Below are 57671 nucleotides of genomic sequence, written 5' to 3' on the forward strand. Positions count from 1 at the left end.
AAGAGGCGAATGGGAACGATGCCCCGGATCGTTTCTATCAGTATGGCTTGCTCACGCGCCTGCGACTGAATGACGCTAACGTTCCGCATCCGCAGCACGCCGAAATATGAGTAGCGAAGGACGATATAGATCAGGAGGCCGGCGATCGTTACGCCGGTCAGCAGGGGCGAATAAACCAGCATCAGGCCCAATGTGACGATGGCCATCACACCGTCCACCGCCGCCTGAACCAAGCCGTTGCCCAGCAATTCTGTAATTGGTTGTGATGCATTGAAGCGGGTCAGAACGTCGCCAACCGAGCGCTTCTGGAACCAGCCGATCGGCAGCCTGACGAGATGCCTGAAGAGGTTCGAAACGAGCCGGTAACCGAGTTCGTTCGAGAGGCTGACGATTGCCCATGATCGCACGAATGCCGTGATCTGAGACAATATTGCCAACGTGCCGAAGCCGAGCGCGAGCGCAGTCAGAAAATCTAGGTCGTGAGACGGAATGACGCTGTCGAGGCCGATCTGCAGATAGAAGGGCATCGCAAGCGAAAACAATTCAATTAGCAAAGATAGGAGTAAGATTCGCCCCAAAGCGCCGCCGAGGCCCGGGGCTCGGCTCCACAACTGCCACAATGACAGCTTCGAACGCTCTCTGCGCCGTCGAAATGCCAGCGACGGGACCGCCTCGATTGCGATGCCGGTGAAATGGCTGGACATTCCAGCCAGTGTCACCGTGCGCTCACCGTTTGCCGGATCATTGATCGTGTAACGCCGGTCATCCCCCCGACCCCGAATTCGGGTCAGAACGACGAAATGGTTGAAGTTCCAGTGGAGGATCGCAGGCAGCGCAATGTTACCGAACTCTTCCGGCTCACACCGCAAAGGGCGGGCGTCCAACTGTAACTCGGAGGAAATCCGAAGCAGCGTCGGCAGCGTCATGCCTTTGATGCTGACACCAAAACGGGCGCGGAGGTTGAGCAGGTCGACTTCGTGGCCATGATGCGAAGCCACCATCGCAAGACACGCAAGACCGCATTCTGCGGCTTCATCCTGGTGGATCATTGGGGTTCGCCCCCGCCTTGACAGTGCGAGAGCGATATCACTCATGACCGGGCTCCTACGGCGCGGATCGGCTCTAAAATCCAGTCAAGGAAAGATCGCCGGTCGAGGATGACATCCGCGGTCAGTGTCATGCCGGGTTCCAATGGCAAGGCTTCGCCGAAAGCGTCGATCCGTTGCCGGTCGAGTGCGACACGCACCTCATAGACCGGGTCCTGGAGCTTGACCGGAGCATCCACTTCATCCGGTGCCAACACGGAATGCGAGATGCGGACGATCCGGCCGGTGAATGTCCCGAACCGCTGATAGGGAAATGCATCGTACATCAGCCTAACGGGCTGGCCCATCCGGGCCATGCCGATCGCACGCGTTGGCGCGTATAGCGTGGCTTGCATTACAGACCCTAGCGGTACGATCGTGAAAAGCGGCTGGCGTCCATCAGTGCTGCGCCCCGCCATCGTCTGTACCGATGTTACCCTGCCAGCGATGGGCGCAGTGATTGTAAAGGAGCGAGCGCCCTCAATATCGATTCGATGCTGATCGAGCTGGTCGAGGCTGCTGTGGAGGTCCGCTTCCTTGCTCGCATGGTCGGAGGGCAACTTGCCGAGATCCGCTTCGGCCTCGCTGCGACGTTCGTCCAGTTGTGCGATTTGCTGGACGAGCGCCTGAAGTTGCGTCGAGGCGGCGAGCCAAGCCTGGCGGCGTTGCTCATATTCGGTCCGCGTCTCGAAACCTTTGTCGACCAAGGTGGTCATCGCATCGAACGACTGCCGCGTGGACGTTACCGCCTGCTTTTGGAGGTCGATCTGCGATGTCATCTGGCTACGCTCGGCGCCAAGGTCACCGATCAACCGTGTGAGCCGTAATCGCTCTTTACCTACACGGTCATTCTCATAATCAAGTTCGCGGGCGGTTAGCCGTGCTTGTTCGGCGACTGAGGCCAATCGTTCAGCATCGGGAGATGCTCCGCCTTCTAAATTCTGCTCAGTGCGGATTGTAGCGATCGGCTGCCCCTGCCGCACGATGTCGCCGTCCTTTACGCCAAGCCAAACCAGCTGCCCGGGTTTGTCAGCATAGACCTTCGACAGCACCCCCTCGGGGGTCAGCGACCCCGTTACGGTCTCCGTGCGTGAGTAGTGACCAAGGACGGCCCACAGTGCGATGGCTATGGTTATGACGGTCAGCAGGCCGGTAATGATCGACAGAGGGAGCGATCGGGTCAGGGTGACTTCACCCTCCAGCCGCTGCCGTCGATGATCCAGTGCTTCAGGCCGGAATAACGTAGACGACATCGACGGAATGCCTCCCGAATCAACGCCCGGAAGGATTATGTCAGACCGGTCTGCGATGCAAACCTTATTATGATATTTGATTGAGCAAATGCCTCATGGCGGCGAGATAGTCGGCAAATGCCTGTTCACCATCATGCGTCATTTGCACGGTGGTTCGGGTTTTGCGTTCAACAAATGTTTTATCGACGCGCACATATCCCGCCGCTTCCAGCTTAGACAAGTGGCTGGAAAGGTTACCTTTCGTTGCCCTCGTAACGTCAAGTAGTGTCATGAAGTCCGCGCTGCCGGCGGTGCTTAGATAGGCGAGCACACCCAGTCGGACACGGCCGTGTACCGTTTCGTCGATCCGATCGAGAGGCGCGCCTATGCCTTCCATTCTTCACGAAGCAAAAAGAGGCTTGGAACGATCTGCAACACGAATGCTGCGACACCTAACATAACCAGAAGGGACATATCACCAACGGACAGCAATGCGAGCGCGATGGTCATCCACCCTATACCGATGACAGAAAGCGCCTTCCGGTTTGCCAATTCGGCTGTAGCTAATGCCGCAACCGACAGGATCAGGGCTGTCGCCGCTTCCGACTCCGATTGCAATCCTGAGCGATGCAGCTCTTCGCCGATGTTAAAAACGACGACTGCCGCTCCGGCAGCGATCCAAATCCGATGCACGGCGCGCGAACGCCAAGTTACTGCCCGGCCATCTGAGTGCGAGAGCCGCATCATGATCAAACTGATGAAATACGCAATGAGGAAAGGCGCGATCCAGGCCACCACGGTATAGGCCGATCTCTGCAATAATTGCTCGGTCAACGAGGCCACCATGATCGCCACCCCCCAGATAAGCATGATGGGGCCCGTGTTCACGACGCTGGAACGGCCACGACGCGCCAGATCGCTGAGTTCCTTCAGCTGCTCGGTTACATCCAGTGCTGTTTCAACCTGATCGGCCATGCCCGTCCCGCTGCCTGTTCTCGCAGAAATTAGCATAGCTGATGCCCGTATGGCGATATGCCCGTAGTCCTACGCACCTGTGCCACCCAGGTGCGAGAGCTGATAAAGTCGGCAATCTTTTCTGCCGCCTTGCATAAGCGGATCAATAATGTGCGTCCGTCTCACCGATCATGCGCTGTAGCTCACGCAATATGAGTCAGACAGTAAGGCAGTGGCTAACGCCGCGCTTGCACCAATTGGCGTACCATCCTGATCTCTATGCCGCCCTGCGCCGGCGGTCTTGCCGCCTTGGGCATGGTGCGGATTAGGTAGATCGCTTCTGCGGCGCCATCGGCGCCTTGTTTCTGCACGCCACTCACCTTCGATTGGATGGCGCCGAGCTCAATCGCACGCGGTGGCACAGTTGTGAAGCCGCCACCCGCGCGCTCTTGTCCGGCTGCGATCAATTGCTGCCACACACCTTCATCAATCACGCCATCCGTGTTTGTCATGCGGACTGCACAGGCATGGACCGGAGGCGCTTCGAGCGTCACAACCATATTGCTGGTGCCTGCCTGCATGACCCATCCATGCCCTGGATCGTCGCGCAGGTATTCTTTCACTTCCGTCGGGGTCAGCGCACGCGCACCGGGGAGCTTTGCCATAACGGAGTCGATCCGCGCCTCGTCCGGAAAGACTCGGCCGCAGATCATGTCGAAAACCTTCATCTGCCCCTCGCCGCGGAATTTCGGAGCGTCCGCAGAGGAGGGCGTAGCGGCTTGCAGCGCGAGAGCAATTAGGACGGCAAACATCTGCTTTCCTCTTCCGACTATGTCTAAAGCCTGCCACAGACGTCGATGTCGCGCCAGTTGCTCCGGCGTCGAGCCTGCGGGTTAGCCTGGTCGCGCCAGATGCGCTTCGACATGATCTGCGAGGCGAACGGCATTGAGCATCGCCTCACCAAGCCGAACCATCCGTGGACCAACGGACAGGTCGAGCGGATGAACCGCACCATCAAGGAGGCAACCGTCAAACGCTTCCACTACGAGAGCCATGACCAGCTGCGGACACACCTCGCCGACTTCATGGCGGCCTACAATTTCGCTCGCCGGCTCAAGACGCTCAGCGAGCTCACACCCTACGAATACATCGCCAAGATCTGGACGTCAGAGCCAGACCGGTTCATCGTCAATCCGATCCACCAGATGCCGGGACTGAACATCTAGGTGACCTTTCCTCAGGGGTTGGCTATCGACGCTCGGCAATGATGGAGGGCATCGCAAATATGGCACTTAGACACGGCGATCGCGGTGCCCGGGCCTATGAACGCGCTGAACCCGTCATCCAGTGCCTCCAGGAGGCTATCACAGCCTATCGCCGCGACAGTGCCAACTGTGACGGGCGGCCTTCGATCAGCCAGTTGATCGCCACATGTGATGCATGCGGCATGAGCGCCGCCCGTGGCGGTCCGGTGACCCGCTATATAATCGGGTCCGCCCTAAGACTGATGGGGCTATCGTAGCCCGGGCTTGACCCAATAGCGGCCGCTCAGACTTGATCTTTAGCGTCCGAAAACCGGACGTTCATTCAGGCGCTACGACGGCTAGGCTCGGTCAAAAAAAGAAGAAGCGCGGCGGTGACTAGCGCGGCTCCTACGGTTGCCGTCGCTGTCCACCCACCTTTATCAAAGCTCCAGGTGGCGAGCGTAGATCCGAGCGCTCCAGCCAGAAAAACAGCCGTCATGTAGACGGCGTTGATGCGTCCCCGCGCCTCGGGCAGGATGGAGAACAGCACCCGCTGACCCAGCACCTGGTTCATCTGGGTTGCGGCATCGAGCAACACGGCCGTCGCAGCCAGTAGTATCAATGCGTGGGCCACCGCAGCCCAGCCAGCGACGATAAAGGCCGCAATGGCCGAAGCGAGCGCGGCTGCGGTGCCTGCCCGTATATGGCCGCGATCACCTAGCCTTCCGGCGAACGGTGCCGCAAGCGCGCCTCCGGCGCCAGCGAGCCCGAACAGGGCGATGCCTCCCTGACCAAGACCGAAGCGCATCGCGAGCAGCAACGGCACCGCCGTCCAGAACAGGTTGAACGCCGCGAACATGATCGCTTGGTAGGCCGTCCGTCGTCGGATCGCGGCAGTCCTTACCAAAAGCGACAGGCTCGACAGCAAAAGCTGCCGGTAGCGCATATCGGGCGCGGGGCGCCGCTCAGGCACAAAGCGTAGGATGAGCAGCGCCACCACCGCCATGGCGATTGCCGACGCGCCGAATATTGAGCGCCAGCCGGCGACGGCGGATAGCCCGTTCGCCAGTGGACGGGCTAGCATGATGCCGCTGATCAATCCGCCCATGATGTTGCCGATGACGCGGCCGCGGCTGTGCTCTGACGCCAGGTGAGCGGCGAGCGGCACCATGATCTGCGCGCCCACCGAACAGAATCCGGTAATGAACGAGAACAGTAGGAAGCTCGAAGCGCCAGCCGCCATCCAAGTGCCGATCTGGCCGAGGCACGCGCCTGTCGTCAGCAGCAGGATCAGCCGTTTGTTCTCGACCCGATCCGCCAAAGAGACCACGAAGAACAAGCCGGCACCATAGCCGAGTTGGGGTAACGTGACCACCAGTCCGGCAACTCCACCGTGCAGACCCAAGGCGGGGCTAATTTCGCCGATCAGCGCCTGCGCGAAATAGAGGTTTGCCACCATCATGCCACACGCGATTGCGAAGACGGCGGTAAGCCGAGGGCTTATCGCCGTTGGTATATTTCTACGCTTCATTGACAGCTGCTTACCGGCTCGGTCTAGCGGCGTCGCCTCTTTGATACGACGTTGACCCAGTCCCGGACGCTCAGGCCGCCTGACCTGAGCCCTTCAGATTGGTCCATTCTTTGTGAGAAATTCCCGGTTAGGTTTGGCAGGTACTGGACGAGGGAATCCGCCCATGAAGAAGTCGAGGTTCAGCGAGCAGCAGATAGCGTTCATCCTGAAGCAGGCCGAGGATGGAACGACCGTGGAGGAGGTATGCCGAAAGGCCGGCATATCGATCCAGACCCCGGCCTACGCCGGGGCAGGCTCTACTACCGATGGCGTAGCAAATACGGAGGGCTGATGCCGTCGGAGATGAAGCGCCTGAAGGTGCTGGAGGAGGAGAACGTCCGGCTGAAGCAGCTGGTGGCGAACCTCAGCCTTGATAAGGAAATGCTGCAGGACGTCATCCGCCGAAAAATGTAGGGCCTGGTCGAGCCCGGGAGATCGTCGGCTATTTGCAGGCGAGCTACCAGGTCAGCGAACGGCGAGCCTGCAGCGCGTTTCCGATCAATCGATCGACCCAGCGCTATCAGTTGCGCCGCCTCGATCAGGCCGGCCTCAAGATGCGGATCAAGGAGTTGGCTGCGACCCGTGTTCGCTATGGGTACCGACGCATCCATGTGCTGCTCCGACGGGAGGGTTGGGAGATCAACCACAAGCGCACTCATCGGCTGTATCGCGAGCTCGGGCTGCAGCTGCGCAACAAGACGCCCAAGCGCAAGGTGAAGGCGAAGCTGCGCGATGACCGGACGCCGGCGACGGCACCCAACGAGTGCTGGTCGATGGATTTCCTGTCGGACCAGCTGTTCGACGGTCGCAAGATCCGGATGCTCTCGATTGTCGACAACTTCACCCGTGTGTCGCCAGCGCTCGATGTACGGACGAGCTACCGCGGCTCTGACGTGGTCGAGACGCTCGAGCGCATTGCTGTGGTACACGGTCGTCCCAAGCGTATTCGTCTGGATAATGGCCCGGAATTCATCTCGAAGGATCTCGACCTGTGGGCTTACCAGCATGATGTGGTGCTGGACTTCAGCAGGCCTGGGAAGCCGACCGACAATGCGTTTGCGGAGGCGTTCAACGGCCGGGTGCGGGCCGAATGCCTCAACGCATACTGGTTCTTGAGCTTGGACGACGCACGAGTAAAATGTGAGGCGTGGCGGCGTGATTACAACGAGCACCGTCCGCATAGCTCCCTCGGCAACCAGACCCCGATGGAGCGCGCTTTTTCCTCAGGGCAGGCATGCCTGCCCTGAGGAAAAGAGAACCGGTTTTCTCATAAAGACCGGACCAAAGACGGGGTGAGGCTCACCTTGGTCCAGACTGTCATAGTCGATGGACCACTCACAGGGGGGCAGCTCAAGACCTAGAAGCTAAATCAATGGCATATCGATAGCCTTTTTTGCGCCTGTGAACGGCTGACCGGTCTCGGGTATACTGCATGATTGACCAAGCAACATGTATGGGATGGAAGCGACCCCGCCCTGCCGCTGAGGAGACCCATAACCGGACGTTCGCAGCGGCTTGCCCGTCTGCAGCTTTCTGCCATTCGTTAATGTGTTGGACGCCATCAGATCCTGTGCTCGGATGACCAGAAAACGATCGGTCCTGTACTCTCTAGAATCGCCATGCTGTCGACCAGCCTGAGCATATGGCGTGAGCAGGCCAGGTCAGGCGAACCACGCCAGCCGTCCTCGCATTCATGCGCGTGCGTGCAGCAATGGCCGATTGATTCCGGTGACGATGTCGGGGCGGGTGATCGAGACATAGATGTCCGGCTCGATTCCTTGGCCGGGCTGAACGATTGGCGGCAGGTCTGCTTCCAGCCCTGGCGCGGGCAGCCGAAGGAAATAGAAGCAGATGAGTTGAAAAGGCGAGACGGGCTGGGCGCCAACCCCCTCGATTTCCGCCTCATCCGTTGTCAGTATCAGCCCCCTGCCTGACCTGCCACGTTCGCTTGACGAAGCCCTTACGGGAAAGGCGGCATAGCCGCGACCGTCTTCGCGATGTCCGCTCGCAACGCTGCCAATTGGCGCAGATTGTCGTTCCGCCCGACGACCTCGACCAGCGGATTATGATCGTTGGGACGCTCGCCCTGGCCGTCCAGCACCGCGAACCAGCTAGCGTCCCGGAATAGTTCGTCGTTCGCCAGGACGATCCGGCCCGAGCTTCGGAAATGCCCCAGCTTCTCCGCCAGCGTATCGGGAATCGCCATCTTCTGCCGCTCGCGCCACATCGGTTCGTCGCGCCCCATGGTGGCATGATAGTGCAGGATCAGGAAATCGCGCACCTCCAGCATCTCCTGCCCGAACACCCGGTTAAACTGCCGCGCTAGCAGGGGCGAGCAATCGCTGGCGGGAAAGAGTGATAACAGCTTGGCGATCCCACTCTGGATGAGGTGGATGCTGGTCGATTCCAGCGGCTCGAGGAAACCGCTCGACAGGCCGATCGCGACGACATTGGCCCGCCACACCTCCCGCCGCATGCCGGGCGTGAAGCGGATCAGTCGCGGGTCGGCCAGCGGTGGCCCGTCCATGCCCGCGATCAGCGATGCGCGCGCGGTTTCCTCATCCTGAAACCGGCTGGCAAAGACATAGCCATTGCCGACCCGGTGCTGAAGCGGGATACGCCAGCGCCACCCCGCCTCGGCTGCGGTCGCGCGGGTATAAGGCGTGCGATCGCTCTCCGGCGCGCTCGGTGCCGCCCAGGCCCGATCGCAGGGCAGCCAGTGCGACCAGTCGTCGAAGCCGACGCCCAGTGTCTGGTCGATCAGGAGCGCGCGCAGTCCGGAACAGTCGATGAATAGGTCCCCCGCCACGACCTGCCCGCCGTCTAGCGCCAGCGACCGGACGAAACCGCTCTCCCCATCCTGCTGCACCGACGCGACGACGCCCTCGATGCGACGCACGCCCGCGCGCTCGGCCAGTCCGTGCAAATAGCGCGCATAGAGACCGGCATCGAAATGATAGGCATAGCCCAGCGTCGAGAGCAGCGAGCGGCGATCTGGCACGGGCCGTGCGAAGCGGCCCGCCCTTGCGGCCTGCGCGGTCAGCGAATAGGCCTCGGTCGGAGCCACGTCGCCATCGCCGCGGGCGCGGATCAGACGATGGAGGAACATCGCACCATCGCTTGGTGGCCCGAACGTGCCGAAGGGATGGAAATAGCGGCTCCCCTCGCCGTTCCAGCCGACGAACTCGATGCCGAGTTTTACCGTCGCCTTGGTTTCGGCCATGAACTGGCGCTCGTCCAGGCCGATGATCTGGTTGAACCAGTGGATGGTGGGGATCGTCGCCTCGCCGACCCCGATTGTGCCGATGGCGTCGGACTCGACCAACGTGATGGCGACACCCTGCCCCGCTAGCGCACGCGACAGCGCGGCGGCGGTCATCCAGCCCGCCGTTCCCCCGCCCAGGATCACGATCCGGCGAATGCGCTTGTCCGTCATGGCCGCCAGCCTAACCGATCGGCCCCATATCTGCGAGCGTCATCGGGTGGAACAGGCGACCGCCTGCCCGGCCGGGCGACGCAGCGCCAGATAGACGGTGCTCCACAATTGCGCCGCGTTGGACTCGTCGACATCCGCGCCCGCCGCGCCGAAGGGCACGACCTGATACCGGCCATCGGCATAGCGCCACGACCACAGCTCGGAACTTTGGACGCTACGCGTCGCCTCGATCCCGTCCCAAAGGCAGGATTGTGCGCGGGCCAGCGATGCGCGGACATCGGCGGGCAGGTCGCGCCGTTCCAGCTGCCGGGCGAGGCCCGCCGCGACCAGCGCCTGCTGCCAGCTCCACACGACCGTACCGTGATAGGCATTGGGCGAGAATTTGCGCTGGATCGCCGCATCAGCAAAGGCCGGGTTGGCGACCAGCATCCCCGCACCCGTGCGCAGACCCGCCGGGAACGCGTCGATGAAGCCGCTCGCCATGACCTTCAACGCCTCGGCAGGCGGCTGGTCGAAGAGCAGCGCGAAGCCGGGATCGCTGTTCTGCACCGGGATCGGCCGCCCCTGCGCATCCAGCGCGATGGCCGGGAAGCGCACGGGGGCGTTGCCGATCGCCGCCAGCGCGGGCGCGGCCGGAACACCGATCATCTGCGCATAGCGGCTGACCGCCTGGCGCGCCTCGGCGGGGGCCAACGTGACGTCGAAAAGCGGCGGCGCCTTGGCCCGCCAGACATCGGCGACGCCCCGGGCCTGGGCGAAAAGCCCCGCATCGGCTGCGGCAAGATACGGCTTCAGCAGCCCGCTGGCCTCCAGCGCCGCCGCCGAATCCAGCGCGGCGGGCACCAGCACGGCGTTGACGTCGTAGGGGATGCGGCCGCCCGCCAGTCCGTCATTGCTGTCGCGCCACTCGCCCGCATCCATCCCTGGCTTCAACGCGATCAGGCGCGCCGGAACGGAATCGCGGGCGAAGGGCTGGGCCTGGCGCAGGACGAAGCGCAGGTTGCGCACCATCCGCGCGCCCAGCGTCTCGCCGTCCACCCGCTGCGCCAGGAACGCCGCCGCCCACGCCCGTCCGCGAGGATCGTCGAGCAGCCACGCCCGCGCGACCGGGGCGAGCATATAGTCGCTGTCGACCATGTTGTAATTATAGACCGGCGCGTCCGACGAGGTACCATCGGCCTTGCGGTGGTCGAGGATGGCGAACTCGCCAATATCTTCCTCATGCGCGACCTCGCCCTGCAGCGACAGGCGCGCCAGCACCGAGGACAGGCCGGTCTCCACCGCCGCCGGTTGCAGCGCGGGCATCAACAGCCGGACCGACATCAGCGTGTCGCGCCCGAAATAGGTGTCGAACCGCCACGACCCCGCCAGGAACTTCTCGACATAGCTGAGGAAGGTCAGCGCGTTGCGGGCACCCGGATCGGGCTGCGCCTTGGCGTTGAGCAGCTCCGTACCCCCACGCGGGGTCAGCGGCGTCTCGCCGGTCAGGGCGGTCACGGCGAAGCGGATCCTGCCCCCCTTCCCCGCCAGGATCGCGCCACCTTCGATCCGACCCTCGGTGACGGTCAGCGCCAAGTCATAGCCCGCCGCCCCGTCCAGCCGGTCGCGCGACCAGCGGATCGTATCGGCGGTCCTCCGGGGCGGGGTCAGCACTTCGGCGGGGGCGGTGCCCAGCGCCTGATAGTCGCGGATCACCCGGATGCTCGACAGTACCGCCTGACGCGGCACCAAGCGACCTGCGTCGATCGTCACGGCAAAGCGCACGCCATGGAGCGGGCGCCCCTTCGCATCGCGCAACGTCACCGGCTGCGGCTCGCCCTCCAGCCGCCACGCGGCGTCCCGGTCCGGCGGCTCGAACCACAGGGCCGTTCCGCTATTGCCCGCCGGAAAGGCGACGAGCAGGCGCGGTTGCCTGCCCGATCGCAGCACGACATGCGCCGCGACGGGGCCGGAGCGCGTGAAGCTGTTGATGTTCAGCCCCTCGCGCACGGCATAATGCTCGACCGGCGCCGCGCCGGTCAGACCGAGCAGCGCGGCCAGACCCAGCGACAGCCGCAACCCCGCCTTCACCCTCACAGCTTGAGCGTCGCGCTGATGAGCGCATTGCGCCCGACGATGGCGCGGCCATAGAAATAGCCGTTGACGATCGTCTGCGTCTGGCCCTGGCGCGGATTGCCCTCGGTAAAGCCCTTCACGTCGGTCAGGTTATCGACGCTGACCGACAGGTTCAGGCGCGGCGTGGCGTCGATGCTCGCACCGATCGAGAAGACCCCGTAATCGGGCAGCGCGATGCCGTTGCCGCTGTCGGCGAAAATCTTGCCAATATATTTGTATCGCCCGTAAATCTCGCCCAGGCCGCCGGGCAGGACGAAGGACGGGGTGACGGTCAGCAGCTTCTTGGGCGTCCGCTCGGGCGTGTTGCCGTCATATTGCGGCTGGGCGACACCGTTGAAGCGCAGGTTGCTGAGCTTGGGGTCCTGATAGACGCCCTGCACGTTCAGACTGAAGAATTCGACCGGACGCAGCGTCGCATCCAGCTGGACGCCGTTGGTGAAATTGTCGGCCAGCGCATTGCTCGCCTGGGCCGGGTTGGCCGGATTGATGAACTGATAGGACTGGTCGCGGAACTCGGTGCGGAACCCGATGAGCGAGGCGTTGAAGCCGTTCGCCTTGAACCGCACCCCGCCTTCGTACAGCGTCAACTCGGACGGCGCGTGGGTGCCGCCGGTGTCGCCGCCATTGGTCTGGAACCCATGCGCACCGCGCACATAAAGCGCGACGTGATCGGTCAGCTCGTAATTGATACCCGCCGTATAGGCCCAGTCGGAATAATTGGCGGTCTGGCGGGTATAGGTGCCTTTGAAGGTGCTGCCGACATTGTCGTACAGGCCCGGCGTACCCGCCGGGACAGCGGCATTGACCGCGGCAGTATCGCCGATGTCGACCCGGACATGCTGATGCTCATAGCGGGCACCGAAGTCGATGTGCAGCTTGTCGCCGATGGTCAGTTCGTCGTTGAAATAGGCCGACAGCGACGTGACCTCGTCGTTGAACAGCCCCTGCCCCCAATTGCCATAATTGACCATGCCGTTGTTGGTCAGCGACCCCAGCACGCCGCCCGACGCGTTCAGCGCGACCATGTCATAGACGTTGGAGTCGTTGCGCACGTCGTTCAGCACGGTCGCGACGGCCGACTGGTTGTTGGACCGGCGGACATTGTAGACCATGCCGCCGACGGTCAGCGAATTGTCGATATTGCCGCCGCCGAAATCCCATTTCGCGCCGAAGTCGCTGCCGAAATCCCTGGTCTTCAGCGTCTGGTGATTGAGCACCGTCTGCTGGAGCAGGCCATTGCCGTTTAGGGCATTGAGCGCGGCCGTGTTCGACGCCGGAATCACCTGGCCGGTGCGGATGTCGCGCAGGCCATATTGCGCGACGCCGGGGAAACGGATCGCGGCGACCTGGAAATAGGTCAGCGACGATCCCTGGATCGGGGTCAGCCCCGCCAGCGGCGAGGAAGCGGGCGTCAGGTAATTGAGCGCCGAGGTCAGACCTGCAGTGCCCGCCCCGCTGCCCGGAAAGATGCCGTTGAAGTCATAGGAACCGTCCAGATAGCGCGCGCGGCCGAACAGGCGCAGGCTGGGGCTGACCGGCACTTCGACATCGATGCGATAGGTGTTGGCCTTCACATGGACGCCATCGGCCGAGCTGAAACGGCGCAGGCTTTCGTCGGTCGCGGGGGCGTTGGGCACCAGGAACTGGGTGAAGCCGCGCCCGCCCGCGTCGTCGCGCTTCAGGTCCAGGCCAGGCACGCTGCTGATCGTACCGTCCGTCGCCACGCGGAAGGGCATGTCCGCATAATAGGGGAAATGCTTGTCGCCATGCTTGACGGTGAAGCGGACGAGCCCGCCATTAGAGAATTTCTTCTCCAGCATCGCCTTCACGTCATAGGCGTTGAAGGTGAAGGGCGTACGGCGGACACCCTTTTGCGAGGCGACATAGCCGCCGACATTGAATGCCCAGCCATCGGCGATCGGCGCGGAGAAATAGCCATCGGCGCGCAGGTCGCCATAGGTGGTGCCGGTATAGCGCACCATCGCCGTCGCCTTGTCATGGTTGGGCTTCAGCGAAATGAAGTTGATCGTCGCACCTGCACCATTGGGGGCCAGTACGCCCGACGTACCGCCCTCGACCGCTTCCAGGCGGTTGATGGTGATGTCGTTCTGGAAATAAAAGTCCGCACCGCCGCCGCCATAGAGGATCGGCATGCCATCCTCTTCCAGCGTGATGAAGGTCTGCGCACCGCCGCGCAGGCCGCGCACCGAATAATTGTTCGAGATCGGCCCCGCCGTGCCCTCGACGAAGACACCGGGCACCAGTTCCAGCGTTTCTGCGGTCGAGCGCGGTGCCTTGCGCAGCAGATCCGCCGCGCTCGCCAGTGTCACGTTGGACGAGGAGTTGAACAGGGTGCGGCGGTCGGAGGTATTGCCGGTGACGATGATCTCGTTCTGCGCGCCGTCATCCGCCTGGGTGGTTTCCTTCGGGGAATTGTCGCCCGTCATGGCCGCCGGCGCGCCGCCCGGCCGCGATCCGCCGTCCTGCGGCAGGGCATAGCCCACCGTCCGCATCGCCGCCGGAGCACTCGCACCGATTACCGCCGTCCGTCCGTCGAACGACACCAGCCGCAGGCGGCTCCGGCCGATCAACTGCTTCAGCCCTTCCTCGATGCTCAGCTGCCCCTTGACGGTCGATACGGTCTGGCCGCGCGTCACGTCGCTGGGGGCGAGAATCTGGATACCCGCCTGTTGGGCGAAACGGACCAGTCCGGTCGTCGCGGCCTGACGGGGAACGTTGAAGTTGCGGATCGTCGATTGCGCGGCGACGGCGGGCGACGCGATCCCGGCGGCGATGGCCACCGTCGACACGAATGGAATAGACAGAATCTGGCTGCGCATGACACCCCCTCCCTCAATTTTTGACGCGCTTCATGTGGCGCTGATCCAAGGATGCGTGGCCACGCCGTTTCCGTCACCACACGCCGAAATCGTCGAAAAGAATTTTACTAGGGAACGATGCGGGTCACATCGCCTTTGCCCGGCCCCTCACGGCGCTCGACTCGGCCACCGACCATCGCAGCGCTCGCGGCCGCAAAACCGTCGACGTCATAGATGCGAAACCAGCCCACGACCCGCCGCCCGGCCAAGGATGGCGCGACCTCCAACTGATCATTGTTGTAGCGGTTGAACTCCGCCGCCGCCTGGCCGAGCGTCATGTTGTCGAGCACAATCCGCCCTTCCCGCCATGCCAGCTGCTGATCGGATGCTTGGGGCTCCATCGCCCGCACCGCCATTCTGCCCGGATGCAGGACCGCCCACTCGCCCGCCGCCACACGGCGCGGCGGATCGGCGCTGTCGACGGACCAGATTTTCACCACCCCCTTCGTCACCACGACCCGAGCGGCTTCGCCCTCTCGCCGGACATCGAAGGCCGTGCCGACCGCCTGGACACGATAGGGGCCGCTCGCCACCACAAATGGCCGCTTCGGATTATGCGCGACCTGAAACCAGGCCTCGCCCTTGCGCACATCGATATGTCGTTCGCTAGGCGTGAACGCCAGGCGCAGGGTCGTGCCGCTGTTGACGAGCGCGACTGATCCGTCGGCGAGCGGCATCCGCCGGATCTCGCCGATGCGGGTATCGATCCGCTGCGCCCGGTCCGGCCAGAAGCCAAGGCCCAACCCGGCAACGAGCGCGGCCGCCAGCGCGCCACCGCCCCATCGCCGCCAATGTCGCCGATCACGGCGCGGCGCCCCATCCTCTTCAGCCCCATCCCCGTCGTGACGCCCCGACAAGGCACGGACGCGGTCGAGCAACCCCAGCGCCGCCGTCGCGCGCAGGAGAGCCCCCCTGTGCCGCTGGTCCTCCTCCAGCCAAGCCGCCAGCCTGGCATCTTCGTCACGATCCAAGCCCCGGTCGATCGATGCGGCCCAGCGACAGGCGATTTCGTCGATCACCGCCAGCCTCCCGTTTCGCGGTGGCCCGGTCGCGCTTTTCTGGGTTCGCGGCGACGGATCGGCAGCTCGGCCTTTTCGTCATCACTCAGCTGGTCCAGAATCCGCTTTAGACCTCGCGCCACATCGTTCTCGACCACGGTTTCGGGGATATGCAGTCGCATCGCGATGTCGCGCTGCGCCATGCCGTCAATCTTGCGCAGCCGGAAAATCTGACGCGCCCGGTCCGGCAGCGCATCGATCAACCGCTCGATCCGGGCCAGCATGTGCCGTTCGGCGACGATCTCCTCGGGCGAATGGGACAGGTCGGGCGCGCTGTCCAGTTCGGCCAGGCCGCTCGCCGCGTCGATGCTGACGACCCGCTCGCGCCGGATCTGCTCCAGCACGACATTGCGCGCGGCACGGAAGAAATAACGGCGCGGGTCGTCGATATGCGCGAACCCGTCGAGCCTGCTGATCCGGCAATAGGTTTCCTGCACCACATCATCCACATCGACGGCCGGGAACGCCGCACGCAGCCAGACCCGTAACTGCCGCTCATGTGGCAGAATGTAACGACCGACCCAGGCGACAAGCTGATGCGAACTCAAGCGGCTCCCCTCATCACCCAGGATGAACCCGGCGAGCATTTCCGTCGAGACAGTCAAAAATTTACGGTCGACGATCGTGCACAGCCTGAGTCTGCTGGACAGTACCATCTCGTGGCAAATATCGATCCCGCGCTCGAACAGTAGAGCCTCCAAGTTCCGCAGGCTCGTTGGAAAGCGAACGTACATCAGCACCACCAGCCGGATTACCCAGGGTCAGGCCCCACCGATATAAGCATTCGTTGACGATTCAGGTGATATCAGTGACGACGCAACGCCCCTGCCGAAGACGCATAGGCACAGCGGCTCAAAAGTTCGGCGGCTATGAGCAACGCGTCTTTGACCCACTATCGGCCATTCAACAGCCTTCTCGCGCTTCCCAACTTCGGCCATTCGTTCAGGTCGGTTTTGCAACATCATGGCTGACGAACCGAGGATTGAGCCTGACGTAACCACCGCGTTGGTCAACATCGTGTCGGTATGTTTTGGGGACGGCACATAGAACAAGCACAGATATTCGATAGCGGCTGAGTAGGATCGAGCCGGTCGGCCGCTGTACTGCTGCCACAATCACCTGCGACACCGAAGGGAATCTATCAACGACGGGAGCGGGCATGCGGCAGTTCGATACTTTTTGGGTAACGCTAGCCCTGGTTCTCCTGCCACCCAACGTCGCTGCCCAATCTGCAAAGCACCCGATCACGATTGATGACGTGCTTGCCACTGAGCGCGTCGACAGCGCGACACTTGCGCCTGATGGCGAATGGGCCGCCGTGGTCGTACGTCGCGCCGCGAGTGCTGGCGAAGTTTACGACCGCACCGCCTACGAGACTGATCCGGGGCGTAGCGATGTCTGGCTCGTCTCGGCCAAAACAGGCGAGCGCCAACGCATCACCGATGGGAAATCGACAGCGGCAGGCTATTGGTGTGCAACCTGGTCACCCGATGGTCGTCGGCTCGCGATGCTCTCGACCCAACCCGAGGGCAGCGAGCCGCGTGGCGGCGACAACGTCCGTCTTTACGTCTGGGAGCGGGCGAGCAGGCGACTGATGCGGCAAGGCAGCGCCGCCCTCATGACGCAGACGCGCTACGGCAGCCCGCAGACCATGCCCGACCTGCGCGGCGGGGCCGATCGGGGAACGCTGCCGCACACGTGTAGTCGCGAGGAGAATGCCCCCTTTCTGTGGCTCGACAATGATCGCATTCTCGCGGCCACGCTGCCTAGGGGAGGTGTCTCCGGGCTGATCGACCAGTACGGCCGCCTTCATCGCGATGCAGCGCGCGATGCGGGACGGTTACGCTTCGGCCTTCAGCCAACCGGCGTTGCCTTCGGCAGTGGCGCGGCTAAGGTGCCGGGCGACCCGGCCGAACGCACGATCCTGCGCATCTTCGATCTTGCCTCGGGCACGACGCGCGACGTTGCGAGCGTGCCGGTTTTCCCCTTGGCGGGAACGACGAGCGTCGCGGTGTCGCCTGACGGATCGCGGCTCGCGGTGCTGGTAACGACCGCAGCGCTCCAACCAATGGCGGGCAAGCGACGCCCTTTCGCCTATGACATTCTGTGGACGGTTGAGCGGCGGCTCGGCTTCGTCAATCTCGCGAACGATGCCGGGATGCGCTGGACCGAGCTGCCGCTCGGTGCGCGCTATCCGCTAGAACTGTACGATTGGTCGCCCGACAGTCAACAGATCGTGCTGCGCGCCCGCGCCGATCCCTTCGAGGATCGAACCGATCTGTACCTTGTCCCGGTAGCCGACAGGAACGTGCGCCGGGTCGCAACCGGGCGCGTTGCCGTTGACACTGTGCGGATTTCTTCCCGCGAAGAGAGTCCGGTCCTGTGGCTCGACGCGCATCAGCTCCTCGCCCGGGTGCGTGAGGATAATGGCAGCACTGCATGGCGGCTGATTGGACCGAAGAGCGAGGTGCGCATCGCGCATGGCGAGGGTCCTGCCCCCGAGGCGCTGCGTCGCGATGGCGCAGGCGCGATTGTCACCGTGCAGCGGGGCGGACTGGTACGGCTTGATCCGGTACGTGCTGCGTTCGTGCCGGTTGCCCGCTTTGCAGACGATGCGATGATCGTCTGGCCGCGGGATCCTGCAACCCGCTCATCGAAGCTGCTCGTCAACGTGCGTGAGGGGGCCAACGGCGGTCTGCGAATGATCGACGCTGCGTCTGGCGCTGCTGATACACCGCTTCGCTCAGTTGTCGGCGACCTCCACGATGTCGCATTCGCCAACAACCGCCTGCTGGTGGAGGAACGCGGTCGAGACGGCCTCGTACTGCGCGGAGTCGACCTTGCGGCGGGGATGCAGCTTGATGTCATGCCCCCCAATCCGCACCTTAAGTCCCTCGACTGGGGCGCGACACGGCTGATCGAGTACAAGGACGCTGGCGGCGCACCGCTTAAGGCGAGCGTGATCGTGCCGCCCGGCTATGATCCGGCGAAGCGTTACCCGACCCTGCTTTGGGTGTACCAGGGCTATCAGGTGCCATCACTTGAGGGCGACTATTTCCTCGATCCGTATATGCCCGGATTATACAACCTGCGGCTCTATGCCGCGCACGGCTACGTCGTCGTCGTGCCCTCGATGCCACTGCCGCCTTCGCCAGTGCGTGATGACCCGTACGCACTGGTTGCCGGATCAATCCTGCCGGCGGTGGATCGGCTGGTCGAGCTCGGCATCACCGATCCCAACCGACTTGGCGTGTTCGGCCAGAGCCGCGGCGGCTACACCGTGTTCGCGCTGCTGACGCAGACGAACCGCTTCAAGGCGGGCGTGGCACTCGCCGGAATCAGCGACCTCGCTTCCTCCTATCGAGGGTTCGACCCGGCGAGTTACGGCTGGCCGGGGATCGGTCACCAGAAGAGCGGTAATTGGGCCATCTCCGAGCAGTTCGGTCGTTTCGCACCACCATCGGAGGATGCCGAGGGCTATGTGCGCAACTCACCGCTGACCTTTGCCAAGCAGGTCACAACGCCACTCCTCATTGTTCACGGCGAGGCTGATGTGCGTGGCAACCAGGCGCAGGCCGAGCAGTTTTTCAGCGCGCTCTACGAGCAGGGTAAGACCGCTCAATATGTTCGCTATGGCGGAGAGAGCCACAGCCTTGCGCAATCGCCCGCCAACGTACGCGACATCGTCACGCGGATGCTTGCTTGGTTCGATCGCTTCGTGAAGGGCGAAGGAGCGGCGAGCCCCAGCTCGGCGGCCAAATGAACTTGGCAGGTGATCACCACAGAGGTCGGAGCCGCATTACTCCGGCTGTTGCCAAGCATATTCGGCCGATGAAAAGCGTAGCGCTAGTGCCGGGTGCGCTTGGGAGCGAAATGACACCTGCGGTTTCGTGAGCCCGTTACATATGGAATCGTAATCAAGACGGCGAACGCCATCTCGGTTAGGATGAGAAAAAGAGATTGGATCATGCGACGCGTCGAGCTTCCGATCAGGAACTGCGAGCAAGACGCCTTGGTCGTTTGCGTGCCTCGATCCATTTCGCGGCATCGCCTAGCACGCGGTCCATGTGGTCAGTGCCATCCGCCGTGCGCATGAAGTGATCAAGCTCGGCAAATTCCCTGTATTCGACGTTGGCCTTGCCCGCGTTGCGCGCCATCTCGTAGCCTGCTCGAGCAGTGGAAACGGGTGACGATTGATCGCGAGCGCCGTGGATCAGGAGAATGGGCACCGTGGATTGCACCAGGCTTCGCGCAGGTACGATATCCACGGCATCGTCCCACCAGCGATAGCTCAAGCCCCCCCACCGTCGTTGCCCTGTCGGATGTTCGTGGGCTGCTGCGAAGACGTCAGGCACCTCGGCAGCCATCGCCGGTGGCACCGCGGCGCGGATGAGTTCCCCTACCGGAACGCCAGTTCCCGACGACAGCACGATCACGGCCCTGGCTTCTGGCACCAAGGGGGCAAGCAGGGCCGCCACCGCGCCGCCCTCCGAGCCACCGAAGATCACGATTTCCTTGTTCCACCAAGGCTGCCTCCGCAGGTCGGCGATGACCCGCAGACAATCCTGGACCCGAAGGCTGAGTGTATAGCGATCCCAGTATCGCTGCGGGCAGCCATCGATAACCGGCCCCCCGTCGTCACTCCCCACGCCGACCTTGTCGATCAGCAAGGCTCGGTCGCCGGGTCGGAGTATGCCAGCAGCATGACGCAGGTTCGGCTTGCTTGAAACGGCTTCACAGCCGGTCCCCTGCATAACCAGCACGACGCCCGAGGAACGACGGCGTGTTTTGCCTAGCCAGTAGTTGATCAGACTCCCATCCGGGCGTTCAACGCCATGTTGCGTCAGCGGCGCGATATCGGCTGACGGGACGGCCAGTGCGAGTAGAAGGGCGGCAATCATATCCAAGTGGTTCTAGCGTACCAGCAGCTATCCAGGAAGACGTGATGCCTCTCTATTGGGAACGGCTGGCAGGATGACGTCGACGTTTTCGAAATTGACGATCAGACTGCAAAGGATTAGTTTTCTCCTCACCTCCTCTTGCACGTTGCTGTAGAAGAATGAGGATGCCCTGTCAGTGCACCTTGCAGTGAGGCATTGCGATTGCCTCGTTAGCGGCGCGCCGGATCGAATCTACCGGGTCAGACACCTTTGCTAGTTCGGGTGCTTCCACTCGAAAGTGCTCAACACCGGCACCCCATTGGTGACGCCACCACGTGTTCCCCGAGCGTGCGTTTCTTCGTATTCGGGGCAGCGTGCTTTGCGCATAGCGAAACAGCTCGTCAGGCGGGATCAGGTACCGGCCGTCGGCAACCGCGTGCGACAGCTCCTTTGCCAGATCCACGTTCGTGACCTTCGACATGTCTGCCATGCGATGGTTCAGGTCAGCCATGACGCCTCGCTTGGCAGCTTCCCACTCATCCGCCGTGAACCCCGACATGGTGAGGTCACATGTGACCCTGCGTAAGCTGCCGACAGCCGGCTCCCAGCGACCTTCCGCGAAGTTGTCCCATAGCATGATCTGACGCTGACCCTGCTCGCCATTCTCGATGAACATGCCAACCTTTCCAGGCGGGGCGGCTGGCTGAAGTGCGGCGAGGCGAAAAGTAATCGCACGTGCGACGATCAGGTCCATAAGATCGTCCTCCCCCTGGCGACCACGCGATGATGGCGGAGCAGGCGTTGGCAGCATGACCGTCACCAACGCCGAGCGCCGCCCTTGCGGAAGCGCGGAAAAGCTGATCGGTTGAATGCGATTGCGCTCGAACATCGGGTAGGCAGTAGGACGACTTATTGGTCGCTCACCTTCCCAATCTTCAAAGCGCTGCTCGATCAGCGCCTTTGTCTCGGCTGGTTTCACGTTGCCGACGACCACGATCATCATATTCTCGGGACGGTGCAGCCGTTGATACAGGGCGCGGATGGTGTCGATGCTGGCGATTGGTACATCGTCCGAGTTCTGCGCCTCGATCCTGTCATTGGGCGAGCCGGGCGCGATTGCGGCGATGTAGCTGGCATAAATTTCATTTCCGAGCTTCTTGTCCGCCATTTCTCGCACGACCTCACCACGTGAGGCATCGACCGCATCCACGCGAAGGCTCATCCCCGTTGCGACATCTCTGAACAGGGTCAGCAGCACATCGATATCACGTGGAGACGTAGTTTTAGTCGAAAGGTAGTAGTTGGTTTCTCGCCATGATGTGGATCCGGCATTCGGCGCCGGCAACGTCAGGGGAATGCCGATACGCTTCAGATGATCGAAATCGCCGGGCGCGGCGACTGTAGGGCTGTGGAACGCCACATGTTCGATCAGATGTGCCAGTCCCCGTTCACCAGGTCGCCGTTCGGCGATGAACCCACCTTCGTTACGCATGAGCAGCGCAACGCCGGGTTCATGGCCTTGCCGAGGTAGGATCGCAAACCTCACGCCGTTCGCAAGATGTCCGATCAAGGGAGGCCCCCAATCGGAAGCTGGGATGTCCCCAAGTTGAGCACGGCTCTGGCTAGGAGGTAATGCCTTATCCTGAGCAAGGCCGGACGAGGAGATGGTGAACAGTGGAGCGATGATCGAGAGTAGCGCTGCTTTACCATTATTCGGCATGTACGCCTCTCCTCTTCACTGGTTGTCTGCTCCGCTCCACGACCAGCAGGTAGGAGCATAGATGTGCGTCCTTTGAGGCAGAAAGGTGACCAAGGCTCTGTGGAAACGATGCTGATCGGCTTTGCTAACTCAGTTGCGCCATCGGAACCGATCAACGTCGTCCCGGCTGCAATCAATTTTTTGAGAAACTTGCCTCGCTCATACTAAGCGCACGATACTGGGTAGGCCTCAACTGAAAAGCCGCTATCGTCTGTCAACGACCGTTTTAATGGATGGTATTGCGCCGCAGGGTGAACGGCACATGAGGGGGGCGAGGCAATGCAACAGCCATCAGATACAAAGCAGACGTTCGAGGTTGTCAATGGCTTGCGCGGTGTTGCCGCTATCGCCGTCGCCAGTATGCATCTTTCATTCTACATGAGCTTCATTCATCCGGCCAACGTAGCGCCTGCCGTCGATTTCTTTTTCGTTCTTAGCGGCTTCGTCATAGCATACGCTTACGAAAAACGGATACTTGGCGGCATGACGGTCGGACAGTTTGTTTTAGCACGCCTTATCCGATTCTACCCACTCTATCTCATAGGCCTCATGACCGGGGCATTAGCAATGTGGACTTACCAGCGTCCGCCGGATCAGATCGGCTTCTTCAATCATCTTGCGTTCAATCTATTAATGCTCCCATCGCCATTCGTCTTCGACTCCTCGAATCAGGACCTTTTCCCGCTAAATTTTACATTCTGGTCGTTGTTTTTCGAGCTGGTCGCCAATCTCGTGTACGTGGCCCTTCTTCGCCGATTGAGCAACAAACTGCTGGCTATCATTATCGTCTTGGGGTTTTGCGGTCTCGTTGCCAGCGGTTTAGTGGCCGGATCGTTGGATAACGGAACGATACGACCAACGTTTTTCGGCGGCTTGGCACGTGTGACGTTTTCGTTCTTCGCCGGGGTCGGCCTCTACCGGTTGTGGCTGGTTCGTCCGATTAAGTTAATGCTCCATCCAGCCTTCCTGTTCGTGTTGTTGATCTTGCCCATGCTGCTTAAACCTGGCGCGCCGTTCGGTTGGCTTTACGAATTGGCCGTCCTCACCCTCTACATGCCGGTGATCGTCTGGCTTGGGTCCGGTTCCAAGCCTGCGGGTGCATGGCTTCCCACGTTGGTCGCGCTCGGCGCCCTATCCTACCCCCTCTACGTCATTCATGCCCCAGTATGGACCGCGATCAGAGCGTTCAACGGCTGGCAAGGCAATACATTCCTCCACGATCACGCGCCTTTGAGCGGCATTCTACTCATCATATCTCTCTGCGTGGTGGCATGGTGGTTGGACAAAGCGGTCGATTATCCCATTCGACGACAGCTCTCCAAGGCGCTGCTACATCGTCCCACTAACGCGGCCGATCCCCATGTAGATGATGCGCATCGCACGACAATTGGCTGACCGAACGCAAGCGATGCCTAGTTAGTCAAACGAAGCCATCATGGGTGTTCCCGCAAGGAAACGGTATGCGAGGCGGTGTGGCCGTTCTCGGAGTTCATAGAGTATCGAGAAAAGGCCAACCGCCTGTTTGTCGCATATCGCCACTGCAGGCTATTGAGTGCAGCGACGTGCTGCTAAGTAACCGGGTTTGAAAGAAAAGCGGACCTTCCGCTTTTGAAGTATAATATCAGAAACCGACCAATGAACGGGTATCTCAGGTGCATCAGCCTTTTCTATCGCCGTACCTCCAGCCTCCTGCCGTTCTTGGCCTAATGCAAAAGCCGTGATTTCTGCATCAGGAATGATCGAGCTTGGGAGGAGAGTGGAACCACGGCTTTTGGCTAGGCGGGACGCAATAGCAGACCTTGTCGGATCGGTGCCTTTCACAAAAACGATGGCAATCTACAAATAGGGAATATTTGCTGTGCCTACTATCTGAGCTTCTGTAAGCGCAAACGGTACGTCTCTTGAAGGTAGTCGAGACGATGACGGGTTTCGTCATCGGTACACGCTAAGTAGGCCGGATTGCCTCCGGTCCCACCATCCCACAGGTTCTTCTCCGCGTTACACGTTGCATCGCGATAGCTTACCCAGAGGCGTCGTGCGTTTTGCAGTCGCTGCTGATCGCCTGGTCCGAGAACGGTCATGATCTGGCCGTATAGACGATTAAGTTTGTCATTTGCCTCTTTGCCGGAAGCAGCAAAGCAGTTGGCTACGCTAATCGTCGTTCCCTGCTTCCAACAAGCTGCGACCTGAGAAGTGGTACTCGCGGCATATGCTGCGCCACCGCTCGCGGTGCCGATAACCAAAGCCCCTAAGGCCGGAAGCATTCTCAGGTTCATTCCGACTGCATAGCTCGTTGGGGGCAAGCCGGCTAGGCTACATGGATCAGCCAGCCTGTATCGGCCTAATCATCTTTCCAAAAACGAGTTCATAGTGGGAAGGTAGCCCTGCTGATCGCGCCTGCGGGCGTCCAGAGCAACTGCCTTCCCAGTCTGTTCCCGATTACTCCCTCCCGCAATTGGCCTTCTAGGACAAAGAAATGGGAATGATCGCGCTGAACGAATGGCTGCTTCCGGGAAGACAGATTGCTTGCTCGATTGCCCGGATTTAGGAGGAAGCACCCAAGCCGTCGCGCCGTCAGGACGACCCAGGAACAGTCATTCACGCCCCCTTCCCCGGTCCCCAACTTCGGCCGCTCGTTCATCTCCTCGCTATGACCGATTTGCCACCTGACATGCGGCCTCGAATGTCGTGATGTGGAGGGAAAGCCGAACGTCAGCTTACGGGTGGGATATAGAAGAAGCCGCAAGCCCTTCAACAAGCGGCTTCCACTCAAACTGACGAATGAGGAGTAAGTCAGGCGTAGGTGGCTGCCATGCTGCGGCGACGGTAGCGAGCCGCGCCAGCAACCATCCCGAAGCCTACAAGCATCATTGCCCACGTCTCAGGCTCCGGGACAGCTGTGCTGATCTCAGCAAAACTGCCAGACGTCAGAAAAATTTGCTGGCCCGCTGAAACGTAGTTGGAAGTCGTCAGAAGGGTGCCCCCGCTTGGCAAAAAGCTAAAATCCCTTACGCTATTGTTCGTTTCGAGTGTCAGCAATTCTCCAAAAGAGTTTATAAAATTTAGCCTAAGAAATCCATTTACAAAATCCTGTTCACCACTATCAGGACCGGAAAATGTCTGGCCACCTACAAGCAGTGCGACATTCGTGAAATCAGCAAACCCGGGAAGAGTTTGCGTGAGCTGACCGCTCAAGGTTTGTCCGTTAGAGAACGTCCCCGAGAAACCGATTACCGTGGTTGCTGCATTTGAGGTGGTGGACCATCCTGCGGTCACCACGGTTGCCATCAACGCAAAAGCGAACTTCAACATAGAATGGTCCCCCACGGCTCGCGACCGGTCGCGTTGCTTCGGGTGACCGATAACACCCTATATGCCACCCCGCGACCGATTCTTCTTACACGAGCCGAAGGTTCCCAATTTGGGACATGTCGAAGGAGTTATATGTGCCATCCCGCGCAAACTCGCTGTCGCCGTTGTCGTCAGCTGGGCGGAAGCAGCCGTCCCGCACTACAGTGCGGACGACCCAGAAGCGGTCATTCAGTCCGTCTCGCGCGCTTCCAAGCTTCTGCCATTCGTTCATCTCGCAATGGGGAGCATGGTCAGCTGAGGCGGCCGGCCGGGTGTCTGCCAGTAAAAGGGAAGCAGGTCGGCTGCTTCTAGAAAGAGACATGGCGAAAGCGGCGTGCATGCACGCAAAAGGATCGTACTATTCGTCCAGAATCGCCTTGTCTGTGGCTGGAGGTCAGCAGGAGAAATTAGTTAGTGTGATACAACTGCCTTCGACGAGGCGTTAACCTTGCCAAGCCAGAAAACACCGTCGTAATCTGGATCAATCGCCATTCCCTGTAACGCTCCCAGCGCAATGAAAGGACTGTGTGACAGGTCGGCGTCGCCACTGATTGGGTAACTTCCGCACGCGATGTCATCTTGGGTGATTGGTTCATCCGGCTTAGGCGTCACGCCAGGTTTCAATTCACAATTCCAAGCTGTTCCACCTGCCGTTTTCATATTCAGCGTAATGATAGACGACGGTGGGCCCAGTCGCATCACCATCGGTTCGAACTGCGCACGGAAATGCTCGACTGGGCGTTTGCGAGCATGAACATTGCCGACAAGAACAAGAACATGGTCATAAGCATGAGCCGCTGCTGCGACGCGGATGTTTTCCGCCTGTGCAGCATCATGTGGCCCCTGCCCTGGTAGATCGGAGAATCTACGGCTCTGCTCCGCGTCTTTTGCACCATTGAAAGCCACGATATCGATTGATTGTCCAAGTCGCGCTAAGTTGTGAAGACGAACAAGAAGGGCCAGCATCGCTTCGCTGCCAACGCCATCATCACGATCGGCCCAACCCGCCCGCTTGAGTGCCTCAGGGAATTCCGCGTTCGAGAGGCGCCAGGCTTTTTGAAAGGCGTCATTTTCTGTCGACGAATGTTCAACCGCAACCAAGATGCGCTCACCTCTTGCTGCAAGTGCGCAAGCTATGTCACCGATGAAGGCAGGGGCCTGCTGCGTTCCGTGCATTTCGCCAAAAACAACAAATCGCGGCTCGCGAGATGCTACGTCAGCCCACCCGATGGGAACCTGGCACACCTGTTCCACCTGCACTTTCGATGAGCGGCGATTGGCAGCGTGAGCATCGGATTGAGCTGATAGTTCAAAAAGCAGCGCAGATATGCATAATGCTTGCGCGATCAATGACCTCATGTAACTGCTCCCAGCGGCTCTTTCGGAGCCCCATCCAACCTACCAGTCGTGACTATAAAGATCCTATCGTACGATCTCTTATGAGCAATGACAAAACGACTGATCATGGCTGGAATTGAGTAGAAGCAGCCGCCCTTCCCTTCACCGCGAAGACCCAGAAACGGCCATTCACGATACCCTCCGCGCTGCCCAACTTCGGACGCCCATTCATCTCTGCGCTTTCCTGCCGTCTGACATCTGGTTCAAGCCATGAACGTCTGAACCGGTCACTTCTGCCGGGCCGCCATCGATATGCATCTTGCTTCAGTGAAGGTTGCGACGTGGAGGACGTCTGCGCGCTCGTACTTGCCGACGGACGTTCCGGCGATCCGCTGATCGCCGTCGACGCCCGCGCCTGACCGCGGCGTTCGCTGCGGACCGAAGCAGTCGTTAGACCCAGAACCGGACATTCAAGGCGCTCTGCCCGCTCCACAGTTCCTGCCGCCTATTCATTTTGCAGATGACGCGCAAGCTACAGCCACGCTTGGCCGATGAGGATTCGTTATGTTTAGAGGCTGCGTAAAAAGCGCTGATATGATACGCTTTTCGATTGATCCGTCACGCAGTTGTGGAACAATGGAGATGATTTAAGAACATCGGCTTGAGGAGAACTCGAAGTGATTGCTGCCAAGTCGAAGTGTAGAAGATTGCAATTTTCACCAGTGAGAAACCACACGTGACCTTCGATAACTCATCGATCGAAAGCCGAGACGCCCGACTATCACGCAGCTTGTCCGGGACCAATCTCAAGCGTGCGGGTGACTACAACATGCGAACAGTTCTCCAAGCGATAAGGCTGAACGGGGAAACCACTCGGGGGGCGTTAGCGCAAACGACCGGGCTGACCGCACCCACTATAGCGAACATCACCAACCGCCTGATTGAATTGGACCTTGTCAGGAATCCTGGACGCATACGCGGCGCCCGGGGGCAGCCTGCGCTGCGACTTCAGGTCAATTCGGACGGAGCATTTGGAATAGGGTTGAATATCGATCGCGATCATCTGACGATGGTGACGATGGACCTAAGCGGCCGAGTTCGCAGTCGACTAACTAGAGAGGTGGCGTTCGCGATGCCTAACGACGTCGCTGCGTTTGTGCATGGGGAATTGGATCGCGTTCTGATGGATAGCGGATTGGATAGTAGTCGGGTGCTCGGCATAGGGGTGGCCCTGCCTGACGACCTTGGGCGCATCACGCTGCCCCACCAACCTGCGGGGTACGAGCGTTGGACCGACGTCGATCCAGCAGTATTGCTTTCAACTTTACCGTGGCCGATCCACAGCGATAATGACGCCGCAGCCGCAGCCCTCGGTGAAGCGGAGTTCGGTACAGCTTTCGAAAATCCTAGCTTCTTCTACATACTTATCAATGCCGGGCTTGGCGGCGGTCCGGTTATTGACCGTGCCTATCATCGGGGGACGAACGCTCGAAGTGGCGAGATCGGCTTAATGCCAGACACAACCGGCAGCCGCGGTGCGATCATCCAAGACACGGTGTCGCTCTCGGCGCTGCTCGCCCGGCTTGAAGATTCAGGTGAGCGTGAGCCGAAACTAGTGGATTTGATGTCCAAAACTCGCGAGGTCACGGAGGTTATCGAGGAATGGCTGACAGATGCGGTGCGAGTGCTGACCGCGCCGCTCGTTGCCATTAATTGTCTGCTCGATCTCGACGCCATACTTATCGGGGGACGCTTGCCAATGCCGCTGATAGCGCGGCTCGCTGAGGGCCTCTCAGAGGCATTGAACGCCGTCCCACAGCCGTGCCGGGCCAAGATCATGCCTGCCGTAATGGCGCAGGATGCGCCTGCAGTGGGAGCCGCAATCCTCCCATTCCTCGATCACATCCTGCCGTCGGACTCGATCTTGATACAGAGCGGAAGACGTTGATTGTCATCCACGATACCCGGCGATTAGTCGACTTAACGATATAATACGTTGAGATAGGTCTCGTGCGGCTCAGCCAAATCGACGGCGTCAGCGATCGATGACCGCATGCGGTTCAGTGCTGCAGCGAGATCGGCCTCGGAAAAATGGTCCGCCGCCAAGTCGTAAGTAGCCGGCTGGATGTCAAAGCCCTCGTACATCGATATCCAGCTTGGATCTTGGAACGACTCCCAATCGTATCGGACCAGATGACCGCGCGCCTTGTACAGACGAAGCTTGGTAGCGAGCATCGGTGGCAGAGCGGTGCTGCGGCAGCGATCCCACATTGGCTCTCCACGGCGCGTATTTGCGACATAGTGCAGAATGAGGAAGTCGCGGATCCGCTCATATTCCAGCGCCGTCGTCCGGTTATACTCATCCTCCAGCGCCGGATCGAACCGACGGTCTGGGAGGAGCCCAAGCAGCTTCTCCAAGCCCGTCTGGATGAGCGTGATACTGGTCGATTCAAGGGGCTCCATGAATCCCGCCGCCAGACCGAGCGCGACGCAGTTGCGATGCCAGAACGCGCTGCGGCGCCCCGTCCGGAAGCGGATGTCATTGGGTTCCGCGAGCGCATCTCCCTCCAGTCGCGCGAGGAGGGTCGCCGTCGCCTCGTCGTCTGAAAGGTGGCGGCTCGCGTACACGTATCCGTTGCCCACGCGATGCCGCAACGGTATCCGCCACTGCCACCCGGCGGAGAGAGCGGTGCTTCGGGTGTACGGGGTCAGCGCCTCGCGCCGCACGCATGGCACGGCCACGGCACGATCGCATGGCAGCAGATTCGTCCACTCTTCATAGGGTATGCCGAGCGCCTCACCGATCAAAAGCGCCCGAAAGCCGGTGCAATCGATGAAGAGATCCCCGGTGACCGTTTCGCCACGATCCGTGTCGAGGGCGCGGATATGGCCCGACGTCTCGTCCGTACGCACGCAGGTGATCGTCGCGTCGAGGTGGGACACACCCCACGCCATCGCCTTCGCACGGAGGAACTTGGCAAAAAGGGCTGCATCGAAATGTAGCGCCCAGTCAAAGTATAGCAGGTCGTGGACCGGGCGATCGGTGGGCTGCATGAAGAGGTCGCGACGTGCCATCGCGGTCGCGAGGCAATAGTCCCCAATATCGACCTCGTGTCCGGCCTGACGAAGCTTGCGGACGTAGTGATGGAAGGCAACGCCGCGCGAGCGCATGCCGTACAAGCCGAAGGGGTGGAAGAATCGCGTGCCTGGATGCTTCCAGTCGACGAATTCGATGCCGAGCTTCGCCGTTCCCTGGGTGGCCGCCATGACCTCGTGCTCGGTGACATCCAACACCCGAAGGAAGTCCCGGATGCCTGGAACCGTCGCTTCGCCCACGCCAACGGTGCCGATGGCGCTGGATTCCACGACCGTGATGCGAACGTTCCGGCCCTCGAGCCGCTTGGCGAGGTACGACGCCGCCATCCAGCCCGCGGTTCCACCACCGGCGATCACTATGGACCGCAGCCGCCACGGGGGCCCCGAGTCCGTTTCCTCGGCTTCATTCATAGGCCCTCCGGGGAATAAGGCCCGCCATCGGCGAGGATGGCGGGGCACCATGTACGATCAGAACTTCACACGGGCGCCTGCCATGAATCGGCGCTCGTAGATGTTGTTGTACGCCTTTTCGTCCGGGAACGTCAGGTAGTACTTCTCATACTCGCCCGTCAGGTTGGAGCCCTGAGCGTAAATCGTCAGGCTCGGCGTGAAGTCGTAGCTGATCGAGGCATCGACATAGTTTGTCGGCTGCTGATAAAGTTCTAACCCCTGGATGCCGCCGAAGTTCTGCTGCACCGCACGCTTCGAGCGGTAATTCCATGCGACACGCGCCTGGAAATGGCTGTCTTGATAGAATCCCGCGAGGTTCGTCTGAATTTTGGAATTGTCCTGGAAGGGTATCTTGTCGCCGGCGAGATCGACCTGGCCAGAATCGGACGGCGAGTAGGTGATATTCGCGTCGATGCCGAAATTGGAAAGCACGGTCGGCATGAAGGCCAGGTCGCTGAACGACTGCTTCCAGCCTGCTTCGACACCCTTCAACGTGCCGCCCGCACCTTGGACCGGCGTGCTGATGGACACGGTGCGGTTGCGAACCACCCCGTCGTTATCCGGCAGGTCGGTCCGTACGATGTTACCCGACTGGATGAAGCTCGCCACGTCGATGTAGAATGCGCCGAGGCTGATCAGGCTGCTGCGACCGATATAATATTCCAGCGAGCCCTCGACGTTCGTCGCCCGCCACGGATCGAGTTGCGGGTTGCCGTTCGAACTGCCGCCGGTAACGCGAAACACTGGCGAACCCGGGTTGGTCGTGTCGATTGCATAGGTCGGGTTGAGACCGCCACCCCATTGATTGAGGTCGAGCAGCGTCATGGTCCGTGAGAAGGCCACGCGTAGCTTCAGGTTGCTGGCGAAGTCGAAGGCCAGGTTGAAGGCAGGCAGATAATCGGTGAAGCTGCGCTTCGTCTCTACCGTTCCGTTCGACACATTCGCGACACCGTACGGGCGGGGCGAGCCGGTAACGTACTGCGTGATGTCCAGTCTGGTGTTGATAATCTTCAACCCGGCGTTGCCGCTCACCGGGATGCCGAAGACTTCGCCCTTGACGTTGAGCTGCGCATAGCCCGAGGTCTGCTTGACGCCGACGTTGAAGGATGCGCCCGGATTCTGGATTTCGACGTTCCCCGGGTAGAAGCTGTTCTGGAACGCGAGGGCGTTATCCATGGCCTTTGGATCGAAGATGTAGATCGGAGGTAGGCCGGCGCCGGGCAGGTCGTACTGCTTCACTTGGCCATTGAAGATCGCGGCGCTCGCCTTGCGGGTCAGACCGGCCGTGTAGGGACGGAAGCCCGGCGTGTTGAACGTGCCTGTGCCGGCATAGCACGACGCGTCGCCGACGGGCACGTCGAAGGCCTTCCACTTCACGAGGCAGCCGCCCGTCTGCGAAGCCTGGCCCGCATAGAGCGGCGCCGCGCGATCGAATTCGAAGTCGTCGACCGAGCGCTCGCTATAACGGACGCCGGCCGCTACGCTGACATTGTCGTTGGCCTCGTACGTGACGTCGCCACGGACCAGCTTCAGGTCACCCTTGCGGCGGTAGTTGCCCTCCGACGAGGTGGTCTTCAGCGCGTAGTTGTCGATGTTGCCGAGAAGCGTCGTCAGCTGCGTCGGCAAGGTGAACACCGGCTGCGCGCCGGTGAAATCGACGCTTGCAGGAAGCGACGCGGCACCGGCTACCGTGTTCACTTGGTAGCCGCCCGGATTGAATGCGATGTCGCCACTTGGATAGTGGCCAATGCCTCCAGGCTGCCACTGCGCGCCGTTCGAGGGGCTGAATTGCAGGTAGCTTTGGTCGTAGTTGCTGTAAGCCTTGCCGTAGATGCCGCGCACCACTGCCTTGAAGCGGCCGCCATTGTCGTACTTCAGTTCGACGTTGTAGTTCTGGGATTGCGACTTGTAGCGGTCGTTCTGACTGTAGGAGTCGAAATTTCCGAGGTCGTAATTATAGATCTGGGTCGTGTTCAGATCATAGGCGCGCGAGATGTTCCCGCTGGTTAGCGTGACCTGCCGGCCGGTATTGCGTGACTGACCGGGGACAAACTCTCCCGCCTGCCAGTTGACGTTCTGCATCTGGATACCGGCCGTCCGGTCGTTCTCGTTCTGCTGGGTGAAGAACGCATCGGCATTCAGCGTCAGGGCATCGCTGATCTCCCACTGCGCGGATGCGTTGATGCCGATGCGCTCGCGCTGGTTGACCTTGTCCCATGCGGTGAAGCCCTGCGGCACGATGAACGCGTCGTTCGCGTCGCCATCGCCATTCACATCGCGCCCGGTCCCAACGATCGTGCCATGTGGTCGATTGGGAGGCGAGAAACCGTTGCTGGTGTTTACGTCGCCGGTAGGATTGGCGGCGGTATTGAACTGCTCGTTGTGCAGCGCCGCGCCATAGCCCTCCTGTATGCCGTTATGCGAATTCGACAGGTGCAAATTTGAATAGGCGCCCGAGATCAGGATGCCAATCCGTTCACCGTGCCAACCAACCAGTGCGTTGAGATTCGGATCGTACTTCTTGGTCTTGTCGCCATAGGCGCCTTCCGCCGCCGCCGCGAAGGTGAAGCCCTTTTTAAGATCGAAGGGGCGGCGTGTCCGAAGATTGACTGTGCCAGTGATGCCCGCGTTCAGCAGGTCTGCGGTGCTCGACTTGATGACGTCGGCGCCTGCGAACAGCTGAGAAGGGATGTCGTTGAAGTTCGGCTGAATCGTCGTGATCGATTGGGCGCCCAAATAGGCTTCGCCGTTGAGCAGCGTGGTCACCTGAGGGAGGCCGCGGATGTTTATCGACGCGCCTTCGCCCGCATCACGACGGATCTGAACGCCGGGGATGCGCTGCAAAGAGTCCGAGATCGTGACGTCCGGCAGCTTGCCGATGTCCTCGGCCGAGATCGAGTCGGTGACCGACGCCGCATCGCGCTTCAGGTTGACCGCACGCTGTTGTGCCGCCCGGATGCCCGTGACGACGATGTCGCCGCCGTCCGTCTGAGTGTCGGCGCTCGTCTCATCACCGTTGCGGACGGACCCATCCTGATCGGCGGCCTGCGCGGTCGGCGACGCAGCCTGATCGGTAGGCGGCGACTGCAGCACCCCCTGGGTGGTCGATGACTGCTGCGCCATAGCGGTTCCGCCACTCGCCAGCGCCGTGACGGATGCCGCAGCCATCAGCAGGATTTTGGTGTTCACATGTGCCATATCGATCGCCTCCTCCACTTTCGTCATCGCCGGCCTCGGCGGACCATTCGACACGGGAGGATTGATCATCGGAGGGCCCAGCCCCCTGTTCCCCCTCCATCATGTCAGCCGCAACTTTCCGTTGTCTTGACCTTCCCCATGTATCGCACGAAAAAGAACCGTCAATTAAAAATTTCAATTTGTATTTGTAAATCTCTTTGGCATTCTCACCGTTGGCAATAGTAAGATGACAAATTTGTCATGAGAGGATGTCTGGTTTGCATCCAAGATTGTTCACGCCTGTACAGAAGTCAGCGCAACGACCCGCCAGAAGCGCGGTCGCACCGTTCGCGCTCGGCATCGATCTTGGCGGCACGAAGATCGAGACAGTCGTGCTGACCGGCGACGGCGAGTTGATTCGGCGTCAGAGGATTCCAGATCCCGGCGAATACGCTGCCGCCATCCGGACCATTGCCGAACGCACCGCTTCGACGGATGCCGCGGCGGGGGAAGCCTGCACGATCGGCATTGGCACTCCCAGATCGCTATTGCCCCGCAGCGGCGGCGTGCGCGATGGCAACTCGACGTATTTCAACCGGCGGCCGTTACGAGAGGATCCTATCGTGGCGCTGCCCCATGAGTTGCGGCTCGCCAACGATGCGAACTGCCTGGCAGTGTCAGAAGCCCGTAACGACGCGGGAGCCGCTGCCGGCAGCGTCTTCGCACGCGTCATCGCAACAGGCGTGGAAGACAGTATCGTACCTGACGGCAGGATTTCGGACATCGTACTAGGCGGCGGCATGTCGGAAGTTGGAGAGCCATATCCCCGCCGAGCAGAGGTGATTCGACATCACGCCTCCTCAAATCCGTGGAAAGGACGGATCGTGCCGGCACGCTGGGGCGACGCCTCCGGCGCGCGCGGCGCGGTTCTGGACGGCCAAATCCTGACTTTATCCGCTAGGCCCAAAAAAACGAGACGCCGGCAGCGACCGGTGACCTGATTCAGAGAGGAACGACGATGAGACATAAAGCCATGATCGCAACGCTGCTGCTCGGCGGAAGCTTTGCCTCCCCTCTGTCTGCCCAGACAGGGACGCAGAACGATCGAGCCCCGGCGATCGCAAACGCCGGCCCTTATAACGTCACGATTCTTAGTGGCGGCATCGGCGTCGAGCGCGATCTGACCGGTGCCGAGGCTGCGGTTGCGGCGGGCTCCTCATGGACGCTGTCCACATGGGTGCGCCCGGACCGGGCAGGCGAAACCGGCGTGCTCATAGCGATCGGCGACCCGGCCGGCGTCTGCCGCTGCCTTGCGATGAGCAATGGTCGGATCGCTGCGACCGACGGGTCGGTCCGGGTCAGCGGCGGCGCCGTGATCGCTCCCGGTCGCTGGACGCATGTCGCGGCAGTCGCCGACGGTCGAAGTCTCGTCGTCTACGTCGACGGTCGCACCGTCGCCTCGCGTGCCGGCCGACCATCCGCGGTCGCACTGAGGCTGGCGGTCGCCCCCACGGTTGGGACCGGCCAGGTGCCTGATGCCACGCCGCGCCATTTCGGCGGATCGCTCGCCGCTGCCCAATTCGCACCGAATGCGCGCCGACCCGACGAGATCGCCGCGGCGGCTGCGGCACGGCCCGATTTTGCGACGACGCAGTTCTGGCACGTCGGCGTCGGCTGGCCCTTCCAGAAACAGGCGAACATCGGGCTCACTCAGCAGCAGGATGCCTGGACGCTGCCCCGTGCGCGCGGCGACGCGACCACGCCGCCCGCCATCCGCACGGCGCTGCCTCCCGCCGATCTGGCGCCCACTCGCGACGGACGCTGGATCATCAAAGGGTGGCAGCTCGCCGCCGCACCGGAGGTGCGGGAAGATGCCGCGACGCTGTCGCGCCCAGGCAGCGTCAGCGGCACGTGGCGACCGGCCACCGTGCCCGGCACGGTGCTGACCACGCTGGTCGACCGCGGCGTCTATCCCGACCCCTATTACGGCCTGAACAACCTCAAGATTCCCGAAAGCCTGGCGCGACAGGACTATTGGTATCGCACCCGTTTCGTCGTCCCGCCCGAAGCAGCAGGCAAGCGATTGACGTTGGTGTTCGGCGGCGTCAACTACGCCGCCGATATCTGGGCGAACGGTGCCAAGCTAGGCTCGACGCGCGGGGCGTTCATCCGCGGCCAGTTCGATCTGACGCCGGTCGCGGGCGAAAACGTGATTGCGGTCCGCGTCTCGCCGCCGCCCCATCCCGGCATCCCCCATGAGCAGTCGATCAGCGCTGGCGTTGGTGAAAACGGCGGCCAGCTAGCAATTGACGGGCCCACCTTCGTCGCGACCGAAGGCTGGGACTGGATTCCCGGCATTCGCGATCGCGACACGGGTTTGTGGCGACCGGTGGAACTGATCGCTCATGGCCCCGTACGGCTGCTCGATCCGCATGTCGTCACCGATCTGCCGCTGCCGCGCACCGATCGCGCCGACATCTATATCACCGTGCCGATCCACAACGACGGGCCCGCCGCACGTCAGGTGACGGTCCGCGCAGCGTTCGGCGACGTGAAGGTCGAAAAGACGGTGACCGCGGCGCCTGGCGACAGCAGCATCGCCTTCACCCCCGCCGACTTCGCGCAGCTGCACGTCGCCAATCCGAAATTGTGGTGGCCAAACGGCTACGGCGAACAGGCGCTCTATCAGTTATCGCTCGAGGCGGTGGCGGATGGCCAATTGTCCGACACTCGAACCGACCGGTTCGGCATCCGCGAGGTAAGCTATGACCTGTCGCTGTTCGACGCGGCGGGCGCGCTGCGCCGGGTCAATCTGCAATTCACCGATGCCAGCCTGCGCGGCGAACGAATCCTCGACGTCCGGCATCAGGCGATCAAGCAATCCGCCAACGGCTGGGCGGAATCGCTGACCCCGGCCGGTGAACGCTCGCCGGCGGTGACGCCGGTCATCGCGACGATGCCCGAACCGCATCTGACGATCCGCGTCAACGGCGTCGCCATCGCCGCGCGGGGCGGCAATTGGGGAATGGACGATGCGATGAAGCGCGTCGACCGCGACCGGCTGGCGCCCTATTTCCGCCTCCAGAAGGAGGCGCACATGAACGTCATCCGCAACTGGATGGGCAATAACACCGAAGAGGAATTCTATGATCTTGCCGACGAGAATGGCATGATGATCCTGAACGATTTCTGGCAGTCGACCCAGAATTTCCAGATCGAGCCGCAGGACCCGGAGCTGTTCCTACGCAACGCGGACGACGTGGTGCGGCGGTATCGCAACCACCCCTCGATCATCCTCTGGTTCGGTCGCAACGAAGGCGTGCCCTATCCGGCGCTCAACGAGGGGCTGAACGACGTGATCGCACGCGAGGACGGCACACGCTGGTTCACCGGCAGCTCGAACGTCGTCAATCTGCAGGGATCGGGGCCTTATAATTATCGTCCGCCGGTCGGCTATTTTACTGATCTCGCTACCGGTTTTTCAGTCGAAACCGGCACACCGTCGCTATCGACGCTCGAGTCGGTGCGAGCTTCGATGCCGGATAGCGAAACCTGGCCGCTCAGTGACACGCTCGCCTATCACGACTGGCATTTCAGCGGGAACGGCGACACCAAGACGTTCATGAACGCGCTCACCACGATGTTCGGGCCGCCGGCGAGCTTCGCCGATTTCGAACGCAAGGCACAGATGATGAACCTCGAAACGCACAAGGCGATGTACGAGGGGTTCCTGGGGCATTTGTGGACGAAGAATTCCGGACGGCTGCTGTGGATGACGCATCCGGCCTGGCCGTCCAACACGTGGCAGATCTACAGCTGGGACTATGATACCCACGCGGCCTATTACGGCGCCAAGAAGGCTGCCGAGCCGCTGCACGTCCAGCTCAACCTGCCCGGCAACGAGATCATCGTCCTGAACACCACTCGCGCCACTCGGCCGGATCTGCACGTCCGCACCCGCGTCGTCGGGCTGGACAATACGGAACTGTTCACGCGCGAAGACCGGGTTAACGCCGTCGCCAACGCAGCGACGCCGCTGGCAGCGATCCCGCTCGATCGCCTGTTCGCGGCGCATCCGATGCTGCTCGTCAAGCTCGAGATGGTCGATCGCGCTGGCGTGGTCGTGGCCGAGAATTTTTACTGGCGCGGTAGGAATGAGGCGGCGTACCGCGCGCTGAACGACCTGAAGTCGGTAACCCTCGAGACGTCCGCGACCACGAAAGCGGACGGCGGCGAGCAGGTCGTCACCGTCAGAATGACCAACTCGAGCGCCGTTCCCGCGCTAAATGCCAAGCTGACCCTGGTCGACGCGGCGGGGAAACGCGTTCTGCCGGCCTTCTACAGCGACAACTATGTCGCCCTTCTGCCCGGAGAGGAACGAACGATCGAAGTTCGCTATCCTGCAAGCCACGCCCCCCGCGCCACTTCGCTGACGTTGCGCGGTTGGAACGTCGCGGCGGGAGAAGTACCCGTTCGCTGAACGAAACAGCGCCACCCGAGAACCCGCCCACCATATGCCCGAGGGCGGGTAAGCGTCCGTCGGCGGTCGTGGGCCGCTTCCATCCTGAGAACTCCTGGAATGTCCATGATGAACCGCTTGCTCGCTGCCGCCGCCTACGCCGCGCTCATCGCATCCCCCGCGACGGCGCAGCTTCGTCTTCCCCACCTTTTCAGTGACCATGCAGTACTCCAGCGAGATCGACCGATCCACATCTGGGGTTGGGCACGTGCAGGCTCGAGCATAGCGGTCGCGCTCCATGATCAGCACGCTGCCACGGTGGCGGATCGACTCGGCCGTTGGGAGATATGGTTGAAGCCGGAGGCGGCGGGCGGACCCTACCTCCTGCATGTCGACGGCGAGAAAGCGGAGGGCTCGGTCAGCATACGCGACGTGATGCTTGGCGACGTCTGGTTCGCATCCGGGCAATCGAACATGGAGTTTCCGCTGAAGGGGTTCGACGGGGCACCGCTGAAGGATTCCGCAGTTGAGATAGCCGCCGCGACCAATCCGCGCGTCCGACTCTTGCACGTCGAGCATCGCAGCAGCACAGTGCCATTACGAGACGTCGATGCGGCGTGGACGACGACCACGCCGGCGACGGCCGCTGGCTTCTCGGCGATCGGATACTTCTTCGCCCGCGAGATCGCGGCACGCGAGCGTGTGACAATCGGCGTCGTCGATTCGACGTGGGGAGGAACGCCGGCGGACAGCTGGGTCTCCGCCGAGGCTTTCGCGACAAACCCGGCGCTTACGCCCGCATTCGATGCCCGCGCCCGCTTCCAACAGGAGCAGGCGGACGCCGATTTGGCTCTGGCCGCGGAATCGCGAGAGGACGCCGCCATCCGAGCCTCGGGCGGAACGCCCCCGGCGCGTCAATGGCATCCGCCGGAGGAGGCATATCGGCCGTCATCCCTCTACAATGGCATGGTGGCCCCATTTACGGGGTACGGCATCAAGGGTGTGATCTGGTACCAGGGGGAAACGAACAGCAACGTCGCTCGGGCTCCCTACTACGCCGATCTGTTCCAGGGCCTGATCACGGATTGGCGACATGATTTCGCCCAAGGCCCATTCCCGTTCTTATATGCCCAAATCTCCTCTTTCGACTCGCCAGCCGAGGAATGGGGGCTGGTCCGCGACGCCCAGCGGCGTGCGCTGGCGCTGGCCGGGACGGCCATGGCCGTCACCACCGACGTCGGAGATGCCCACAACGTGCATCCAGGCGACAAGCAGACGGTCGCCCATCGTCTAGCCCTCGCCGCAAGGAACATCGCCTATGCCGAGAACGTCGCCTATGCAGGTCCGTTGTTCCGGCAGGCAACCGTCGAGGCCGGGGGCATACGCATCTGGTTCGATCATGCCGGAGGTCTGACTAGCCGAGGAGCGCCCGTGAGCGGCTTCGAGATCGCCGATGCCGATCGAAGGTTCGTCCCCGCGACCGCTCGGATCGATGGTGACACCGTGGTCGTGTCCGGACCTGTGGAACGGCCTCGCTTCGTCAGGTACGCTTGGAGCAACGTGGTGCCCGTCAACCTCTACAATGCCGCAGGCCTGCCCATGTCGACGTTCACCTCGGAGGAACGCATCCAGGGGCACATGGCATATCCTTGATCGCTTTGCATTCGGTGCTTCGAGTGCCGCAAGCGGAAAAAATGCGCTTGATCTTGCGGACGATGACGCTGCGATTACAGTATCGCGTCTGCTCAGGGGCACAAGCGGCCGCCATGCCTTGCGATCACGATTGACCCAAGAACGGTCATTCCGGACGCCCTGCCCGCACCCCAGCTTCTGCCATTTGTTCATCTCGCAATAGGGAGCATGCTCAACTGAGCCGACCGACCGGGTGTCTGGCATTGGTGGATTGTGTTGAAGAAGTCGGCGTCTGGCGCGGAGATAATTGGCGGCTGGTTTGCGTCGGAAGCCGCTGACCGCCTCAGGCGGGTAGTGGCTGTACCGGCATCGGGATGAGCTTGGCCAACTTGCGGAGGTTCTGGGCGGTGGCTGCCATATGGAACTCGTCCCTGGCACCGTTTGGGCCACGCAGGCGCAATCGGTCGAGCTTCAGGATGCGCTTGAGGTGCGCGAACAGCATCTCGACTTTCTTTCGCTGGCGGCGAGACGTGACGTAACCATCGGTGGTGGCGATGTCGCGGGCGAGGTCGCGAGCCCCTTCATGGACCGAGCGGGTGACCTTGCGCGCCGGCATGTTGGGCGTACAGCGTTCCCGCAAGGCGCAGTCGCCGCAGTCCTGCTGTCGCGCGCGATAGCGGATGAAGCCGTCCTGACCGACATCGCCCCGGGCGGTCGCGAAGTTGCGGTTCCTGGGGCGCAGCCGCTTGCCGCCAGGGCAGACGTAGCTGTCGTCGTCATGGTCGTAGGTGAAGGCATCGCGCTCGAACGTGCCGTCGCGGCGCGCGGACTTGTCGAACACCGGGATGTGCGGCTGGATGTCACGCTCGTGGACCAGCCAGGCCAGCATCTCCGCCGAGCCATAGGCGGTGTCGGCTGCCAGCCGCTCGGGCCAGACGCCGAAGCGGTCCTGCACCCGCGCGATCATGCGCTTGCACGCGGTTACCTCGGCCTGGCGCACGGCGGTGCTCGCTTCGACGTCCATGATGACGGCGTGGTCGAGGTCGATGAGGTAGTTGGTCGAGTAGGCGTAGAAGGCAGGACCGCGATGCGCGCTGGTCCAGCGCGATGCCGGGTCGGCCGGCGCCAGATACTTGGGCACCACCGGTGTTGCTGCGCCGAACGCGGCATCGTCGAGCACGGCCAGATACTCGCGGACCGCACGGCTGTCGGCGTCGGGTGGTACGCCGTCGCTTCCCGGCCCGCCGGTCTGGCGGTTGGCATCGGCGCGGATCAGGCTGGCGTCGACCGCGAACCCTTCGCCGCTCACCAGCCCCTCGGCCATGCAGCGCGCGACCGTCGTCTCGAACAATCGGCGCAGCAGGTCGCTGTCGCGGAAGCGCCCGTGGCGGTTCTTCGAGAAGGTCGAGTGGTCGGGCACGTCGCCATCCAGCCCCAGCCGGCAGAACCAGCGATACGCCAGGTTCAGATGCACCTCGTCGCACAGCCGCCGCTCGGACCGGATGCCCATGCAATACCCGATGATGAGCATCCGGATCATCAACTCCGGATCGATCGAGGGGCGACCCGTCTCGCTGTAGAAGGGCTTCAGCTCCTCGCGGATGCCCGACAGATCCACGAACCGGTCGATCGAACGCAGCAGATGATCCGCCGGCACGTGCCGCTCCAGGCTGAAGCTGAAGAACAGCGCCTCTTGCGCCACCGTCCGCTCGCCCATCATCGGCCCGTCTCCGCTCGCCTCAAGGCAATTGAATCAGACCGCCGACACTACTGCAAGCCTGCCTTTTTCAACACAATCGGTGGGAAGCGGACAGTCCACTTTTTGGAGGTTAGCTGCCATGAGCATTGGCCTCGATTGCTGATCGCGCGAACGGCCATGCACCAAGGCACTTACCAGCGTAGCGTCAGGCCGGGCGACCATCTCCAGATTGTTTTACGCCGCGGGTGCCCGCGATCCACATGCACGACCAAGGTCGCAATAGCCTTGTATATCCGACACCTGCAGGATCAGTGGGACTGATGGCTCGATACACCGCCGCGCAACGGACATTCGATGAGCGTGCGCAATCGGCAAAGGAGAAGATGTTCGGTGCAGAGGCCACGCCACCTCCTCATGCTCTCGGTTGCGCTGGCATGTCCTGCGGTTGCGGCATCAGATGCCAACGACGCGGTCGGCTCAATATGGCCTCAAGGCGCGCCTGGTTCGGAGCGCCATGCGGCGGAACAAGAGGAACTAGAAGATGGCACCTATGTGCATAATGTCCATCGGCCATCCCTGACGGTCTCTCGCCCCGATGCGAGACGTGCCAACGGAGTTGCGATCGTCATCATCCCCGGTGGCGGTCATCGCATGCTCGTCTTTCAAAACGAGGGAATGGTGCCTGCGCGAGCACTGAACCGCTACGGCATTACCAGCTTTGTCCTGAAATACCGCCTCGCGAAGGAACCCGGCTCCACCTACACGATAGAGGGTAATGCGGCGGCAGATGCCCGGCAGGCCATCCGCTGGGTCCGCGCTCATGCAAAGGACTATGGGGTAGACCCGCACCGGATCGGCGTAATGGGCTTCTCGGCTGGCGGGGAGATCGTATCGCTGGTGGCGGACAATCCTGCCCCAGCTGCCACGCAAGCAGCCGATGCCTTCGATCACATAAGCTCTCGACCAGATTTTCAGGTCCTTGTCTATCCAGGACCTCTTGGAATACCGGCGAGGTCAGCAAGTGGTGCGCCCCCCGCCTTCATTGCGGCGGGCACCCTTGATCGCTGTTGCGCCGCGCCAGCGCTTGACCTGTACACCCAGCTCCGGAACGCCGGAGTATCTGCGGAGCTGCACATGTTCGCCAGCACCGACCATGGCTTCAACCTCGGCATGCATAACGACCGAATCTCAATCCAGCACTGGCCAGATCGCCTTGCTGACTGGCTAAGCGATGAAGGCTGGCTGACTTCCAAGCATTCATAAATCCAGACAGATGGGCTGGTGAACCACATCCAGTCGTTTGCGCCCTTCCCTGCCGCCCAACTTCAGCCGCCTGTTCATGTTGGGAAAGGCATTGAAATATTTACTTTAGTTCAGAAGCAGGGTGTTAGAACCTATGCGATATGCCTAAGAATGCCTCGATGTCCGGTGCAGCGCTGTTCAGACCAACGTTCGCACCGGCGTCGAATTGCGTATTTTGATCCGACTGCCACGATAACGCCAAGCTGCCCAAGGTAGGAGTTCCGCGCACTGTGCGATCCGGATCATCGTCCCGCGTGACCTGAGTGCTCAGATCGGCTTTCAGCGTCTCGCTAAATGAATATTCAATCTCGGCGGCAGCACCGTACAGTGCATGACGACCCCTGCCGTCGTCATTCACGGCTGCCGACACGATTGGGGTAAGCTGCAGCGAGATTGTCTTCGACGTACGATAGGTGATGGGAAGCTGGAACGTTGCACCCCAATCGCCAGCGCCGATCGGCTGGCGACCCACCGGTAGCAGCGCCGTAACGATGCCGGACATCGCCAATCCCAAATCGCCCTTGCGCTCAATGACCGATGTCTTGACGCCGATAGTGGCGTCCCCGACCCTGTGCGCCCGCATCACTGCTTCACCCATCTTGCGGTCACGCTGAACACCGAATGGCGTCCATCCCAGCCGAAGCTCGGTTTTCCCGCCGACACCATAACGGATCAGAGTATCTGCGATCAGCACCGTATCGACCCGCTCGCCATCGCGACGCTCGAGCGTCCAGTTACCCAGACCCGTTTCAGTCTGTAGGCGGCCAGGCGCCGTGATGCAGGCGCTGGTAGTCAGCCCTGGGCGCTCGCTGCACAGCCGATCAGCATTGCTGTTCTGCGCTGTCGCCGTCACTGGGATCCACGCCACGCTGCAAGCCAACGCTTTGATAAAGTCCCGCATCGTTACCCCTTTCGAGCGGCGTAGCGCAAAGAGACCAACCGCTCTATGGCCAATACGCATCTTCCCTCGGCCTCACCAAACCTCTGTAAAGGACGCTTGGAAGCTGGTCGCGACCCGTTCGCCATCGAACGCCCGGAAAAATCAACGTCAGTGTCAAGTTGATTTTGAGAAGGGGTGACCCAAAAACTGACGTTCGGGGCCCCCTTCCCGCTTCTCAAGTTCAGACATTCATTCATCTTCGCTATGAGATGAACTGCGAGGTGAACCATCCTGATCGAGCGTCGCATCCCGCTGACGCATGCAATTTTTTAGACCAAGTGACCTTTTCTCAGGGGTTGGCTATCGATGCTCGGCAATGATGGAGGGCATCGCAAATATGGCGCTTAGACACGGCGATCGCCGTGCCCAGGCCTATGAGCGCGCTGAACCCGTAATCGGCTGCCTCCAGGATGCTATCACGGTCTATCGTCGTGACAGTGGCGACTGTAACGGGCGGCCTACGATCAGCCAGTTGATCGCGGCATGTGACGCATGCGGCATGAGCGCCGCCCGTGGCGGGCCGGTGACCCGCTATACAATCAGGTCAGCCCTAAGACTGATGGGGCTCTCGTAGCCTAGACTTGACTCAAAACCGGTCGTTCGCGCCCTCCGTACCGCTCCCCAACTCCTAACGCTCGATCATCAATGGCTTAGCGGTCGTAGTTACCGCCGTAAGGCGCCCGTTGAGTTCAATTCGTCAATCGCCGCCCCCATGACATCTGTCACTACGCGGCAAGCAGGGGGTGGCGCAATCTGAGCCAACTTCGACGAGGTTGACCCATGCATTCAGACGCCCTCACATTCGTTGGTGCCCTTTCATTAGCCGCTGTTATGCAGTGCGCGAGTGCGGCAAGATGACCCACAACCTTGGCGATGTCGCAGGCCTTACAGACGTCTCGAAGCGGCTTGGCGGCCGCGCGGTCCTCGCGAACTTCAGCATGGGCGTCCGCGCCGGCGAGGTCACAGCACTGCTCGGTGCGAACGGCGTGGGCAAGACCACATCCGTGTCGCTGCTCACGGGGCGCATCGCTCCGGAAGCTGGCGAGGCGATGCTATTCGGACTCGATCCGTGCCGCCCCGCCGCACGCCGGCGGCTAGGCGTGATGCTTCAAAGTGCCGGGCTGCCCGACGTGTTGACGATCGCCGAGGCGGTGACGCTTCAGTCCGGCTACTACCCCGACCCACGGCCACTATCAGAGACGCTGGCGCTCGCAGGCCTGACTGGCCTTGCCGACCGACGCTGCGGCGCCTTGTCGGGCGGCCAGGCGCGGCGTGTTCATTATGCATTGGCGATCTGCGGCCGGCCCGATCTGTTGGTGCTCGACGAACCGACGGCCGCGATGGACCGCGCGTCCGCCCGGATGTTGTGGGGAACGGTCCGCGCGCTGGCTGAGGACGGCGCGGCCGTGCTGCTGACCAGCCACGACCTCGCCGAGGCCGATGCGCTGGCGGATCGGATTGTTGTGATGGATGCCGGGCGCATCGTCGCTGATGACACGCCTGCTGCCCTCCGTGCGCGTGCTGGCGGATCGGTCATCCGCTGCCGCAGCCACCTTGCGGCCGCGCAAGCAGTGCGACTTCCAGGCGTCCGGGAGGCGGTCATGGAAGGCGCCGAACTTCGCATCGTTACCGCCGATGCCACCGCCACGGTCCGCACGCTTCTTGAGGCCGATACGACCCTGGCCGACCTGCGCGTCGCCGATGCGACGTTGGAAGATGCGATTGCCACCCTGCTGGGGCCGCGTGACGAGAGGATCGCCGCATGACCGCCGTTACTGCACCCGCCCCCAGTGGCATCTGGTTGCGCGAAGCCATTGCCGAATTGACGCGGACGATCCGACTGCCGCAGTTCCTTCTGCCGACCGCGCTGACGCCCGCCGCGTTCTACGGGCTCTTTACTCTCGCCGTCACCAAGTCACCCTCGCCTGAGTATGCCGCCGCAACTTTGGCCGGATACGGCGTCTTCGCAGCCACCGGACCAGCGCTATTCGGTTTCGGCGCAGGCGTAGCGATGGAGCGCGAGCAGGGTTTGATCGAGCTGAAGCGTGTTTCGCCGATGCCCGCCGGCGCCTATGTAGCGGCGAAGCTGCTTGCGGCGATCGTCACCACGGCAATGGCGCTTTTCCTCATCGATGTGCTGGCGATCATTGCAGGCGTCCGCCTATCTGCCGTGACCTGGGCGTCGCTGACGCTGCTTCATCTCGGCTCCGCCATCCCCTTTGCCCTGATCGGTTTCGGTATGGGGATGCGGATGAGCGGCAAGGGCGCGGTCGCGGTTGCCAACGCGCTTTTTCTTGGCGGATCGGTACTGGGCGGATTGTGGATTCCCAGCACGATGTTCCCCGGCTGGATGCGGACGCTGGGTGAAGCAACACCCTCCTTTCACCTTGGCCAGCTTGCGCGTGGGATCGTTGGTGTCGAGACGATCGGCTCGCCGCTTGTCCATATCTCAGCAGTCGTAGCGATGACCGCGGCCGGGATCGCCTGGGCGTGGACGGGCTGGCGGCGGAGCCCCGCTTGACGATGGGCGCTCCCTCCCTCGACAAAGTCTCCATGCAAACGAAGCACGAGCGATGGTGGGAGGGCCCGTGGCCGTGGCTGGTCTACCTGATCTTCATACCGCTGCCGTGGTTGTGGAAGTGGCCGGACACCACGACGCTGGTGCTGACCGGGTTCGCACTCGCGTTGTTCCTGCCGCTCTACTTCGTCGCGCATCGGCTGGCCGGGCTGCATCGAGCGGCCGTCTGCCTTGCTATCACCGCCATCGGCATCGCCCTCGCCTCGTTTCCTGTAGGGTGGACTACCTTCTCGATCTACGCATCTGCCGAGATGGGGCGCGTCCGTCCGCCCAGAGGTGCCGTCGTCGGCATTGCGCTAATCGCCATCTTCGTCGCGATCACCGGTTTCACGCAGAACCAGCCGCTGCTCTGGTGGCTGCCCGGCGTGTTACTCGTCGTGATCACTGGCGGCGCTACGATCTCGCGCGAAGCCTTTTACGAGCGAACGCAAGCGCTGCTGGCGACACAGGAAGAAGTCCGCCGTCTCGCTGGGACCGCCGAACGTGAGCGCATCACGCGCGATCTGCATGACGTCGTTGGCCGTACGCTGACGCTGGTCGCGTTGAAGGCGGATCTCGCCGGGCGCATGTTCGAGCGCGACGCTGAAGCAGCGCGCGACGAAGTAGCCGCGATCGCCACCGCCGCCCGAGCCGGTCTCGCCGACGTACGCGCAGCACTGGCTGGCCACGCCGGAGGTGGGTTGGCACAGGAGACGGCAGCTTCTCTCGCGGCGCTGCGCACAGCCGGTGTCGAGCTTGTGCTGAGCGGTGACCCTGCAGACGTACCTATGAATGCCGGTGGCGTTCTAGCTATGACACTGCGCGAGGCTGTAACCAACGTCATCCGCCATGCCGGCGCTCGTCAGTGCAAGATCGACATCGCCACCGGCCCCGCCGATGTGCGGCTGATCATCGAGGACGACGGTGTCGGCCTGTCCTTCCGCGAAGGCAACGGCCTCACCGGTATGCGCCAGCGACTGGTCGCCGCTGGTGGCCATCTCACGCTGACGCCTATGTACCCGGGCACCCGCCTGGAAGCCAGCGTACCGGCATGACGCCGACCCGCTCCAACCCCACCAGGATCGTCATCGCCGAAGACCAGACGCTGGTACTCGGCGCGATCGCCGCGCTGTTGGCGATGGAACCCGACTTCGTAATCGTCGGGCGTGCCACCGATGGCGACGCCGCTCTGGAATTAGTCCGAGCACATCAACCCGATATCCTGTTGTCCGACATCGAAATGCCGGGCCCCACTGGTCTCGAACTCGCCCAGATAATCGCGGCCGAAGCACTATGTACCGCAGTCGTGATCGTGACGACGTTTGCGCGCCCCGGCTATCTCGCTCGCGCCCAAAGTGCTGGCGTCCGCGGCTACCTGTTGAAGGACGCACCCGTTGACGATCTCGCCGCAGCGATACGCACCGTCGCTGCCGGCGGACGCGCGATCCCTGCCGAACTTGCCGCAGCCGCTTGGGAAATTGGCCGTGACCCGCTGACGGATCGTGAACGCGACACACTTCGCTTGGCCGAAGAAGGACTATCGAACAAGGAAATTGCCCGCCGCCTGAACCTTTCTCCAGGCACCGTTAGAAACTATCTTTCGGACGCAGCGTCCAAGCTAAGTGCGGCTAACCGCATCGAAGCGGGGCGAACGGCACGCGCGAATGGGTGGCTTTAGGCTTTAGGGATCCAGAACCGGTCATTCCGTGGTGCGCGCCCGCTTCCCAACTTCTGCCATTCGTTCATGTTGAAAGCCGCGGATGAGCTATGTCAGCACCATGGACTTCGAAAGTCAGCCGCAGCGAGCTTAACCTCGTGCTCATCGGACCGGATGCAGCTCATATCGCAACTGCAATCCAGTCAAATTCCAACCAACCAGGCTCTAGCCTGAGAAGTGTGACTGGCATTACGACGATCGGGACAGGCTTGTGATGACCTCATCCAGAAGGGCCGTCAGTTGAGCCATCTTGTCGTGAGGAAGAGCGATACAGGCATAGGGATCGTCGCTGTCGGGTAGCAGGCCCAAGCGATGCAGGATCGGCAGCGCGGCGCGCGTGACGTGGAGCCGATTGACGCGGCGATCGCCGGCATCGGCCTTGCGCTCGACCCAACCGAGCCGTTCGAGGCGATCGATCGTCTGTCCGGTCGCGACCGGTCCGATCTCCAGCCGTTCGGCCAGCTCTTTCTGGGTGCAGCCGCTATTGAGATGGATGGTGGCAAGTGCGCGCCACTGTGCCTGGGACAGTGCCTCCTCTCCATCCATCGCCATGGCACGCGCGCGCTCGTCAAATCGCTTGCGCAGCAATCGCGCGATCAATGCGACTTGGGAGGCAAAGCTACGCTGCGTTCCACTGATCGAGGTGTCGCTCGCGCCGTCGCCAGGTACGGTCATCGACTGTCATTCTCCCAAACTGCCATTCGCCCGCTCGTCCGGGCGTCATATCGCACGATCGGTAACGATGAACCCCTATCGAGCCCATCCCCAAATGGTAAGGATTGTTTGTTTATACGGTAACGTACTATTTAGTTGATTTCCTCCTCAAGCGGATGCACCGGCCATTCGACCCACCAGCGGCAGCCCTGCGCAGGTCTGGACCTTCTGAGGTGCTATGAGTTTGGAAGATCACCCTAATCGTCGATCCGATCCGGAAGCCTTGGCAGACGCGCCCCCGGTTACCGACCCCGCTCCTATCGTTGCGGGATCAGACACACCGCCGGCCCGGCGCAGCCGCTGGCGCTTACCACTGCTGCTGGCAGCTCCGGTCGTCGCGATCCTGGTCGGGCTGTACTTCTACCTGAGCGGTGGCCGATACCAGGAGACGGACAACGGCTATCTTCAGGCTGGCCTGGTGCCGGTCAGCGCCAGTGTGTCCGGCCGAGTGATCGCGGTGGCTGTGAGGAACAACCAATCGGTCAAGGCCGGCGATATCCTGTTCCGCATCGACCCCGCCCCGTTCCAAGCGACGGTGGACGAGGCCGAAGCGGAACTGGCGAATGCCCGTACCCAGGTGTCGGCGCTGCGCGCCAATTACCGTGAAGGCGAGGCTGGCCTTGCCGCCGCACGCGCGCGGCTCTCCTATGCAGAGCGCGAGGCCGCCCGGCAGAAGTCGCTCGTAGCTGAAGGCATCTCGTCGCAGAACCAGTATGACCAGGCCGTATTGGCTGCACAAACGGCACGTCAGCAGATCCAGACTTCGGTGCAGCAGAATGCCGGTGTTGCCGCCACCCTGACCGGCAGCGTCAACGCCCCGACCGCCAGCCAGCCGGCAATTCAGCGAGCCGAGGCGGCGCTCGAGCGAGCGCGGCTCAATCTGGGATATACCATTGTTCGTGCGGCACAGGACGGCATCGTCACCAAGGTCGATCAGCTGCAGCCGGGGAGCTATGTCAGTGCCGCCAAGCCGGTCTTCACCCTGGCCGGCACGCGCCTGTGGGTCGAGGGCAACTTCAAGGAAGACCAATTGAACCACATGCGGGTCGGGCAGCGGGCGACCTTCCATGTCGATGCGTTTCCCGATCTGGAACTGACCGGCCGCCTGACCAGCTTCAGCCCCGGCACCGGCAATAGCTTCGCGTTGCTCCCGCCCGAAAACGCGACCGGCAATTGGGTGAAGGTGGTGCAGCGTCTTCCCGTCGAGTTCAGCATCGACCGCATGCCGCGCGGCGTCCCCCTGCACGCCGGGCTGAGCGTCGAAGTGCGGGTGGATACCGGCCATCACCGTCATCTGTTCGGCAGCGACGCCGCCACGCGATGACGACCGCCTATCCGGACCCGGTGTCGCGGCGCTTCATCACCGCCTCGGTGATGGCAGCCACCGTGATGAATTCGCTCGACAGCACGATCGCCAATGTCGCGCTTCCTCATATCCAGGGCAGCGTGTCAGCCTCGGGCGAGGAGATCACTTGGGTACTGACCTCCTATATCGTTGCCGCTGCGATCATGACGCCGCTGACCGGATGGCTGGCGGGACGATTCGGACGAAAGCGGCTGATGCTATGGTCGATCGTCGGCTTTACGGCCGTCTCCGGTCTGTGCGGCATCGCCAACAGCCTGGGTGAATTGGTCGGCTTCCGCCTGTTGCAGGGGGTGTTTGGCGCTGCGCTCGTGCCGATGAGCCAAGCGATCCTGCTCGACATCAACCCGCCCGAACGCCACGGCCCAGCCATGGCGGTCTGGGGCATGGGCGCGATCCTGGGGCCGATCATCGGTCCAGCGCTGGGCGGCTGGTTGACCGACAATCTGTCGTGGCGCTGGGTCTTCTACATCAACCTGCCGATCGGCGCGCTCGCCTTTGCCGGCCTGTCCGGGTTCCTGACCGAGACCAAGGATGCCACGCGCCCGCGTCTTGATCTCTTCGGCTTTGCCATGTTGGCGCTGGCGATCGGATCGCTCCAGCTGATGCTCGATCGCGGCCAGACCAAAGACTGGTTCAGCTCGACGGAGATCTGCATGGAGGCAGCGCTCGGCCTGTTCTTCGGCTATCTGTTCGTCGTTCATACGCTGACCGCGCGACGACCGTTCATCGATATCGCCATGTTCAAGGATCGCAATTTCCTGGCCGGGTCGATCTTCGGCTTCTTCCTCGGCACCGTGCTCTTCGGCGTGCTGGCGCTGCTGCCGACGATGCTCGAGACGCTGATGGGCTATCCGGTCGTGTTGACGGGGCTGGTGACCGCGCCGCGGGGGATCGGCACGCTGATCTCGATGATCCTGGTCGGACGACTGATCAAGACGGTGGATGCGCGATTGCTGATCTTCGTCGGTTTCGCCATCGCCGCCTATTCGCTGCACATCATGTCCGGGTTCACGCTGGGCATGGACGAGCGGCTGGTGATCGTCTCAGGCTTTGTTCAGGGGATCGGCACCGGTCTCGTCTTCGTGCCGCTGACCACCATCGCCTTCGCTACGCTCGACAGCCGCTATCGGAATGAAGGGGCCGCGATGTTCACCCTGACCCGCAATATCGGCTCGGCAGTGGGCATCTCCGTTCTGCAGGCCCTGACGATCCGCAACGGCGCGACGGTCCATTCCCGCCTGGTCGAGGCCATTCGACCGGACAATCCGGTGCTGCCTTCCAGCTTCGACTTCGATGCTCCTGCCGCGATTGCGGCGCTCAACGCCCAGATCACGCGGCAGGCGGCGATGGTGTCCTATGTCGATGCCTTCTGGCTGCTCTTCATCCTGACCCTGGCTGTCATCCCCCTGCTGCTGCTGATGCGGGGTCCGCGCGGGCGCGGTGGCGATACGCCGACGATTCATATGGACTGACCAACGCGATGCGTATTGTCCCCTCCCTCTTCCTGTCGGTCGCCCTGGCCGGCTGCACCGTCGGCCCGGAATTCGCGCGGCCGGCCGCTCCGACGCCGACAAGCGGCTATCAGACGCCCGGCGATACGATGCCTGCCCAGGTCACCCTCGGCCATGGACCGGGCCAGCGTTGGTGGACGGTGTTCGGATCGCCGCAGCTCGATGCCCTGGTCGACGAGGCGATCGCGCATAATCGCAGCCTTGCCGCCAGTAACGCGACACTCGCCGCCAGCCGGGCGGAGGTTCGCGCGATTGCCGGGCGTCGCCTGCCGCAAGTCGACGCCAATGCCCGGATCGACCAGCAGCAGGTCAACCTCGCCGCATTCGGCTTCTCCGGCAGCAACCCCCTCGCTCCCGGCGGCAATCCGGAATTTGGCCTGTACACGGTTGGTGGCGGCATCAGCTATGACTTGGACCTGTTCGGCGGGCTGCGACGCAGCGTCGAACAAACGGCCGCCCAAGCCGAAGCGCAGCAGCGCCAGACCGAGGCGGCCCATCTTACGATCGCCGGGCAGGTGGTGAATCAGGTGCTGACGATCGCGGCGCTCAATGCCCAGATCGCCACCGCCAATGCCCTGCTTGCCGACGATCAGCGCAACGTCGATCTCACACAGAAGCGACGTTTGGGCGGCGAAGGCACTTTGGTCGAGGTGCTGAACGCGCAGAGCCAATATGCCGCGGACCGCAGCGACCTTCCCCAGCTCGATCAGCAGCTTGCCGAGGCGCGGCACCTGCTGGCCACATTGCTCGGAAAGACGCCTGGCGAACTTGCTCCATTGGACATCTCGCTGGATCGGCTGACGCTGCCAGCCTCCATCCCGGTGGCATTGCCATCAACCCTCGTCCATCGCCGCCCCGACATCCTGCAGGCTGAAGCGGAGCTTCATGCCGCCACGGCCGCGATCGGGGTAGCCACCGCGCGCCTCTATCCCGACATCACCCTCGGCGCCACGCTGAGCCAAGGGGCGCCTGCCGTGGGCGATCTCGTCAAGAATGCCTTTCGCGGCTACGACCTGTTTGCCGGTCTGACCGCACCGATCTTCCACGGGGGGACGCTCAAGGCACAGCGAGACGCTGCCATGGATCGCGCCCGTGCCAGCCAGGCCAACTATGAACAGACTGTGCTGGTCGCCTTCGGCCAAGTCGCGGATTTGCTCTCCTCCATCCAGAACAACGCGCGTTCGGTCGCCGACCAGCAATCGTCGGTGCAGGTGGCCGAGCGGTCCCGTCATCTGTCTCAACGGAGCTTCGAGGTCGGCAATTCAGGCATCCTTCAGGTGCTTGAATCCGAGCGGCTTTATCAGCGAGCGCGCAACGGCCTGGTCGTCGCGCAAACCCGTCAGTTCCTCAACGTTGCACGCCTTTACGTCGCCACTGCCGGGGGATGGTTATCTGTACCGCCGGACAGCATGGCAACGACAACTCCTGATGGAAGCGGCACCAAGGATTGAGACCCACAACACGACATTCAGAGGTCATTTCGCGCTCCCCAACTTCGGACATCCATTCATGTTCGCCAACGCGGTTGATCAGCGATAGCGGAAATGGAGCGAAGTGGGACTTTGCTGCCGTTCACCTGCGGCATGTCGAACGGCGCCTCTTGTCAGAAGCGGACATTCAACGTTCGCCCGACTGGCCTCTGGTAACGTCAGAAGCTGGGCCGACAGCGGACATGCAACTTTCCGTCGGCTAAAATTCAGAAGCAGACATCGATCCAGCTGGCTTGGGCGTCACCTTGGCGATCACGATCCCCGAGGTGACCTCGACGGGCTCACGCCAGTGCGTAGGCATATTTCTGCCAGACTAAAGATTCCTTCCTGAATCCACTGGGCCAATTTCGCTGGGTTTCTTGAGGGCGGCCGGTTCGCCGCCTGATCAGGAGCCAAGCCCCATGTCCCACACTGTCTTCATCGCCGTCCAGGGCCACGACCGCCTCGTCGAGGTCGACCTGCCTGACAACGCCTCGATCGAGATCGTCCACGCCTCCGTGAAGGAGGCCGGCATCGAGATCGACGAGGAGTTCATCCTCTTCCGCGACGAGGATGATGACCCGATCGAGTGGCACGGCCACAAGCGCCCCCACCACATCAAGCACGGCGCGAAGCTGCACCTCGCCAAGTGCCGCAAGATCGACGTCACCATCCACTATCTTGAGAAGACCGCTAAGCACAGCTTCGCCCCCGGTGCCCGCGTGCGCCGCGTCAAGGCGTGGGCGGTCGACCACTTCAAGCTGGCCGAGCGCGACGCCGCCGAGCACGTCCTGCAGATCTGCGGCGGCACCGACCGGCCGCCGACTGACACGCCGCTGCACAAGCTCGCGAAGCACGGTCATTGCGAACTCTGCTTCGACCTCGTCCCCGACATCCGCGTCGAGGGCTGAGGTGAACGCGCCCGTCAGCCCCAGTCAGCTGCTGCTCGAGCGCGACCTGGCCGCACCGGAGTTCCGGTGCGGCCAGTTCGAAGGACGGTGGCGGCTCGTGTCGCAGGCCTGGCCCCACGTGGTCATCGCAGTTTCGGCGGCCCCCCGTATGGACTCGCCAGCCGAATTCGGCCTGCGGTTCGAATGCAGCGGCTATCCGCATCAGGCCGTCACCGCCCAGCCCTGGAACCTCACAACCAACGCGCCACTCGCGGCGCACCGCTGGCCGCGCGGCAAGTCGATCCTGCCTTCGGTGTTCCGGCCCGAATGGCAGGGCGGCACCTGCCTCTACCTCCCTTGCGACCGCATCTCGATGAATGGTCACGAGGTGTGGGTGAACCAGCATCCCAACCGCCTGTGGCAGCCCACCCGCGGCATCATCTGCTACCTGGAGCAAGTCCATGACCTTCTCAATCAGGACGATTACACGGGCGCTGCTGCGGCGTAGTCGCGGCATCCGCATCGGGCCGAACCGCTGGGTCGCGCTGCTCGCCGAGCTCGACCGGCGCGGCGAACGCCGGCACGAGGCGGGCGCCTTCCTCCTCGGCACCCGCGAAGGCGACTTCCGCGACGTGCAGGACATCGTCTTCTACGACGACCTGGCCCCCGAGGCCTACGGCTCGGGGGTCTGCATCCTCCGCGCACCAGCATTCGCGGCGCTGTGGTCGATATGCCGCGCACGCGGCCTGACCGTCGTCGGCGACGTGCACACGCATCCGGGTGGCGCATTCCAGAGTGAGGCGGACCGTACGAACCCGATGGTCGCGCGCGAGGGGCACATCGCGATCATCGTGCCCAACTTCGCCACAGGGAGCCCTGCGACCGCGCGCCTCGGCGTGTTCGAATATCGAGGCGACCATGCGTGGATCGACCATTCCGGCACCCGCGCGCGGCGCTTCATCCACAATGACTTCTGGAGCAAGTTCCTATGACGACCGATCCCGATCGCCTGCACCGCACGGCGAAATACTTCATGGACAGCGGGCGCGCCGGCTCGGCCGAGGACGCCGTGGACATGCTCTCCCGCTTCGGCCTGGCGATAAGCGTCGATCCTGCGGCGGCGGCGACGGTGAACGGGCAGGTCGCCCTGCTGACCCTGGTCAACACGGCACGCCGAACGATGCTCGGCGGTGTCGAGGTCGAAGGCGCCGACGACCAGCCGCTCATGACGAAGCTGGCGACCGAGACCACCCTGCGCGAGGCCGTCGAGGCGCTCGGCGCCACATGCGTCGAACAGGTCAGCGGCGGCTGGCCGCGCGCGATCATCGGCAACGTCGCACCCCCGCCGGGTCGAGCGCCCGCCTGGCGCCTGGTATGGTCTGGCTGGCGCGGCGGCGTAGTGCCGGCGGCCTGGACCGAGGGGACGACGGGCGACGCCATTGCCCTCGCACCGGCGATGGCCGCCGCGGCCTGCGTCGGCGAAGCCTTCGCCTGGCACGCCGGTGACCACGAAATGGCGGGCCGGCGCGCATCTGGCCTCTCGATCTGGCGGCCGGACACGTCTTGGATGGAGTCGGATTCGACCGAGCCGGCGCTTCGGCACCTTCCGACGCACCTCTGGCTCATCGGTCTGGGGAACCTTGGACAGGCGTTCGCCTGGGCGCTGGCGTCGCTGCCATATCCCGACGGGTCGGAGACCATGCTGATGCTGCAGGACTTCGACAAGATGGCCGTCTCGAACGACAGCACCTCGCTGCTCGCGGTGCCCGGACAGCCGACAGTCATGAAGTCGCGCTGGGTCGGCGACTGGCTCGAGCGCCGGGGGTTCGAGGTCCGGTACGAGGAACGGCGCTTCGGCGCCTGGACGCGCCGGCACCATCTCGAGCCCGGGGCGGCCCTGTGCGGCGTCGATAACGCGGTCGCCCGCACGGCTTTGGAAGACGCATGCTTCGACCTGGTGGTCGAGGCGGGCCTAGGCGCCGGCACCCAGGGGTTCCGGAACTTCTCGCTCCATTGCTTCCCCGGCCCCAAGAGCGCGGGCACAATCTGGGGTGGCGTCGCGGCATTGCCCACGGCGCCCGACGTGTCCGGAATGCCCGCCTACGAGGCGATGAAGCAGAAGGGCGTCGACGGGTGCGGCCTTGCGCAGATCGCGTCGCGCACTATCGGTGTGCCGTTCGTCGGGCTCACCGCTGCGATCCTCGCGGTGGGCGAGCTCCTGCGGCGCCTGCACGGCGGCGGCGCGATGGAAGTCGTATCCGGTTCCCTGATGGCCTTGGACGACACAGAGGCGTTCACCAGTGCCGCCGAACCCTATGCCCATGGCCACTTGGACATCGAACCCGCCACCATCGCAAAGGCCGCCTAGACATGTCCGGCGGCGGGGACTTCCTGCCGCCGGCTCATCGTCTATTGTCCGGCGATGACCGTAATCGACGACGTCCGCGCATTAATCGACCGCCTCTCACCGGAGCCGATCTGCGATGAAAGCATCGCAGATCGGCTTAAGCTGTCGGTCCGGCAGCATGCCAACGCGAAGGCGCGCGAACTCGCCGGATCCAACGGCTTCGGGCGCCACAAGGACATCTGCTCGATGTGCTTCGGCGAGAAGCTGGTGATCCGGCGACTCAAGTGACGGCGCAACGGTTGAACCATCCCGTCACGCCTGACGGCCGATACTTCGTGGTGCGAAGCCGGCTGTGGCGCATGTCTGACCCAGCGCTGCCCGATGACAGGCGCGACGACTTGGTGAAGGAGCTAATGGCCGCCCGCCGGAAGGTCGGCACGGCCCGACGGAGCGGCGACAAGGACGGCGAAACCGCCGCTCACGACGCGGTCGATCGGGCGTAGCGGGTGCTGGGCGAGCGGGGCCCGGTCTGGTGTACGGACGGCGCGCCGGACCTCAACAGGCACATCGCGCGGACGACGCCCTACGCCGACTGGTTCGCTGGCCTAGACCGCCGCGAAGCGCGGCACGGGGCGAATCAAACGCCGCAGATGAAATAGCACGGGCAGTTCGGGCAGAAGCGAGCGTCCTCCGGCTTGGCGGGAAAATCACCGGCCTCGATCCCGACGATGGCGTCAGCGAAGGCCTTGACCGCCTTGTCCTCCTTGCCAGGCGGGAAGTCGCGCGTCGTGCCGTCACTCGGGTAGTAGGCCTCGACGGCGATGGCCCGACCGGGGAACCGCCGCCGACCAGCAAGCATGAGCGCGCCGTAGATCGGCTTATCGCCCTCGCTCTTCGTCTGCCGCCCCGTCCGGATCCTCTGCAGGCGGATGACGCCTTCCGTATCGACGAGGCGATCGAGATCCATGGTCAAGGTTCGACCCGCGACCGGAAGCTCGAGTGGACCGTCGAGATACGTTCCCTGCTCCGCCGCGATGTAGGCGGCACCGTTCGCAACCATGCGGTTCGCCGCCTGGCGATAGTAGTTCTCGAAACCATGGCCAACGGGTCCACGATCAGCCCACACAGCGTCGAGGTGCGCCAAGGCTGCGGCCTCGCTCGTCGCGACGCCTTCCCCGCGCCGTTGCTGGATCCACATGAGCGTATTGCGGACGCACCGGTGGAAGTCGAGGAACGCAGCACCGTCGGTCCCGGCGCGCAGGCCCATCACCTGCTCGTAGCGGTATCGCGCAGGGCAGCGCATGTATGTCTCGAGTTCGGTGGCGGTGTAGCTCGTCTTGGGGTCGACGGTGACGGGCGCCCGGACCGGCGGCTGCGGCACGTTCGACGGGGTGGAGCGCGTCCGCGCGGGTATCGCGGACACCGAGTCCAAGAACTTGGAAGC

41 protein-coding genes and 3 pseudogenes (2 of these 44 running past the window's edge) are annotated in these 57671 nt (G+C 62.4%); 22 read left to right on the forward strand and 22 right to left on the reverse strand.

Annotated elements, in window-relative coordinates; all coding sequences use genetic code 11:
* The 5 genes from QE452_RS06945 to QE452_RS06965 form a co-directional block, all read right to left on the reverse strand.
* A protein-coding gene (locus QE452_RS06945) for a peptidase domain-containing ABC transporter (protein WP_309729787.1) crosses the window boundary here: on the reverse strand, positions 1 to 1049 show its beginning. The gene continues 1099 nt to the left of window position 1, outside the view; the window shows 1049 of its 2148 coding nt (coding positions 1-1049); its start codon is at positions 1047 to 1049; its stop codon lies beyond the left edge, outside the window.
* 41 nt (positions 1050 to 1090) lie between these two features.
* Positions 1091 to 2338 (reverse strand): HlyD family efflux transporter periplasmic adaptor subunit, encoded by a 1248-nt coding sequence (locus tag QE452_RS06950; RefSeq protein ID WP_309658952.1) that lies wholly within the window; start codon positions 2336 to 2338, stop codon positions 1091 to 1093.
* Between the two features lie 67 nt (positions 2339 to 2405).
* Positions 2406 to 2714, reverse strand: a complete 309-nt coding sequence (locus QE452_RS06955) for a transcriptional regulator (RefSeq protein ID WP_309658951.1) — start codon at positions 2712 to 2714, stop codon at positions 2406 to 2408.
* A complete protein-coding gene (locus QE452_RS06960) occupies positions 2702 to 3292 on the reverse strand; it encodes a hypothetical protein (RefSeq protein ID WP_309658950.1) in 591 nt (196 codons plus the stop codon). The genes QE452_RS06955 and QE452_RS06960 overlap by 13 nt, the downstream gene beginning before the upstream one ends.
* Before the next feature lie 215 nt (positions 3293 to 3507).
* Complete coding sequence (locus QE452_RS06965; protein ID WP_309658949.1) at positions 3508 to 3999, reverse strand: hypothetical protein; 492 nt, start codon at positions 3997 to 3999, stop codon at positions 3508 to 3510.
* A gap of 189 nt (positions 4000 to 4188) precedes the next feature.
* On the opposite strand from QE452_RS06965, the pseudogene QE452_RS06970 reads away from it, so the two are divergent.
* Positions 4189 to 4497, forward strand: a pseudogene (locus QE452_RS06970) (integrase core domain-containing protein); the annotation flags it as partial.
* Between the two features lie 361 nt (positions 4498 to 4858).
* Here the strand turns inward: QE452_RS06970 and QE452_RS06975 are convergent.
* Positions 4859 to 6046 carry an MFS transporter gene (locus QE452_RS06975; RefSeq protein WP_309658948.1) on the reverse strand — a complete coding sequence of 396 codons (1188 nt, stop codon included), beginning with the start codon at positions 6044 to 6046 and terminating at the stop codon, positions 4859 to 4861.
* A gap of 163 nt (positions 6047 to 6209) precedes the next feature.
* Between QE452_RS06975 and QE452_RS06980 the strand changes: the two are divergent.
* Both QE452_RS06980 and QE452_RS06985 read left to right on the forward strand, forming a co-directional pair.
* Positions 6210 to 7332: pseudogene (locus QE452_RS06980) on the forward strand (IS3 family transposase).
* Between the two features lie 372 nt (positions 7333 to 7704).
* Positions 7705 to 8019, forward strand: coding sequence for a hypothetical protein (locus QE452_RS06985; RefSeq protein ID WP_309729790.1), 315 nt, complete (start codon positions 7705 to 7707; stop codon positions 8017 to 8019).
* A 26-nt stretch (positions 8020 to 8045) separates the two neighbouring features.
* Here QE452_RS06985 and QE452_RS06990 read toward each other — a convergent pair whose 3' ends face one another.
* The 5 genes from QE452_RS06990 to QE452_RS07010 all read right to left on the reverse strand — a co-directional run bounded on the left by QE452_RS06990 (position 8046) and on the right by QE452_RS07010 (position 16307).
* The gene (locus QE452_RS06990) at positions 8046 to 9521 is read right to left on the reverse strand and encodes a tryptophan 7-halogenase (protein WP_309658947.1); all 1476 of its coding nucleotides are present in this window, start codon (positions 9519 to 9521) and stop codon (positions 8046 to 8048) included.
* A 39-nt stretch (positions 9522 to 9560) separates the two neighbouring features.
* On the reverse strand, positions 9561 to 11591 hold the full coding sequence (locus QE452_RS06995) for a hypothetical protein (RefSeq protein WP_309658946.1): 2031 nt from the start codon (positions 11589 to 11591) through the stop codon (positions 9561 to 9563).
* A 2-nt stretch (positions 11592 to 11593) separates the two neighbouring features.
* Positions 11594 to 14476 carry a TonB-dependent receptor gene (locus QE452_RS07000; RefSeq protein WP_309658945.1) on the reverse strand — a complete coding sequence of 961 codons (2883 nt, stop codon included), beginning with the start codon at positions 14474 to 14476 and terminating at the stop codon, positions 11594 to 11596.
* A gap of 107 nt (positions 14477 to 14583) precedes the next feature.
* On the reverse strand, positions 14584 to 15534 hold the full coding sequence (locus QE452_RS07005) for a FecR domain-containing protein (protein WP_309658944.1): 951 nt from the start codon (positions 15532 to 15534) through the stop codon (positions 14584 to 14586).
* Positions 15531 to 16307 carry a sigma-70 family RNA polymerase sigma factor gene (locus tag QE452_RS07010; RefSeq protein WP_309659091.1) on the reverse strand — a complete coding sequence of 259 codons (777 nt, stop codon included), beginning with the start codon at positions 16305 to 16307 and terminating at the stop codon, positions 15531 to 15533. The genes QE452_RS07005 and QE452_RS07010 overlap by 4 nt, the downstream gene beginning before the upstream one ends.
* Positions 16308 to 16732: 425 nt before the next feature.
* Here QE452_RS07010 and QE452_RS07015 point away from each other — a divergent pair, with 425 nt between their 5' ends.
* Positions 16733 to 19336, forward strand: a complete 2604-nt coding sequence (locus tag QE452_RS07015) for a prolyl oligopeptidase family serine peptidase (RefSeq protein ID WP_309658943.1) — start codon at positions 16733 to 16735, stop codon at positions 19334 to 19336.
* A 226-nt stretch (positions 19337 to 19562) separates the two neighbouring features.
* Here the strand turns inward: QE452_RS07015 and QE452_RS07020 are convergent, their stop codons facing one another.
* Both QE452_RS07020 and QE452_RS07025 read right to left on the reverse strand, forming a co-directional pair.
* Positions 19563 to 20474 (reverse strand): alpha/beta hydrolase, encoded by a 912-nt coding sequence (locus QE452_RS07020; protein ID WP_309658942.1) that lies wholly within the window; start codon positions 20472 to 20474, stop codon positions 19563 to 19565.
* 172 nt (positions 20475 to 20646) lie between these two features.
* On the reverse strand, positions 20647 to 22173 hold the full coding sequence (locus QE452_RS07025) for an insulinase family protein (protein WP_309658941.1): 1527 nt from the start codon (positions 22171 to 22173) through the stop codon (positions 20647 to 20649).
* A gap of 318 nt (positions 22174 to 22491) precedes the next feature.
* On the opposite strand from QE452_RS07025, the gene QE452_RS07030 reads away from it, so the two are divergent.
* Positions 22492 to 23607: an acyltransferase gene (locus QE452_RS07030; RefSeq protein WP_309658940.1), complete on the forward strand. Its 1116-nt coding sequence runs from the start codon at positions 22492 to 22494 to the stop codon at positions 23605 to 23607.
* A gap of 470 nt (positions 23608 to 24077) precedes the next feature.
* Here the strand turns inward: QE452_RS07030 and QE452_RS19060 are convergent, their stop codons facing one another.
* The 3 genes and pseudogenes from QE452_RS19060 to QE452_RS07040 form a co-directional block, all read right to left on the reverse strand.
* Complete coding sequence (locus tag QE452_RS19060; protein WP_405052745.1) at positions 24078 to 24488, reverse strand: lysozyme inhibitor LprI family protein; 411 nt, start codon at positions 24486 to 24488, stop codon at positions 24078 to 24080.
* A gap of 517 nt (positions 24489 to 25005) precedes the next feature.
* Positions 25006 to 25110, reverse strand: a pseudogene (locus QE452_RS19065) (PEPxxWA-CTERM sorting domain-containing protein); the annotation flags it as partial.
* Positions 25111 to 25974: 864 nt separating this feature from the next.
* Positions 25975 to 26922 (reverse strand): hypothetical protein, encoded by a 948-nt coding sequence (locus tag QE452_RS07040; RefSeq protein ID WP_309658938.1) that lies wholly within the window; start codon positions 26920 to 26922, stop codon positions 25975 to 25977.
* 715 nt (positions 26923 to 27637) lie between these two features.
* Here QE452_RS07040 and QE452_RS07045 point away from each other — a divergent pair.
* On the forward strand, positions 27638 to 28849 hold the full coding sequence (locus QE452_RS07045; protein WP_309658937.1) for an ROK family transcriptional regulator: 1212 nt from the start codon (positions 27638 to 27640) through the stop codon (positions 28847 to 28849).
* A gap of 32 nt (positions 28850 to 28881) precedes the next feature.
* Here QE452_RS07045 and QE452_RS07050 read toward each other — a convergent pair whose 3' ends face one another.
* Both QE452_RS07050 and QE452_RS07055 read right to left on the reverse strand, forming a co-directional pair.
* The gene (locus tag QE452_RS07050; protein WP_309658936.1) at positions 28882 to 30408 is read right to left on the reverse strand and encodes a tryptophan 7-halogenase; all 1527 of its coding nucleotides are present in this window, start codon (positions 30406 to 30408) and stop codon (positions 28882 to 28884) included.
* A gap of 57 nt (positions 30409 to 30465) precedes the next feature.
* Positions 30466 to 33714 carry a TonB-dependent receptor gene (locus QE452_RS07055; protein WP_309658935.1) on the reverse strand — a complete coding sequence of 1083 codons (3249 nt, stop codon included), beginning with the start codon at positions 33712 to 33714 and terminating at the stop codon, positions 30466 to 30468.
* A 179-nt stretch (positions 33715 to 33893) separates the two neighbouring features.
* Here QE452_RS07055 and QE452_RS07060 point away from each other — a divergent pair, with 179 nt between their 5' ends.
* The 3 genes from QE452_RS07060 to QE452_RS07070 all read left to right on the forward strand — a co-directional run bounded on the left by QE452_RS07060 (position 33894) and on the right by QE452_RS07070 (position 39736).
* Entirely contained in the window at positions 33894 to 34625 is a 732-nt protein-coding gene (locus QE452_RS07060) for an ROK family protein (protein ID WP_309658934.1), read from the forward strand.
* Between the two features lie 32 nt (positions 34626 to 34657).
* The gene (locus QE452_RS07065; RefSeq protein WP_405052791.1) at positions 34658 to 38104 is read left to right on the forward strand and encodes a glycosyl hydrolase 2 galactose-binding domain-containing protein; all 3447 of its coding nucleotides are present in this window, start codon (positions 34658 to 34660) and stop codon (positions 38102 to 38104) included.
* Positions 38105 to 38209: 105 nt separating this feature from the next.
* Positions 38210 to 39736 (forward strand): sialate O-acetylesterase, encoded by a 1527-nt coding sequence (locus tag QE452_RS07070; protein ID WP_309658933.1) that lies wholly within the window; start codon positions 38210 to 38212, stop codon positions 39734 to 39736.
* Positions 39737 to 40058: 322 nt separating this feature from the next.
* Here the strand turns inward: QE452_RS07070 and QE452_RS07075 are convergent, their stop codons facing one another.
* Positions 40059 to 41435: an IS1182 family transposase gene (locus QE452_RS07075; RefSeq protein ID WP_309658932.1), complete on the reverse strand. Its 1377-nt coding sequence runs from the start codon at positions 41433 to 41435 to the stop codon at positions 40059 to 40061.
* A gap of 333 nt (positions 41436 to 41768) precedes the next feature.
* On the opposite strand from QE452_RS07075, the gene QE452_RS07080 reads away from it, so the two are divergent.
* Positions 41769 to 42677, forward strand: a complete 909-nt coding sequence (locus QE452_RS07080) for an alpha/beta hydrolase (protein ID WP_309658931.1) — start codon at positions 41769 to 41771, stop codon at positions 42675 to 42677.
* A gap of 124 nt (positions 42678 to 42801) precedes the next feature.
* Here the strand turns inward: QE452_RS07080 and QE452_RS07085 are convergent, their stop codons facing one another.
* Positions 42802 to 43617 carry a transporter gene (locus QE452_RS07085; protein WP_309658930.1) on the reverse strand — a complete coding sequence of 272 codons (816 nt, stop codon included), beginning with the start codon at positions 43615 to 43617 and terminating at the stop codon, positions 42802 to 42804.
* Positions 43618 to 44510: 893 nt separating this feature from the next.
* Here QE452_RS07085 and QE452_RS07090 point away from each other — a divergent pair.
* Genes QE452_RS07090 through QE452_RS07105 form a run of 4 tightly spaced genes read left to right on the forward strand, consistent with a single transcriptional unit; the run spans position 44511 to position 47891 of the window.
* Positions 44511 to 45422 (forward strand): ABC transporter ATP-binding protein, encoded by a 912-nt coding sequence (locus tag QE452_RS07090; RefSeq protein ID WP_309658929.1) that lies wholly within the window; start codon positions 44511 to 44513, stop codon positions 45420 to 45422.
* The gene (locus QE452_RS07095; protein WP_309658928.1) at positions 45419 to 46177 is read left to right on the forward strand and encodes an ABC transporter permease; all 759 of its coding nucleotides are present in this window, start codon (positions 45419 to 45421) and stop codon (positions 46175 to 46177) included. Before QE452_RS07090 ends, QE452_RS07095 begins: the two co-directional genes overlap by 4 nt.
* A gap of 2 nt (positions 46178 to 46179) precedes the next feature.
* Positions 46180 to 47268 carry a histidine kinase gene (locus tag QE452_RS07100; protein WP_309659089.1) on the forward strand — a complete coding sequence of 363 codons (1089 nt, stop codon included), beginning with the start codon at positions 46180 to 46182 and terminating at the stop codon, positions 47266 to 47268.
* Positions 47265 to 47891 (forward strand): response regulator transcription factor, encoded by a 627-nt coding sequence (locus QE452_RS07105; protein ID WP_309658927.1) that lies wholly within the window; start codon positions 47265 to 47267, stop codon positions 47889 to 47891. Before QE452_RS07100 ends, QE452_RS07105 begins: the two co-directional genes overlap by 4 nt.
* A gap of 228 nt (positions 47892 to 48119) precedes the next feature.
* Here QE452_RS07105 and QE452_RS07110 read toward each other — a convergent pair whose 3' ends face one another.
* Entirely contained in the window at positions 48120 to 48605 is a 486-nt protein-coding gene (locus tag QE452_RS07110; RefSeq protein ID WP_309658926.1) for a MarR family transcriptional regulator, read from the reverse strand.
* Between the two features lie 217 nt (positions 48606 to 48822).
* Here QE452_RS07110 and QE452_RS07115 point away from each other — a divergent pair, with 217 nt between their 5' ends.
* The 8 genes from QE452_RS07115 to QE452_RS07150 all read left to right on the forward strand — a co-directional run bounded on the left by QE452_RS07115 (position 48823) and on the right by QE452_RS07150 (position 56515).
* Entirely contained in the window at positions 48823 to 49968 is a 1146-nt protein-coding gene (locus tag QE452_RS07115; protein WP_309658925.1) for an HlyD family secretion protein, read from the forward strand.
* Positions 49965 to 51482, forward strand: coding sequence for a DHA2 family efflux MFS transporter permease subunit (locus tag QE452_RS07120; RefSeq protein ID WP_309658924.1), 1518 nt, complete (start codon positions 49965 to 49967; stop codon positions 51480 to 51482). The genes QE452_RS07115 and QE452_RS07120 overlap by 4 nt, the downstream gene beginning before the upstream one ends.
* 8 nt (positions 51483 to 51490) lie before the next feature.
* Entirely contained in the window at positions 51491 to 52972 is a 1482-nt protein-coding gene (locus tag QE452_RS07125) for an efflux transporter outer membrane subunit (RefSeq protein ID WP_309658923.1), read from the forward strand.
* A gap of 440 nt (positions 52973 to 53412) precedes the next feature.
* The gene (locus QE452_RS07130; RefSeq protein WP_309658922.1) at positions 53413 to 53901 is read left to right on the forward strand and encodes a hypothetical protein; all 489 of its coding nucleotides are present in this window, start codon (positions 53413 to 53415) and stop codon (positions 53899 to 53901) included.
* A gap of 1 nt (position 53902) precedes the next feature.
* Positions 53903 to 54388, forward strand: a complete 486-nt coding sequence (locus tag QE452_RS07135) for a hypothetical protein (protein WP_309729795.1) — start codon at positions 53903 to 53905, stop codon at positions 54386 to 54388.
* Positions 54342 to 54872 (forward strand): Mov34/MPN/PAD-1 family protein, encoded by a 531-nt coding sequence (locus QE452_RS07140; RefSeq protein WP_309658920.1) that lies wholly within the window; start codon positions 54342 to 54344, stop codon positions 54870 to 54872. The genes QE452_RS07135 and QE452_RS07140 overlap by 47 nt, the downstream gene beginning before the upstream one ends.
* Positions 54869 to 56248 carry a hypothetical protein gene (locus tag QE452_RS07145; RefSeq protein ID WP_309658919.1) on the forward strand — a complete coding sequence of 460 codons (1380 nt, stop codon included), beginning with the start codon at positions 54869 to 54871 and terminating at the stop codon, positions 56246 to 56248. Before QE452_RS07140 ends, QE452_RS07145 begins: the two co-directional genes overlap by 4 nt.
* 54 nt (positions 56249 to 56302) lie before the next feature.
* A complete protein-coding gene (locus QE452_RS07150; RefSeq protein ID WP_309658918.1) occupies positions 56303 to 56515 on the forward strand; it encodes a hypothetical protein in 213 nt (70 codons plus the stop codon).
* A gap of 349 nt (positions 56516 to 56864) precedes the next feature.
* Here QE452_RS07150 and QE452_RS07155 read toward each other — a convergent pair whose 3' ends face one another.
* A protein-coding gene (locus QE452_RS07155; protein ID WP_309658917.1) for a UvrD-helicase domain-containing protein crosses the window boundary here: on the reverse strand, positions 56865 to 57671 show its end. 2526 nt of this gene lie beyond the right edge of the window; only the last 807 of its 3333 coding nucleotides appear in the window; the start codon falls outside the window, past its right edge; its stop codon occupies positions 56865 to 56867.

Source organism: Sphingomonas sp. SORGH_AS_0438 (assembly GCF_031453475.1).
Taxonomy (GTDB): domain Bacteria; phylum Pseudomonadota; class Alphaproteobacteria; order Sphingomonadales; family Sphingomonadaceae; genus Sphingomonas.

Excerpts from the sequence above, each read along its gene's own strand:
- QE452_RS07120 (WP_309658924.1), top strand. The coding sequence starts at position 49,965 with ATGACGACCGCCTATCCGGACCCGGTGTCGCGGCGCTTCATCACCGCC.
- QE452_RS06985 (WP_309729790.1), top strand. The coding sequence starts at position 7,705 with ATGCTGTCGACCAGCCTGAGCATATGGCGTGAGCAGGCCAGGTCAGGC.
- QE452_RS07095 (WP_309658928.1), top strand. The coding sequence starts at position 45,419 with ATGACCGCCGTTACTGCACCCGCCCCCAGTGGCATCTGGTTGCGCGAA.
- QE452_RS06960 (WP_309658950.1), bottom strand. The coding sequence starts at position 3,292 with ATGGCCGATCAGGTTGAAACAGCACTGGATGTAACCGAGCAGCTGAAG.
- QE452_RS07010 (WP_309659091.1), bottom strand. The coding sequence starts at position 16,307 with ATGTACGTTCGCTTTCCAACGAGCCTGCGGAACTTGGAGGCTCTACTG.
- QE452_RS07000 (WP_309658945.1), bottom strand. The coding sequence starts at position 14,476 with ATGCGCAGCCAGATTCTGTCTATTCCATTCGTGTCGACGGTGGCCATC.
- QE452_RS07105 (WP_309658927.1), top strand. The coding sequence starts at position 47,265 with ATGACGCCGACCCGCTCCAACCCCACCAGGATCGTCATCGCCGAAGAC.
- QE452_RS19060 (WP_405052745.1), bottom strand. The coding sequence starts at position 24,488 with ATGAACCTGAGAATGCTTCCGGCCTTAGGGGCTTTGGTTATCGGCACC.
- QE452_RS07055 (WP_309658935.1), bottom strand. The coding sequence starts at position 33,714 with ATGATCAATCCTCCCGTGTCGAATGGTCCGCCGAGGCCGGCGATGACG.
- QE452_RS07125 (WP_309658923.1), top strand. The coding sequence starts at position 51,491 with ATGCGTATTGTCCCCTCCCTCTTCCTGTCGGTCGCCCTGGCCGGCTGC.
- QE452_RS07030 (WP_309658940.1), top strand. The coding sequence starts at position 22,492 with ATGCAACAGCCATCAGATACAAAGCAGACGTTCGAGGTTGTCAATGGC.
- QE452_RS07150 (WP_309658918.1), top strand. The coding sequence starts at position 56,303 with ATGACCGTAATCGACGACGTCCGCGCATTAATCGACCGCCTCTCACCG.
- QE452_RS07015 (WP_309658943.1), top strand. The coding sequence starts at position 16,733 with ATGCGGCAGTTCGATACTTTTTGGGTAACGCTAGCCCTGGTTCTCCTG.
- QE452_RS07085 (WP_309658930.1), bottom strand. The coding sequence starts at position 43,617 with ATGCGGGACTTTATCAAAGCGTTGGCTTGCAGCGTGGCGTGGATCCCA.
- QE452_RS07040 (WP_309658938.1), bottom strand. The coding sequence starts at position 26,922 with ATGAGGTCATTGATCGCGCAAGCATTATGCATATCTGCGCTGCTTTTT.
- QE452_RS07070 (WP_309658933.1), top strand. The coding sequence starts at position 38,210 with ATGATGAACCGCTTGCTCGCTGCCGCCGCCTACGCCGCGCTCATCGCA.
- QE452_RS07080 (WP_309658931.1), top strand. The coding sequence starts at position 41,769 with ATGAGCGTGCGCAATCGGCAAAGGAGAAGATGTTCGGTGCAGAGGCCA.
- QE452_RS07110 (WP_309658926.1), bottom strand. The coding sequence starts at position 48,605 with ATGACCGTACCTGGCGACGGCGCGAGCGACACCTCGATCAGTGGAACG.
- QE452_RS07130 (WP_309658922.1), top strand. The coding sequence starts at position 53,413 with ATGTCCCACACTGTCTTCATCGCCGTCCAGGGCCACGACCGCCTCGTC.
- QE452_RS06975 (WP_309658948.1), bottom strand. The coding sequence starts at position 6,046 with ATGAAGCGTAGAAATATACCAACGGCGATAAGCCCTCGGCTTACCGCC.
- QE452_RS07115 (WP_309658925.1), top strand. The coding sequence starts at position 48,823 with ATGAGTTTGGAAGATCACCCTAATCGTCGATCCGATCCGGAAGCCTTG.
- QE452_RS07020 (WP_309658942.1), bottom strand. The coding sequence starts at position 20,474 with ATGATTGCCGCCCTTCTACTCGCACTGGCCGTCCCGTCAGCCGATATC.
- QE452_RS06950 (WP_309658952.1), bottom strand. The coding sequence starts at position 2,338 with ATGTCGTCTACGTTATTCCGGCCTGAAGCACTGGATCATCGACGGCAG.
- QE452_RS07075 (WP_309658932.1), bottom strand. The coding sequence starts at position 41,435 with ATGATGGGCGAGCGGACGGTGGCGCAAGAGGCGCTGTTCTTCAGCTTC.
- QE452_RS07140 (WP_309658920.1), top strand. The coding sequence starts at position 54,342 with ATGACCTTCTCAATCAGGACGATTACACGGGCGCTGCTGCGGCGTAGT.
- QE452_RS07060 (WP_309658934.1), top strand. The coding sequence starts at position 33,894 with ATGTCTGGTTTGCATCCAAGATTGTTCACGCCTGTACAGAAGTCAGCG.
- QE452_RS07025 (WP_309658941.1), bottom strand. The coding sequence starts at position 22,173 with ATGCCGAATAATGGTAAAGCAGCGCTACTCTCGATCATCGCTCCACTG.
- QE452_RS07100 (WP_309659089.1), top strand. The coding sequence starts at position 46,180 with ATGGGCGCTCCCTCCCTCGACAAAGTCTCCATGCAAACGAAGCACGAG.
- QE452_RS07065 (WP_405052791.1), top strand. The coding sequence starts at position 34,658 with ATGATCGCAACGCTGCTGCTCGGCGGAAGCTTTGCCTCCCCTCTGTCT.
- QE452_RS07145 (WP_309658919.1), top strand. The coding sequence starts at position 54,869 with ATGACGACCGATCCCGATCGCCTGCACCGCACGGCGAAATACTTCATG.
- QE452_RS07090 (WP_309658929.1), top strand. The coding sequence starts at position 44,511 with ATGACCCACAACCTTGGCGATGTCGCAGGCCTTACAGACGTCTCGAAG.
- QE452_RS06955 (WP_309658951.1), bottom strand. The coding sequence starts at position 2,714 with ATGGAAGGCATAGGCGCGCCTCTCGATCGGATCGACGAAACGGTACAC.
- QE452_RS06965 (WP_309658949.1), bottom strand. The coding sequence starts at position 3,999 with ATGAAGGTTTTCGACATGATCTGCGGCCGAGTCTTTCCGGACGAGGCG.
- QE452_RS06990 (WP_309658947.1), bottom strand. The coding sequence starts at position 9,521 with ATGACGGACAAGCGCATTCGCCGGATCGTGATCCTGGGCGGGGGAACG.
- QE452_RS07050 (WP_309658936.1), bottom strand. The coding sequence starts at position 30,408 with ATGAATGAAGCCGAGGAAACGGACTCGGGGCCCCCGTGGCGGCTGCGG.